Annotated in this window: 49 protein-coding genes and 6 pseudogenes (1 of these 55 running past the window's edge); 20 read left to right on the top strand and 35 right to left on the bottom strand. The window is 60.0% G+C overall.

The genetic code is table 11. The annotated features are described in order from the left end of the window. The 3 genes and pseudogenes from AC1RM7_RS23785 to AC1RM7_RS23775 all read left to right on the top strand — a co-directional run. On the top strand, positions 1-74 hold the final stretch of the coding sequence (locus tag AC1RM7_RS23785) for a transposase (protein WP_492839588.1). The gene continues 94 nt to the left of window position 1, outside the view; 74 of the gene's 168 nt are visible here — the last part of the coding sequence; its start codon lies off the left edge, out of view; the stop codon is at positions 72-74. Further along, a pseudogene (gene tnpB / locus AC1RM7_RS23780) lies at positions 71-424 on the top strand (IS66 family insertion sequence element accessory protein TnpB). Before AC1RM7_RS23785 ends, tnpB begins: the two are co-directional and overlap by 4 nt. A 74-nt stretch (positions 425-498) precedes the next feature. Then, a pseudogene (locus AC1RM7_RS23775) lies at positions 499-1,525 on the top strand (IS66 family transposase). Positions 1,526-1,573: 48 nt separating this feature from the next. On the opposite strand, the gene AC1RM7_RS23770 reads toward AC1RM7_RS23775, so the two are convergent. The 12 genes from AC1RM7_RS23770 to AC1RM7_RS23715 form a co-directional block, all read right to left on the bottom strand. Further along, entirely contained in the window at positions 1,574-2,611 is a 1,038-nt protein-coding gene (locus AC1RM7_RS23770; protein ID WP_492943923.1) for a hydroxymethylglutaryl-CoA lyase, read from the bottom strand. Then, positions 2,536-4,530 (bottom strand): acetyl/propionyl/methylcrotonyl-CoA carboxylase subunit alpha, encoded by a 1,995-nt coding sequence (locus AC1RM7_RS23765; protein WP_024921712.1) that lies wholly within the window; start codon positions 4,528-4,530, stop codon positions 2,536-2,538. Before AC1RM7_RS23765 ends, AC1RM7_RS23770 begins: the two co-directional genes overlap by 76 nt. A gap of 13 nt (positions 4,531-4,543) precedes the next feature. Then, entirely contained in the window at positions 4,544-6,151 is a 1,608-nt protein-coding gene (locus AC1RM7_RS23760) for an acyl-CoA carboxylase subunit beta (RefSeq protein WP_024921713.1), read from the bottom strand. After that, positions 6,144-7,538: a phenylacetate--CoA ligase family protein gene (locus AC1RM7_RS23755; RefSeq protein WP_024921714.1), complete on the bottom strand. Its 1,395-nt coding sequence runs from the start codon at positions 7,536-7,538 to the stop codon at positions 6,144-6,146. The genes AC1RM7_RS23760 and AC1RM7_RS23755 overlap by 8 nt, the downstream gene beginning before the upstream one ends. A 141-nt stretch (positions 7,539-7,679) precedes the next feature. After that, on the bottom strand, positions 7,680-8,279 hold the full coding sequence (locus AC1RM7_RS23750; protein WP_024921715.1) for a TetR/AcrR family transcriptional regulator: 600 nt from the start codon (positions 8,277-8,279) through the stop codon (positions 7,680-7,682). 97 nt (positions 8,280-8,376) lie between these two features. Continuing rightward, complete coding sequence (locus AC1RM7_RS23745; RefSeq protein ID WP_024921716.1) at positions 8,377-9,540, bottom strand: ABC transporter substrate-binding protein; 1,164 nt, start codon at positions 9,538-9,540, stop codon at positions 8,377-8,379. A 28-nt stretch (positions 9,541-9,568) separates the two neighbouring features. Beyond that, entirely contained in the window at positions 9,569-10,615 is a 1,047-nt protein-coding gene (locus tag AC1RM7_RS23740) for a branched-chain amino acid ABC transporter permease (protein ID WP_024921717.1), read from the bottom strand. Beyond that, entirely contained in the window at positions 10,615-11,487 is an 873-nt protein-coding gene (locus AC1RM7_RS23735; protein WP_024921718.1) for a branched-chain amino acid ABC transporter permease, read from the bottom strand. The genes AC1RM7_RS23740 and AC1RM7_RS23735 overlap by 1 nt, the downstream gene beginning before the upstream one ends. After that, positions 11,484-13,343, bottom strand: coding sequence for an AMP-dependent synthetase/ligase (locus tag AC1RM7_RS23730; protein WP_024921719.1), 1,860 nt, complete (start codon positions 13,341-13,343; stop codon positions 11,484-11,486). Before AC1RM7_RS23730 ends, AC1RM7_RS23735 begins: the two co-directional genes overlap by 4 nt. After that, positions 13,340-14,119, bottom strand: a complete 780-nt coding sequence (locus AC1RM7_RS23725; protein WP_024921720.1) for an ABC transporter ATP-binding protein — start codon at positions 14,117-14,119, stop codon at positions 13,340-13,342. Before AC1RM7_RS23725 ends, AC1RM7_RS23730 begins: the two co-directional genes overlap by 4 nt. Next, positions 14,116-15,033 (bottom strand): ABC transporter ATP-binding protein, encoded by a 918-nt coding sequence (locus AC1RM7_RS23720; protein WP_244434489.1) that lies wholly within the window; start codon positions 15,031-15,033, stop codon positions 14,116-14,118. The genes AC1RM7_RS23725 and AC1RM7_RS23720 overlap by 4 nt, the downstream gene beginning before the upstream one ends. Further along, positions 15,005-15,814 (bottom strand): enoyl-CoA hydratase-related protein, encoded by an 810-nt coding sequence (locus AC1RM7_RS23715; protein ID WP_244434488.1) that lies wholly within the window; start codon positions 15,812-15,814, stop codon positions 15,005-15,007. Before AC1RM7_RS23715 ends, AC1RM7_RS23720 begins: the two co-directional genes overlap by 29 nt. Before the next feature lie 215 nt (positions 15,815-16,029). Between AC1RM7_RS23715 and AC1RM7_RS23710 the strand changes: the two genes are divergently transcribed. The 7 genes and pseudogenes from AC1RM7_RS23710 to AC1RM7_RS23680 form a co-directional block, all read left to right on the top strand. Continuing rightward, the gene (locus AC1RM7_RS23710; RefSeq protein ID WP_152544223.1) at positions 16,030-16,938 is read left to right on the top strand and encodes an enoyl-CoA hydratase/isomerase family protein; all 909 of its coding nucleotides are present in this window, start codon (positions 16,030-16,032) and stop codon (positions 16,936-16,938) included. A 1-nt stretch (position 16,939) separates the two neighbouring features. Next, complete coding sequence (locus tag AC1RM7_RS23705) at positions 16,940-17,758, top strand: SDR family oxidoreductase (RefSeq protein WP_034460763.1); 819 nt, start codon at positions 16,940-16,942, stop codon at positions 17,756-17,758. 18 nt (positions 17,759-17,776) lie between these two features. Continuing rightward, complete coding sequence (locus AC1RM7_RS23700) at positions 17,777-19,276, top strand: class I adenylate-forming enzyme family protein (RefSeq protein WP_492839578.1); 1,500 nt, start codon at positions 17,777-17,779, stop codon at positions 19,274-19,276. After that, a complete protein-coding gene (locus AC1RM7_RS23695; protein ID WP_024921726.1) occupies positions 19,273-20,049 on the top strand; it encodes an enoyl-CoA hydratase/isomerase family protein in 777 nt (258 codons plus the stop codon). Before AC1RM7_RS23700 ends, AC1RM7_RS23695 begins: the two co-directional genes overlap by 4 nt. 1 nt (position 20,050) lies before the next feature. Next, the gene (locus tag AC1RM7_RS23690; protein ID WP_024921727.1) at positions 20,051-21,205 is read left to right on the top strand and encodes an isovaleryl-CoA dehydrogenase; all 1,155 of its coding nucleotides are present in this window, start codon (positions 20,051-20,053) and stop codon (positions 21,203-21,205) included. 33 nt (positions 21,206-21,238) lie between these two features. After that, positions 21,239-22,024: a 2-ketocyclohexanecarboxyl-CoA hydrolase gene (gene badI, locus AC1RM7_RS23685; protein WP_024921728.1), complete on the top strand. Its 786-nt coding sequence runs from the start codon at positions 21,239-21,241 to the stop codon at positions 22,022-22,024. A 4-nt stretch (positions 22,025-22,028) separates the two neighbouring features. Then, positions 22,029-22,218: pseudogene (locus AC1RM7_RS23680) on the top strand (acyl-CoA dehydrogenase family protein); the annotation flags it as partial. Between the two features lie 211 nt (positions 22,219-22,429). On the opposite strand, the gene AC1RM7_RS23675 reads toward AC1RM7_RS23680, so the two are convergent. The 4 genes from AC1RM7_RS23675 to AC1RM7_RS23660 all read right to left on the bottom strand — a co-directional run bounded on the left by AC1RM7_RS23675 (position 22,430) and on the right by AC1RM7_RS23660 (position 27,094). Beyond that, positions 22,430-22,882, bottom strand: coding sequence for a PaaI family thioesterase (locus tag AC1RM7_RS23675; protein WP_024921729.1), 453 nt, complete (start codon positions 22,880-22,882; stop codon positions 22,430-22,432). Between the two features lie 213 nt (positions 22,883-23,095). After that, on the bottom strand, positions 23,096-23,866 hold the full coding sequence (locus tag AC1RM7_RS23670) for a TetR/AcrR family transcriptional regulator (protein ID WP_081758733.1): 771 nt from the start codon (positions 23,864-23,866) through the stop codon (positions 23,096-23,098). Between the two features lie 150 nt (positions 23,867-24,016). After that, the gene (locus AC1RM7_RS23665) at positions 24,017-25,717 is read right to left on the bottom strand and encodes a long-chain fatty acid--CoA ligase (protein ID WP_034460778.1); all 1,701 of its coding nucleotides are present in this window, start codon (positions 25,715-25,717) and stop codon (positions 24,017-24,019) included. Between the two features lie 156 nt (positions 25,718-25,873). Beyond that, positions 25,874-27,094, bottom strand: a complete 1,221-nt coding sequence (locus AC1RM7_RS23660; RefSeq protein ID WP_024921732.1) for an ABC transporter substrate-binding protein — start codon at positions 27,092-27,094, stop codon at positions 25,874-25,876. Positions 27,095-27,120: 26 nt separating this feature from the next. On the opposite strand from AC1RM7_RS23660, the gene AC1RM7_RS23655 reads away from it, so the two are divergent. The 6 genes from AC1RM7_RS23655 to AC1RM7_RS23630 all read left to right on the top strand — a co-directional run bounded on the left by AC1RM7_RS23655 (position 27,121) and on the right by AC1RM7_RS23630 (position 31,385). After that, positions 27,121-28,110, top strand: a complete 990-nt coding sequence (locus tag AC1RM7_RS23655) for an MFS transporter (RefSeq protein ID WP_492839574.1) — start codon at positions 27,121-27,123, stop codon at positions 28,108-28,110. Positions 28,111-28,172: 62 nt separating this feature from the next. Next, positions 28,173-29,261: an alkene reductase gene (locus AC1RM7_RS23650; RefSeq protein ID WP_024921737.1), complete on the top strand. Its 1,089-nt coding sequence runs from the start codon at positions 28,173-28,175 to the stop codon at positions 29,259-29,261. Between the two features lie 98 nt (positions 29,262-29,359). Further along, the gene (locus tag AC1RM7_RS23645) at positions 29,360-30,454 is read left to right on the top strand and encodes an NADH:flavin oxidoreductase/NADH oxidase (protein ID WP_024921738.1); all 1,095 of its coding nucleotides are present in this window, start codon (positions 29,360-29,362) and stop codon (positions 30,452-30,454) included. 52 nt (positions 30,455-30,506) lie between these two features. Then, positions 30,507-30,770 carry a hypothetical protein gene (locus AC1RM7_RS23640; RefSeq protein WP_034460760.1) on the top strand — a complete coding sequence of 88 codons (264 nt, stop codon included), beginning with the start codon at positions 30,507-30,509 and terminating at the stop codon, positions 30,768-30,770. A 2-nt stretch (positions 30,771-30,772) separates the two neighbouring features. Continuing rightward, positions 30,773-31,045, top strand: a complete 273-nt coding sequence (locus AC1RM7_RS23635) for a relaxase domain-containing protein (protein ID WP_024921739.1) — start codon at positions 30,773-30,775, stop codon at positions 31,043-31,045. A 208-nt stretch (positions 31,046-31,253) separates the two neighbouring features. Next, positions 31,254-31,385: a hypothetical protein gene (locus tag AC1RM7_RS23630; RefSeq protein WP_275451138.1), complete on the top strand. Its 132-nt coding sequence runs from the start codon at positions 31,254-31,256 to the stop codon at positions 31,383-31,385. Positions 31,386-31,398: 13 nt separating this feature from the next. Here AC1RM7_RS23630 and AC1RM7_RS23625 read toward each other — a convergent pair whose 3' ends face one another. Both AC1RM7_RS23625 and AC1RM7_RS23620 read right to left on the bottom strand, forming a co-directional pair. After that, a complete protein-coding gene (locus AC1RM7_RS23625; RefSeq protein ID WP_492839571.1) occupies positions 31,399-31,869 on the bottom strand; it encodes an aldehyde dehydrogenase family protein in 471 nt (156 codons plus the stop codon). A gap of 59 nt (positions 31,870-31,928) precedes the next feature. After that, positions 31,929-32,084 (bottom strand): annotated as a pseudogene (locus AC1RM7_RS23620) (TetR family transcriptional regulator); the annotation flags it as partial. A gap of 153 nt (positions 32,085-32,237) precedes the next feature. Here AC1RM7_RS23620 and AC1RM7_RS23615 point away from each other — a divergent pair. Next, positions 32,238-32,873, top strand: a complete 636-nt coding sequence (locus AC1RM7_RS23615) for a TetR/AcrR family transcriptional regulator (RefSeq protein ID WP_024921743.1) — start codon at positions 32,238-32,240, stop codon at positions 32,871-32,873. A gap of 386 nt (positions 32,874-33,259) precedes the next feature. Here the strand turns inward: AC1RM7_RS23615 and AC1RM7_RS23610 are convergent, their stop codons facing one another. Together AC1RM7_RS23610 and AC1RM7_RS23605 are read right to left on the bottom strand one after the other, a co-directional pair. Then, entirely contained in the window at positions 33,260-33,535 is a 276-nt protein-coding gene (locus AC1RM7_RS23610; protein ID WP_081758725.1) for a phospholipase D-like domain-containing protein, read from the bottom strand. 175 nt (positions 33,536-33,710) lie between these two features. Further along, positions 33,711-34,262, bottom strand: a complete 552-nt coding sequence (locus tag AC1RM7_RS23605; protein ID WP_244434484.1) for an HdeD family acid-resistance protein — start codon at positions 34,260-34,262, stop codon at positions 33,711-33,713. Between the two features lie 953 nt (positions 34,263-35,215). Between AC1RM7_RS23605 and AC1RM7_RS23600 the strand changes: the two genes are divergently transcribed. Continuing rightward, entirely contained in the window at positions 35,216-36,367 is a 1,152-nt protein-coding gene (locus tag AC1RM7_RS23600; protein WP_024921744.1) for an efflux RND transporter periplasmic adaptor subunit, read from the top strand. Positions 36,368-36,370: 3 nt separating this feature from the next. Further along, positions 36,371-39,513, top strand: a pseudogene (locus AC1RM7_RS23595) (efflux RND transporter permease subunit). Between the two features lie 540 nt (positions 39,514-40,053). Here the strand turns inward: AC1RM7_RS23595 and AC1RM7_RS23590 are convergent. From AC1RM7_RS23590 to AC1RM7_RS23570, 5 genes are all read right to left on the bottom strand, one after another. Then, positions 40,054-40,692, bottom strand: a complete 639-nt coding sequence (locus tag AC1RM7_RS23590; RefSeq protein ID WP_024921745.1) for a TetR/AcrR family transcriptional regulator — start codon at positions 40,690-40,692, stop codon at positions 40,054-40,056. Positions 40,693-40,792: 100 nt separating this feature from the next. Then, a complete protein-coding gene (locus AC1RM7_RS23585; RefSeq protein ID WP_024921746.1) occupies positions 40,793-41,635 on the bottom strand; it encodes a universal stress protein in 843 nt (280 codons plus the stop codon). A 63-nt stretch (positions 41,636-41,698) separates the two neighbouring features. After that, positions 41,699-42,337, bottom strand: a complete 639-nt coding sequence (locus AC1RM7_RS23580) for a hypothetical protein (protein WP_152544225.1) — start codon at positions 42,335-42,337, stop codon at positions 41,699-41,701. Positions 42,338-42,354: 17 nt separating this feature from the next. Next, complete coding sequence (locus AC1RM7_RS23575) at positions 42,355-45,510, bottom strand: efflux RND transporter permease subunit (RefSeq protein WP_024921748.1); 3,156 nt, start codon at positions 45,508-45,510, stop codon at positions 42,355-42,357. Between the two features lie 4 nt (positions 45,511-45,514). Continuing rightward, on the bottom strand, positions 45,515-46,669 hold the full coding sequence (locus AC1RM7_RS23570) for an efflux RND transporter periplasmic adaptor subunit (RefSeq protein ID WP_024921749.1): 1,155 nt from the start codon (positions 46,667-46,669) through the stop codon (positions 45,515-45,517). A 103-nt stretch (positions 46,670-46,772) separates the two neighbouring features. Here AC1RM7_RS23570 and AC1RM7_RS23565 point away from each other — a divergent pair, with 103 nt between their 5' ends. Then, positions 46,773-47,435, top strand: coding sequence for a TetR/AcrR family transcriptional regulator (locus AC1RM7_RS23565; protein ID WP_024921750.1), 663 nt, complete (start codon positions 46,773-46,775; stop codon positions 47,433-47,435). 74 nt (positions 47,436-47,509) lie between these two features. On the opposite strand, the pseudogene yghU reads toward AC1RM7_RS23565, so the two are convergent. The 10 genes and pseudogenes from yghU to AC1RM7_RS23515 all read right to left on the bottom strand — a co-directional run. Next, positions 47,510-48,112 (bottom strand): annotated as a pseudogene (yghU, locus tag AC1RM7_RS23560) (glutathione-dependent disulfide-bond oxidoreductase); the annotation flags it as partial. Positions 48,113-48,479: 367 nt separating this feature from the next. Then, a complete protein-coding gene (locus tag AC1RM7_RS23555; RefSeq protein WP_024921751.1) occupies positions 48,480-49,094 on the bottom strand; it encodes an SRPBCC family protein in 615 nt (204 codons plus the stop codon). Then, on the bottom strand, positions 49,094-49,936 hold the full coding sequence (locus AC1RM7_RS23550) for an XdhC family protein (RefSeq protein ID WP_024921752.1): 843 nt from the start codon (positions 49,934-49,936) through the stop codon (positions 49,094-49,096). The genes AC1RM7_RS23555 and AC1RM7_RS23550 overlap by 1 nt, the downstream gene beginning before the upstream one ends. Positions 49,937-49,940: 4 nt before the next feature. Beyond that, positions 49,941-51,146: a vWA domain-containing protein gene (locus tag AC1RM7_RS23545; protein ID WP_024921753.1), complete on the bottom strand. Its 1,206-nt coding sequence runs from the start codon at positions 51,144-51,146 to the stop codon at positions 49,941-49,943. Position 51,147: 1 nt separating this feature from the next. After that, the gene (locus AC1RM7_RS23540) at positions 51,148-52,035 is read right to left on the bottom strand and encodes an AAA family ATPase (protein ID WP_024921754.1); all 888 of its coding nucleotides are present in this window, start codon (positions 52,033-52,035) and stop codon (positions 51,148-51,150) included. A gap of 55 nt (positions 52,036-52,090) precedes the next feature. Continuing rightward, on the bottom strand, positions 52,091-54,520 hold the full coding sequence (locus AC1RM7_RS23535; protein ID WP_024921755.1) for an aerobic carbon-monoxide dehydrogenase large subunit: 2,430 nt from the start codon (positions 54,518-54,520) through the stop codon (positions 52,091-52,093). Then, positions 54,517-55,017, bottom strand: a complete 501-nt coding sequence (locus tag AC1RM7_RS23530) for a (2Fe-2S)-binding protein (protein WP_062317106.1) — start codon at positions 55,015-55,017, stop codon at positions 54,517-54,519. Before AC1RM7_RS23530 ends, AC1RM7_RS23535 begins: the two co-directional genes overlap by 4 nt. A gap of 23 nt (positions 55,018-55,040) precedes the next feature. Beyond that, positions 55,041-55,907 carry an FAD binding domain-containing protein gene (locus AC1RM7_RS23525; protein WP_062317107.1) on the bottom strand — a complete coding sequence of 289 codons (867 nt, stop codon included), beginning with the start codon at positions 55,905-55,907 and terminating at the stop codon, positions 55,041-55,043. A 170-nt stretch (positions 55,908-56,077) separates the two neighbouring features. Beyond that, positions 56,078-57,286, bottom strand: coding sequence for an MHYT domain-containing protein (locus AC1RM7_RS23520; protein ID WP_492839565.1), 1,209 nt, complete (start codon positions 57,284-57,286; stop codon positions 56,078-56,080). 130 nt (positions 57,287-57,416) lie between these two features. Next, positions 57,417-57,671 (bottom strand): integrase core domain-containing protein (locus tag AC1RM7_RS23515; protein ID WP_492943922.1); only part of this gene is annotated, 255 nt, incomplete at its 5' end.

The raw sequence follows: 57,671 nt of genomic DNA, 5'->3' as shown, positions 1-57,671 counted from the left end.
AACTGACGGCATCGGCTGCACCGCTGTTCGTCGCGGTTGAGATCGTGGATGCCGCTGAGGAGCACGCATCATGACGCTGCTTCCTCGGGGCGTGAAGGTTCACCTCAGCTTCGGCTTCATCGACATGCGCAAGGGCATCGACGGGCTCGCCATGCTGGTCCAGGGCGTGCTGCGGCAGGATCCCTTCTCGGGCCACCTGTTCGTGTTCCGCGGCCGCAAGGCCAATCTCATCAAGATCGTGTACTAGGACGGCACCGGGCTTTGCCTGTTCACCAGGCGGATCGAGCACGGCGTCTTCCTGTGGCCGTCGAATGTCGAGCCGGGCGGAACGCTGATGCTGAGTTCGGCGCAGTTGTCGATGCTAATTGACGGCGTCGATTGGCGCGCGCCGGAGCGGCAATGGCGACCGGCTGTGGCGGGATGATCGCTGCGGCTGATTGACTCAACATGCATGTGGGCCTGTGAGGAAGTGCGCGAGTCAGCGTAGACTTCACACTCATGGACGTCGATCTTGCAGCCCTGCCGGATGATGTAGAGACGTTGCAGCGGATGGTGCGCGCACTCGCGGCCGACGTGACCGGCCTCAGCGAAGCACAAGCCGAGATCGAACGGCTCCGTCTGATCGTGCAAAAGGTGCAGCGCAGCCAGTTCGGTCGGCGCGCCGAACGGCTTGATGACGACCAATTGCAGCTCGGCTTCGAAGATCTCAACGCGACATCGCGGGGGCTGAAGCAACGCTTTCCGCGACAGCAAAGACTTCCAGATCGAAGACCGAGCGGCTAAGCCTGCCGGCGCATCTGCCCCGCGAGGACACGCGGCTCGATCTTGCGCATCAGGCCTGCCCCCGCTGTGGTGGCGAGCTGCATGCGATCGGCGAGACGGTCAGCGAGATGCTCGACCATGTACCTGCCCGGCTTCGCGTTATCCGCATTTGTCGGCCGCGTTATGGCTGCCGAGCCTGCGGGACCATCCATCAGGCTCCCGCCCCGGAGCGTCCGATCGCCAAGGGCCTCGCAAGCCCTGCTCTACTCGCCCATGTCCTGGTCGCCAAGTACTGCGATCACCTTCCGCTGTACAGGCAGAGCCAAATCTTCGCGCGCCACGGCGTCGAGCTTGATCGCTCGACCCTGGCCAACTGGGTGGGCGGCGCCTGTTGGTGGCTCGAGCCGCTGCAGGCAAGACTCGCCGAGCATGTCTTTGCCGATGCGATCCGCTACGCACTGACCCGCTGGAGCGACCTCAGCCGGTTCCTCGATGACGGGCGCATCGAACTCGACACCAACACCGTAGAACGCACTATCCGCCCATCACACTCGGTCGCAAAAACCACCTGTTCGCCGGATCCGATCGCGGGGCTGCGCGCTGGGCGACCGTCTGCTCCCTTATCACCACCGCAAAGCTCAACAACGTCGAGCCCTTCGCCTATCTCAAGGACGTTCTCGAACACATGCCCGCCGGGCACCCCATGGCCCGAGTCGACGAGCTTCTGCCATGGAATTGGCAGCCAGATGGCACCATTAACTAGTGCTACGTGCTAGAAATGGACGCTTACGCAATATCGTTAGACAAGGTTTCAAGAACGCGCAGTTTCGCGAAAGCGCTTAAGACTCCCGCTATGCATGATCCGGCCACCGAGCGGCCGACCGATAATGCGTTCCGCCAGCAACGCCGCTTCGATCAGCGCCTCAAGGTCGACGCCGGTCTCGATCCCCATCTCGTGGGCCATGAACACGATGTCTTCCGTGCAGATATTGCCAGCTGCCGCACCATGCGAGTGGCCAGCGAACGGACATCCCCCCAGACCGGCGACCGAGCTGTCGAACAACTCGACGCCTATACGCAGCGCCGCATAAAAACTGGCCGGACCCGCGCCGCGTGTATCATGCAAATGCAGGCCGATGCGCGCGTCCGGAACAAGATCGCGAATCGCGCCGATCCGCCTCTCGATCTCGGTGGGCACAGCCCAGCCGACCGTGTCGGCGAGATAGATTGCCGGAAGCGGACGCCCGGATTTACCAAAGCGTTCCTGCACCCAGCGCACATTGTCGGTCACGGCCTTCACGGGCACATCGCCCTGCAGATTGCAGCCGAATGCCGTCATGATGTAGACGGCATGGACCTCTACGCCAGCATCGTCATAGAGGCTAATCCATGCGTCTTGCTGCTTGCGCATCATCTCCGCATCGCAGCCGTTGTTCTGCAGCGCAAATGCGTCCGACGCGTAGAGCAGAAGAACACCCTTGAGATCAACATTCATGGTGCACGCGGCACGCCGGAAGCCTTGCTCGTTCAGCCACAACGCGGTGTGCGCCACGCCCGGAACCTTCTCGATGGCAGCGAAGAACTCCGCAGCATCAGCCATTTGCGGCACGCGCTTGGCGCTCACGAAGGAGGCGACCTGGATCTGCTTCAGCCCGGTGCGGGACAGCGCGTCGACAAGCGCCACGCGCTCGGCCAACGGAAAAATCGTTTTCTCGAACTGAAAACCTTCGCGCGGGCCTTCCTCGTGGATCTCGATGGCCGACGGCAGATCGCTCATGCAGACTTCTCCCCCTCGGGCGAGATGACGAAAACGACTTGATCGCGCTCGACCGTCGCGCCGGCGACGCAATCAATCTCCATGACGCGTCCAGCCGAAGGCGACGCGATAGTCAATTCCATCTTCATCGATTCCATCACTGCGAGCACATCGCCCGCAGCGACCGACTGACCGACCTCGACATTGACCGCGACAACGCGTCCCATCATTGGTGCCCTCACCTGTCCGTCATTTGCTCCTACATGCGCCAGTAGCGAACCCGAGAGATAAGGATGGACGGCGAAGCCAGCATTCGCAACCGCCGAAGCAAAGCCAGCAAACTTGTCCGACAGCGCAGGCGTTAGTGTCAAAGCAACATCGTCATACGCGACAGTCACCTGTCCGCTGTCGTGAGCGTGAAACGAGAGCGTTGCCGCGCGGTCCTCGACGCTAACCAGAAGTGTGTCGAGCCGCCCCACATAGCCGAACGTGACATCGTGATCTCGGCCCGGTGCGCTGAAACGGATGGCAGGGGCAGAAGCCGGCGCCGGCGTACCGCCGCCCAGCCGCCAGCCGGTCAGCCCCTCACGGCCGCCCCATATGCAATCATTGCGACGCGACCACAGCCAAAGACCGGCGGCGATGTGCGCATCAAGCGGGAAATGCAGCGCCTTGACGTCTGATGCCACCATCGCATCAATGGTGCCGGTGTGTACCTCGTTCGCACGTACGCCCGGATCGGAAATGATCCTGCGCAGGAAAGCCAGATTGGTGGTCACACCGCTGACCGTACAGTCAAGCAACGCCGCGTCGAGCCGTGCATAGGCCTCCGTCCGGGTCGCGGCGGCCGCGATCAGCTTCGCGATCATCGGATCGTAATACGGCGTGATCGTCATACCTGCGCTGACGCCGGCATCAACACGGACCATGTTAGTCAGTCGCAAATTCTCGATGGTTCCGGTCGAAGGCAGAAATCCATTGTCGGCGTCTTCCGCATAGAGCCGTGCCTCGATCGCTACGCCCGATGCGCTCACATCGGACTGCACGACCGGCAGCGCGCCATCAGCGACAGCGCGAATTTGCAGTTCGACAAGATCGAGACCAGTGACGCACTCGGTGACCGGGTGCTCGACCTGAATGCGCGGATTGACCTCCAGGAAAAATGCGTCCCCGTCCTTGACGATGAACTCGACGGTACCAAGGCCAGCATACCGCACCTCTGCGCCGAGCCGTACCGCATGGTCAAGAATGCTCGATCGCAAGGACGGTGCGAGGCTGAGCACCGGCGCTTCCTCGATCACCTTCTGATGCCGCCGCTGCAAGCTGCATTCGCGATCCAGCAGATGTATCACATTGCCTTTTCCGTCACCAAGAATTTGCACTTCGATATGGCGCGCGTCCGGCAGGAACTGTTCGACGATCAGGCTCGGATCGCCGAAAGAGCTTTTGCCCTCGCGCATCGCGGCCTGAATATCGGCGCGCGCAGTTGCAGCGTTTGCCACAACCCGCATGCCCTTACCGCCACCGCCAGCCGCCGCCTTGAGCAACACGGGAAGCCGCATGCCTGCAACAGCCCGCTCGATATCCTCGATCGAAGCGCTCGGCCGGTCAGTTCCCGGCACCACCGGCACGCCTGCACGTTTGGCGATCTGCTTGGCGGACGCCTTGTTGCCGAAGCGGCGAAGCACGTCAGGCGATGGTCCGATGAACGCTATGCCCTTGAGCGCCAGTGCCTCGGCGAAGTCCCCATTCTCGGCCAGAAAGCCATAGCCAGGGTGGACTGCATCCGCCCCTGCGCGCAGGGCGGCTTCAACAATACGATCAATGACGAGATAGCTTTCACTGGCCGGAGCAGCGCCGATCTCGATCGACTCGCCAATTTCCCGCACATGAAGCGCCGTCCGGTCCGCGGCCGAATGCACGGTCGCCGCCTGAATCCCGAGCTTACGGCAGGTACGCGCAATCCGGCAGGCTATCTCTCCACGGTTGGCGATCAGAATTTTGCGGAACATGCGTTGGCCTGTCTTACATTCGAAACACGCCGAAGCGCGTTTCGCGGCGCGGTGTACGGCCCGCGATATCAAGAAGAAGGGTCATCACTTCGCGCGTCTCGCCGGGCTCGATGACGCCATCGACCCAGAGGTTGCGCGCAAAATTGTAGGCGTTGGCGAACGTCTCGTACTCGTTGCGGATCGGAGCCTTGAAGGCTTCCTCCGCCTCGGCCGTCCACTCCTTGCCGCCACGTTCGACGATCTGGCGACGCACCAGCGCAAGCGTTGTCGCTGCCTGTTCCGGTCCCATGATCGCGGCACGACCGTTCGGCCACATGAACATCGCGGTCGGCTTAAATGCGCGGCCGCACATGGCGAGATACCCGGCGCCATAGGATCCACCAATAATGATGGTGTATTTCGACACTGACGCCGAACTCATCGCGGTAATGAACTTCGCGCCGGCCTTGGCGATGCCGCCCGCCTCCGCTTCGCGGCCGACCATGAATCCGGAGACGTCAGCAAGAAACAACAGCGGCACGTCGCGCTGACAGCACAGATTGATGAAGTGCGTGGCTTTCAGCGCGGACTCGGTGAAGAGAACACCAGCATTCGCTAGCACGCCGACCTGATGTCCGTTAATGCGGCCGAATCCCGTGATCAGCGTATTGCCGTACTCAGCCTTGAACTCCTGCAACTCCCCGCCGTCGAGCAGACACTTGAGAATGGCCCGGGTGTCGGTCGGCTTGCGGGCGTCGCGGCTGATGATGTCATAGATGCGATCCGCCGGATATTGCGCTGGCACAGGCTCTTGCTGCGTCCAGCGCGACGGCGCAATAGCGGGAAGCTCCGAGACAATGCGACGAGTGATGGCGAGCGCGTGCGCGTCGTTTTCGGCCAGATGATCCGTCACACCGCTGACGCGGCTGTGCATGGTCGCCCCGCCAAGCGCTTCGGCATCGGTCTGTTCACCGGTCGCCGCCTGCACCAGTTGCGGGCCACCGAGATACATGAAGCCCTGCCCACGAACGATGACCACTTCATCGCAGAGCGCGGGAATATATGCGCCGCCCGCGGTGCAGGCACCCAGCACGACGGCGATTTGCGAAATGCCATCGGCCGACATGCCGACCTGATTGTGGAAGATGGAGCCAAACAGGCCTTCGTCCGGAAAGATATTGGCCTGATCGGGAAGGAACGCGCCGCCGGAATCCACCAGCGTCACGCAAGGCAGCCGGTTTTCCCATGCGAAACGCTGCGCGCGCACGTGCTTGCGGCAGGTCATACCAAAATAGGTCCCGCCCTTCACCGTGGCATCGTTAGCGATGATCATGCAGGGGCGGCCAGCGATGGTGCCCACGCCGGTGATCATCCCCGCGCCCGGAGGCACGCCCTCATACAAACCCTCGCCTGCAAACTCGGCCATCTCGAGAAAAGGCGAGCCGGGATCGATCAGCACGTCGATGCGCTCGCGCGCCAGTAACTTGCCGCGTTCGCGATGCTTCTGCCGCGCGGATTCCGATCCGCCCACCCGCGCCGCCTTACGCCGCATGAACAGGTCGTCCAGCAGCTTGCGATAGGCCTCGCGATTAAGCTCCGCCTCGGATGCAGGAGACTGAACCTCCATCGACCGATTAGTCATGACTGTCAGTTCCTTTCAGCGACGGCATCTCGCGAAGCGTCAGCGACACCTTCTTGGCGCCGGGCTTCTCGAAGAAATTTGCGGCAACCACCGTCACGTCGGCCTTGATCGACAACGCGCTACGGATGCGCTCTTCGGCAGCGCGCTTAAGCGCAGCGTCGGCTTCCGGCTTTAGCGCCTCGCCGCGCTCCACGATGACCTTGAGATTGTTCTGCGTGGTATGTCCGGTGAAATCCGCGACGACGCGCATCACGCGATTGGTCTCAGACATCGACGCGATGATGTCCTGAACCGCCGACGGAAACAGATTTACGCCGCGTACGATCAGCATGTCGTCGGTGCGTCCGAAACATCGAATTGCCGGTGTGGTGCGCCCACCACGCCCGCCGTCGTTGGTCACGACGACATGATCGCCGCTGCGGAAACGCAGCACCGGCGATGCTTCGCGCCCGAGCGAGGTGTAAACTAGTTCGCCGGTCGTGCCTTCCTTAAAGGGGCGCACGTCGCCGCTCTCAGGATCGATCAACTCAACCAGAATGTGGTCCGGCCCAACCATGTACATGCCGTCTTCGTCATTGCTCTCCGCCCAGTAGGTGCAGCCGAGATCCGTGCCACCCATCAGTTCGCGGCACGTCGCATTCCAGCGCTGCTCGATGGCCTGACGAACGGCCGGAATACCGCCACCCGGCTCGCCGCCGACGATCAGACATTCGACACCGAGATCGCGCGCCTCAAAGCCGGTCAGCTCCTTGGCCATGTCCGCCAGGAACAACAAGAAATTCGGGGTGCCGACGATGCAACGCGGACGAAGATCACGGCAGGCGATCAACAGGCGGTCGAACCCGCCGTCCGCACCGATCGGAATGTCACGTGCGCCGAGATACTGGATCGCCTGAAAGATCGGGATGCCGCCGACGAAACCTTTGCTCATGGAAAAACCGTGCAGCACCAGATCACCCGGCCGCATGCCGCACGCGAACAACGCGCGCGCGGTCATTTCCTGCCAGGCTAGGACATCGTTCTCCGTCAGGCCGACATAGGAGGGGCTGCCCGTGGTGCCCGACGACGCCTGGATTTGCACGACATCCTCAAGCGGCGCGGCGAGATGCTCGCCGAGCGGCGGCGCGGCCGCGAGACTGGCGCGCAGGTCCTGCTTGGTGGTGAATGGAATCCGAGCAAGATCCTCGATGGTGCGGATACCGCCAACATCGATTCCGGTTTCGCGAAAACGCCGCCGATAGAGAGTCGAGCGCGCGGCAAGATAATCGAGCTGCCTGCGAAGGCGCTCCTCCTGAAGGCCGCGAATGGCGGCAGCCGGCGCCGTCTCGACGCCACTGAAGGTGGCCGCGATCCCGTGCGAGAATGCCAGCGGCTTGCGATATCGCATCTCACTCTCCCCTTCATCAAACCACCTTCGTCGGCGGCCGTGAATTGCATTAGCCTGAGAGCTAGCCGATCCGAGCTAATTAAACAAGCGGTTGACCGTTTCTTTATGCAGACAGTTCATGCCCGTAAACAGGCGTTTTTCTTACTTCTTGACGAGACCAACCCCGCGCAACACCAGTTCGCCATAGACCTCAACAATCTGATCCTGAGAAAGTCGACCTCGTGGCCGATACCACGTGCAAACGCCGGTCAGCATGGCGATGATCGCGTAGGTCGTGACCTTTGAGTCCCGGACCTTCCAGACCTTTTCCTTGTTTCCCCAGTCGAGGATATCACGCAGCTTTTTCTCGTAGGTTTCACGAAGCCCCACGATCTCCGCCGAGTGTGATGGAGACAGACTGCGAAGCTCCATGTTGCCGATGAAGACCTCCTCCCGGCGGGCGGTGTGCCAGCGCAAGTGAAAGGCAATGAAGGTCTCAAGGGCAGCCAGTGGAGTCTCGGGGCCATCCAGCTCCTTGGCGAGCCCGTCGAGCAGCTCGACGAGAACCTCCTTCAGCAACGAATAGAGGAAATCTTCCTTATACTTGATGTAGTTATAGAGAGATCCCGCCTGGATGCCGACATCGTCAGCGAGGTCCCGGAGCTTCATTGCCTCGAACCCATGCTGATAGATCCGCTTGATGGCAGCCCGACGGATGGCCTCCTTGGTTTTGACTCCCGTCGAGCCTGTCGTTCTGGCCATCAATTGATCCTTTCCAGCGTCGATTCTCCGACCGTTATTATAGCACTCACCGCAAGGCCAATCGCGCCGGCTGGCAGCAGCCGGCGCAATCTTCCTATCAAGGCGCCCGGACGAACCGCCCATTCTTGGCATCGCTCACCAAGACATAGATGGTCGAGTCCGAGACATGCTTCGTCGGGGAGAAGCCGAACGGGGCCATAGCGCCGTTCACCGAGAACTGGCGGCCGCTTTCGAGCTGGGCGATTACGCAGTCGCGCGTCAGGTCCTTCTCGCAGGACCGGATCGACTGAATGAGGGCGCTGGCGCCGCTGTAAGAGGCCATCGTGTAGCGATTGACTTTCTTCATTTCGTCCGCGGAGAGAAACTTTTTGGCGATCGCAACGAAGGGCGCGGCTTCCGGGTCCGACAAATCGGCTGTGTAATCCGCTGTGTAATAGCCATCGCCTGCGTCACCAGCCAACTGCTGTACGATCGGCAAATGTGCGGTCCATACGGTCGACACGCGCAGATCCTTCATGCCGAGCTTCTTGGCTTCCTTGAAGATCGCCACGTTCTCCGCGATGATGCCGCCCGAGACCAGAAAATCGACTTTCTCGCTCTGCACGCGCAGCATTTCGGCTGAGAAATCCTTCTGGCCGCGCTTGTAGGGAATTTCCACCACACTCTTGAGGTTAAATTCTTTCAAAGCACGCTCATAGCCGATCTTGTTGTTCGCGCCGAAGTCGTCGTCCTGATAGATCAGGCCGAAGCGAGCATCCTTCTTGCCGAGCTTTTCCACAGCGTACTTCATCCCGGCATGAATCGCGTTGCTGTAGTCGGTGCCGACGACAAAGACAGTCTTCTTGAGTGGATTGTAGGCCTGCTCGTTTGGATTGATCGTGACCAACGTCAGGACCTTCTGCTCGACAAGCGTCGGCATCACGGCGTTCAGAAAGGCGGTGCTCGATGTGCCGGTGATCGCGAACACGCCTTCTGCGAGCAATTTCTGAGCTGCCTGGAACCCCCGGGCGGGAACGTATCCGTCGTCCTCCGTCACAGCAACAAGCTTGCGGCCAGCCGCACCGCCGGCAGCATTGGCTTCGGCATAAGCTATCTTGGTGCCAAGGTAATGGGCCTCGCCCGCGAAGCTTGCCGGTCCTGTAAGTGGAAGGACTTCACCGATACGAATCTCTGTGGCGGTGATTCCCGGCTCAGCCGCATGCGCCGTGCCTACCAGTGCACCGAATATCACAGCTCCCGCAATTTTCTTGATCAAACGCATTATTACCTCCCTTGTTGATTGATTAGTCTCAGTATCGAAATGGCCAATTGCCCCAGAGACGCTTCGCATCACGCCACAGCCCCATGAGACCGTCCGGTTGAACGCGCAGCACCACCATGATGACCATGCCGTAAAGCAGACCGCGGACTTCGAGCGCGCGGGTCGAAAAGACTTCGGTCAGACCGCTGCCCAGCGTATCGAACAGCCAGCGCGTGACCTCCGGCAGCAGTGACATGAAGATGGTGCCAAGGATCGCGCCGGCAATCGAACCGAGCCCGCCGACGATGATCATGGCCAGCGCCTCGATGCTGACGAGGAGTGCGAAGCTGTCGACGTTGATGAAACGCACTTGATATGCACCCAAAGCACCGGCCGCGCCGGTGAAGAACGCCGAAATCGCAAAGGCCATCAGCTTGTAGGAAACCTGATTGATGCCCATCATTTCCGCCGCCGTGTCGTGGTCGCGGATAGCAGCGAAGGCGCGCCCCACCCGGCTGCGCATGATGTTCATCGCGGCGACGATGAACAGCACCACCATCGCGAGGCTGAAGTAGTAAAATGCGGTTTTGGTTGCGAGCGGAAAACCGAACACGGTTGGCGCCGGCAGGAACAGCCCCGCCGATCCGCGCGTGATCCAATCCAGATTGAGAATTGTGTGCGTGGCGATGACCGTAAAAGCTAGTGTCGTGATTGCGAGATAAAGCCCCTTGAGCCGGAGCGACGGAATGCCGACGAGCAAGGACAGCAGTGCAGCGAACAGCCCGCCGCAAATGATCCCGGGGACCATCGACAACGAATAGTCGACCGCAAGGACACCTGCCGCATATGCGCCGATCGCCAGGAAGCCGGCCTGCCCCAAGGAGATCAGCCCACAGACGCCGGTGAGCAGATTGAGGCCCACCACGCCAATCATAGTGATAAGGATCGTTGTCGCCAGTGTCAGAAAATATGGACCAACGACCGCCGGCAGCGCCAAGCACGCCAATAGCAGAACGCCAGTCCAAGCCTTTACGGCTGCCGAGTCGGTGAAAGCGACGAGTTCCGTGTAGCTCTGCTTGAAATGACCTGCACGCATCAGACTCGCTCCACATCGCGGGTCCCGAACAACCCGAACGGACGGATCATCAGCACCACCAGAATGATCGCAAATCCGACGATCTCCTTCATGCCACGGCCGATGTATCCCTCACCGAGATTTTCCAGAATCCCGATAATGAAGCCGCCGATAGCCGAGCCACCGACGGCGTCCAACCCACCCATAATGGTTGCAGGGAACGCGCGCAGGCCCAGTGCAGACATATCGGGGCCGATCTCATAGATCGCAGAAACGAGCAGGCCAGCAAGCCCCGCAGTCGCGGCGGCGAGCGCCCACGCCAGCGCGTAGATCCGGCGCACATCAATGCCCATCAGCAGCGCGACGGTCTCGTTATTCGCAGCGGCCCGCATAGCGATCCCCGACCGAGTGTAACGATAGAACACCGCAAAACCTGCCATAATGACGACGAGGAAACCGATAGCGATGACCTGTGCCAGGTAGAGCCGGATCGGCCCGAAAACCAGAACATCGTCACCCAGCAGAGGCGGGAATTCGAGCGGCGATGCGCCCCAGATCAACACCACCAGCGAGCGGATGAAAATCGCAAGGCCCACTGTCATCATCACGATGGCAATGGTCGGCTCGCCAATCATCGGCCGGATCAGGAGAACCTCGACCAGCAGACCAACGACGATAGAGACAATGATGACAATCGGCACCAATGCCCAAAAGCCCACGCCGGTATGCACCGCGATGGTGTGAGCGAGATAGGCATTCAGCATCATCATCTCACCGTGGGCAAAATTGATGACGCGGGTTGCCTTGTAGACAACAGCGAAGCCGATGGCGACAAGACCGTAAACCGCGCCCACCGCGAGGCCAGACCCGAAAAGTGCGAAAAAATAGTTCACGCCCTTGCTCCGTAGATCTCGGCGATCTCCTTGACGAATTTTTTCTCGATCGCGTTGCGCCGAACCTTCATCGTCGCAGTCAACTCGCCATCATCGTGGTCGAGCTCCTTGGTCAGCAACGAGAACTTGCGGACCTGCGACACCCGGGCGAAGCGTGAATTGGCAACCGTGACCTCCTGGTCGATCAGCTCGCGCACCTCAGGCAGCAGCGCCAGGCTGCGATAGGTCGTGAACGAAAGCGCCTTCTCCTGCGCCCACTTGCCCACGGAATCGTAGTCGAACTGGATCAACGCCGCGACGAAGTTGCGGCCATCGCCAACCACAATCGCCTCGCGAATATGGACGCTCTCCTTCAGCGCGTGCTCGATTTCGGATGGCGAAATGTTCTTACCGCCCGACGTAATGATTAGATCCTTCTTGCGATCGATGATCTGCACTTCGCCGTCGACGACCCGCGCGATATCGCCGGACGCGAGCCATCCGTCGTTCAGCACCGCCGCAGTCGCCTCTGGCGCGTCGAGATATCCGAGAAATACCGTCGGCCCCTTCATCAGCAATTCGCCGTCGTCTCCGAGGCGATATTCCAGCGAAGGAATAGGCACGCCGACACATCCGAACGCGGTGTGGTCGGGCTGCTGTACCAGCGCAACCGCGGCTGTCTCGGTCATTCCATAGACCTGATAGATGGGAAGCCCGATGGCACGGAAGAACAGCAAGGTTTCCGGCGAAACAGAGGCCGCCCCGCAGAAGCACACAGCGGCTCGGTGCAAGCCGGAGAACCTTTGAACATTGCGGAACATCAGCAGATGCAGAAGTTTGCCGACAAGCTTGTCGCGCAGACCCCTTCGATATCCGCCGGAGGCGATCTCGCGGCGCGCGATCGGCATCGCCAGTGCGAGAGCTGCCTGATACGCCCAGCGATGGAACGGATAGGATTCCTTGATCTTGATGGTGATGGTCTGCTGAAGCTTCTCCCAAATGCGCGGCACGCCGAGGAAGAGCGTCGGCCCAATTTCGCGCAAGTCCGCCGAGACAGTGTCCACGGACTCAGCAAAATTCACCACCGAACCGCAGCACAATTGCATCACCGTTGAAAACGAGCGCTCCGCGACATGACACAGTGGGAGATAGCCAAGCACCTCAAGATTCTTGCCATCGTAACCGAACGTATCGACCACACTGCATCCGGCAACCAGCATGTTGCGATGGGAGAGCATCGCGCCCTTCGGCGCGCCGGTCGTGCCGGATGTATAGACAATAATCGCTGGATCGTCCGGTGAGCGGGCCGCCGCCAGCGCCCGGTAATTGGCAAGCACCGCGGAATCGCTCTCAGCCCTGCGCTGACCGCGCTCCATGACCTCGACGATGCTGAGAAGGCCATCCTCCTGATAGCCGCGCATCCCCTTATCATCGACGTAGATGATCCACTTCAGATTGGAGAGACCACGCTGCCTGCGCGCTTCCAAAATCTTGTCGACCTGCTCCTGATCTCCGCACACCGCGATGCGCGCCCTGGAATGCTCGAGAATGTAGGCAAGCTCCGCCCACGGACTCGTGGGATACAATCCCACGCAGATACCGCCCAGCGATTGCGTCGCCATATCGGCATACATCCACTCGGGAATTCCCTCACCCGCGATAGCCAGACGCTCGCCTTCGCGAAAGCCGAGTTCGGCGAGACCGAGCGCCAAAAGCTCTACGTTGCGCGAGTATTCGCCCCAAGTGATCCGCTTCCAGATCCCGAAATCCTTCTCGCGGAACGCCAGCGCATCAGGCTGGATATCGCTCCACAGCTTCACCAGCTGCGGAAGCGGTAACGAGCCGGCGCGCGCCTGATCGCGGATCGAAGCCGTCATGCTGCGTCGCTCCTCGCGTTGCCGAGATAGGCCGCCATGACCCGTGGATCCTGCGAAACTTCGGACGGTGCGCCCTCACCGATCTTCTTGCCGAATTCGAGAACTACGACCTGATCGGAAATATCCATCACGATTCCCATGTCGTGCTCGACCATCAACACCGTGACGCCGAGCTGCTCTTTGATATCGAGAATGAAACGGGCGATATCCTCGGTCTCTTCCTGGTTCATACCGGAGACCATCTCGTCCAGCAGCAGCAACCGCGGGTTCATCGCGAGCGCGCGTCCAAGCTCGACTCGCTTCTGCAAACCATAGGACAACGTGCCGACGGGAAGATCGCGAACGCTCTGGATCTCGAGAAAATCGACGATTTCCTCAACGCGACGTCGCGCCTCGATCTCCTGCTTGCGCACACCGCCCCAATACAGCGCAGCCGTCAGGGGATTCGCCGACAGTTGCGAATGCATCCCGACCAGGATGTTGTCCACGACGGACGCATGAGCGAACACCGCGAGGTTTTGGAACGTGCGGCCGAGACCCCGATGCGCCATGCGATGGGCCGGCAAGCCGGTAATGGCCTCGCCCTCGAAGCGCACCATTCCACGGGTCGGCGACACGAGGCCACTAATCATGTTGAAGACCGTGGTCTTACCCGCGCCGTTCGGCCCGATCAGGCTGCAAATCGTACCACGCTTGACGGAGAACGAAACGTCCTGCACCGCGTGGACGCCACCAAAAGACTTGCCCAGCGTTTCAACTTCAAGAATTGCGTTCACGACAACCACCGCTTGCGACGCTTATAATGTTTCACGTCGCGCATGCTGCGACGAACGCCCTTGGCGCCGAGCCCAAGGTAGAATTCACAAACATCCTCGTTGCGCTTCAATTCTTCTGAAGTGCCGTCGAGCACGACTCGACCATTCTCAAGAACAAACGCGTTGCGCGAAGCATCGAGCGCGAGGTTCGCATTTTGCTCCACCAGCAACACTGTGAGACCGCCCTCGCCGCTCAGCCGCTTCACCGCGGCGTAGATCGCCTCCGCCATCAGCGGCGCGATTCCCAACGACGGCTCGTCAAGCATCAGCAACCGCGGATTGGCCATCAACGCCCGGCCGATTGCGACCATCTGCTGCTCACCACCCGAGAGATAGCCGGAGAGAACCGCGCGGCGACCCTTGAGCTGTGGAAAGAGTTGGTAAATTTCTTCAAGACGGCGCGTGATGTCGGCCCGATTGGTGGTGTGACCGCCGACAATCAGATTTTCTTCCACCGTCAATTCGATGAAAAGCTTCCGACCTTCCGGAACGTGCGCTATGCCGAGCCGCACGATGTCATCCGGCGCGAGCCTTGTAAGGTCATGCCCCTCAAAACGGATCACGCCATCGCGGATCTTGCCGTCTTCGGGATAGAGTACGCCGGAAATGGCCTTCAGCAGCGTGGTCTTGCCCGCGCCGTTCGCGCCGAGCAACGCCGTGATGCCGCCCGCGGTCACATTCAGCGACGCATTGCGAACGGCCTCGATGGCGTTGTTATAAACCACCTGAAGGTTTTCAACCTCAAGCATGCGCATCCTCACGTGGGGCCTCTTTAATGGGCCGCTGGCTGAAACAGCTATCAGCGCGCCGAACGGCGTGCAAGAAAAAAACGGTTGCCCGCCCGTTTCAACACCATGACGGCTTTCGCTTTTCAAGGAATGCGCTCAGACCTTCGCGCGCGTCACCGCCTTCCCACGTCTTGACCAACGCGTCTGTCGCATCCTGGATTGCGGCTTCAAGGTCGCGCGCACCGGTGCGCCGGAACAGCCGCTTGGCCTCAGCGATCGCGCTCGGCGAGGACCGCAATACCGTTCGCACTTCGGCCTCCACGGCGGCATCGAGATCATCCCGCGCAACTACGCGATGCACCAAACCAACACCGAGTGCCTCCTGTGCCGGCATGGGATCATGCCCAATCAGGAAATGCGCGCGCGCCCGCGCCTCGCCCAGACGGCGCACCACAAAGGGCGAAATTATCGCGGGAATGATTCCCAATCTCACCTCGGACAAGCCGAAAACCGCTTCATTGCAAGCTACCGCGACGTCGCAGGCACAAACGAGACCGAAGCCGCCGCCGATCGCCGCGCCATTGACGCGCGCAATCACGGGCTTGGGAGACGAGTCGATCGCGACGAGAAGCCTCCCGATCCGGCTCGCATCTTCGCGGCGCTGCTCAGAAGACTGGTCTAGAATACCGCGCATCCAACGCAAATCTCCACCCGCGCTGAAACTCTTGCCCTCCCCGGTCAGCACCACCGCCCGCACATGAGGCATCGCCGAGACAACCTCGACGGCATCGCTCAACGCCACCACGACTTCCGGATTCCACGCATTGTGCACATTGGGGCGATTGATAGCGATCCGCGCCACGCCACGCTCGTCGATATGACGGACGACAACATCGGTTTCCGCATCAGGCGGGGATTCGATAGTCACGGCGCACCTCATTAAACAAACGGTTGACCGTTGCTTTATTAAGCGGGATTTGCTACCGCGTCCAGACGGGAAACGCTTGCTGCAAAAGAGACACACAATGTCGCAGAGCTATCAGGACATTCTCTGTAGGACCGACCGAGCCACGGCAGCCGTCACCATCGGACAACCGGGAAGGCGTGCCGCATTCGGCAGACAGCCGCAGCAGACACTGATCGGTGCGGCCGGCAGCCCAGGCCTCCCCGCCGCTCACAAACGCCGGGTCCCGACCTTCGCCAGACGCGAGAAGGCCAACAACTGAGCATATCCTGACTATTCCTACGGAGGACGTGATGCCCCGCCAGTTTTCCACTCTTGAGCTGTCCATCGATAATCAAGTCGCAACAATCTGGCTAAACCGGCCGGAGAGCGGCAACGGCATCAACCTCCAGATGATGACGGAGTTCAAAAACGCCGCTTTCGATCTGGAATCCAATCCGGATATTCGCGTCGTGATCTTGCGCGGACGCGGCCGGCACTTTTCGGTCGGCGGCGACATGGCAATGTTCACGGAAGCGGGCGATGCGGTTCCACGAACCATCACCGACGTGATTTCAAATTTCCATGACGCGCTGTTGTCCATCCGGCGTTCGGCGGCAACATCCATCGCGGTCGTGCATGGTGCCTGCGCCGGGGGTGCACTGTCATTGGCGCTCGCCTGCGATTTCGTCGTCGCGGAAGAAAAGACGAAGTTCGCCGTGGCTTATCGCAAACTGGGCGCCAGCGCCGATGGCGGAATGACCCACGCGCTGACGCGCGTGCTCGGGCAGCGTCGCGCCCTTGAGCTGCTGCTGTTGAGCGACACTTTTACCGCTGCCGAAGCACTTCAGATGGGGCTGATCAATCGAACAGTGCCGTCAGACAATCTCGAGAATGAAGTCACCCGCATGGCCGCTATCCTGCGCGGGAACGCGCCAGCATCCGTGCGCGCCCTGAAAGGCCTCGCCTATCAGGCGCCGATCACGTCCTTCGATCAACAGCTGTCGTCCGAGCTCGCCGCCTTCGCGCAATGCGCCGCCACGGCGGATTTCCGCGAGGGTGTCCAGGCCTTCGCCGAGCGCAGGCAGCCTGTCTTTAAGGGAGCCTGACATGCGCCTGTTGCGAGACAAAGTCGTCTTCATAACAGGCGGCAGTCGCGGCATCGGCCGCGAGATCGCGCTCAAATTTGCCGCCGACGGCGCAAAGATCGCCATCGCTGCAAAGACCAGCGACCCACACTCCTCGCTTCCCGGCACAATCCATACGGTCGCCGACGAAATTCGCCAGGCCGGTGGGGAAGCCCTGCCGTTGCAAGTGGATATCCGGAACGCGGAAGCCATCAAAAGCGCGATCGACGCAACCGTGCAAACGTTCGGCGGACTAGATATCCTCGTCAATAACGCCAGCGCCATCAGCCCGACCGGGTTTCTCGATACTCCGCCGCAGCGTTACGACCTGCTGCAATCGGTCAACACCCGGGGAACCTACCTCTGTTCGCACTTCGCCGTTCCTCACCTGCGCGCGTCGAAAAATCCACACGTGCTCACGCTCTCTCCACCGATCAGCCAGGGCGCGAAGTGGTACGGCGCGTTTGCCGCCTATGCGATTTCCAAATACGGCATGACCATGTCCACGCTGGGCGTCGCCGAAGAATTCAGGCCGGACGGTATCGCAGCGAATTCACTCTGGCCGCGAACGATGATCGCGACTGACGCCGTTCGCGTCCATTACGAGGACGAATACCGCCGCAGCCGGCATCCCGCCATCATGGCCGATGCCGCTTATCTGATCGTGACTAAAGATAGCCGCAGCTTCACCGGCAACACCTTGATCGACGAGGATTTCCTGCGCGACGAAGGCTTTTCTGATTTCTCGCACTATGCGATTGATCCGCGCGTCCAGCTTGCCGCCGATATTCTGATCGACTGACACCACAAGGATCACTGCATGCAGCCTGTCGGAAATTGGATCAATCTTCATGCGCGCCAACGCCCGGCCAAGATCGCCATCGTCGACGACCTGCGGCGCTTGACCTATGCGGAGCTGGATCGGGAAACCGATGCCCTCGCAGCAGCATTTTCCGCACACGGCGTTCACGCCGGCAACCGTGTCGGCATTCTTGCCGGTGCATCCGTCGAATGGGTGCTGGTTTATCTCTCCATCGTGAAGCTCGGCGCAATCGCGACCGCGCTGAATTACCGCGAAACGCCGGATCGTCTCGTCGCGATGATGCAAAGCGTCGGAGTGAGCCTGCTGTTCACCGATACGGCTTCACACGCTGCACTGTCCGGTTTGTCTGGACTTCCCAAAACTATCGAGCTGTCCCGGGCATCGCTCGACGATCTGAAGGCCCGACATAGAGAGCAACATGCCTTTGGCCGCGTGCAGCCGACGGACGGAAACGTCATTCTTTTTACTGGCGGCACAACCGGCGTCTCCAAGGGTGTTCTGCTGTCTCACGCCAACCTGTTCTGGAACGTGATCAACGAAGTGTTGGCCACGCGGATAACCGAATGGGACACTACCCTGCTTGGAACCGCGCTGCATCACTCGGCCGCGCTAAACACCTGGTTGCTGCCGCATCTCTATCTCGGCGGCACGGCCGTGATCCTGCGCGAGTTCACGGCGGACGCCTGGATCGATATGATGCAGCGCGAGCGCGTCACGAACGGATTCACGCCACCCACCATGGCACGCCAGATGGTCAAGCACCCAAATGCGGGCAAGGCGGACTGGCGGCATTTCCGTCGCTGGTACTCCGGAGCCGGCATCCTGCCTCGCCACGAGCGCGCGGAAATGGAAGCGCTCAATCCCGGGCTCGGTATCTATTATCAATATGGACTGACCGAAGCCGGTCCCATCGTCACCGTGCTGCAACCGGAAGATTACGACCTCGCTCCCGGCAGTATCGGCCGCGCTGTGCGCAACTGCGAAATCCGCATGCTGCGCGAAGACCGCACCGATGCGCCGCCGGATACGGTCGGAGAGATCGCGGTGCGCGGCCCGGCGGTGATGAGCGGATACTTCAACCGTCCGGAAGAGACCGCGAAAGTGTTCCATGACGGCTGGCTTTTAACAGGCGATCTTGGCGTCATGGATGCTAGCGGCTTCATCACGTTTCACGATCGATCCAAGGACATGATCAAGACCGGCGGTCTGAACGTCTACTCGCAGGAGGTCGGACATGTGCTGGCGAAACACGCCGCGGTGCGCGAAGTCGCCGTGATTGGTACGCAGGACGATCACTGGGGCGAGATGGTCACGGCCGTCATCACGTTGCATGACGGCATGTCCGTCAGCGCGGACAATCTGATTGCGTTCGCCCGGAAGGATCTCGCTGGCTACCAGACGCCCAAGCGCATCGTGTTCATGAGCTACGACGAATTGCCGAAAAACTATCTCGGAAAGGTCCTCAAGCGCGAGCTTCGTACAAAGGTTGATTCATGACTGTCTTGCGTGAAATTCCGCGTCCCGGCGTGGCCCTCATCACCATTAATCGTCCCGACAAGCTGAATTCCATCGATCCCGCGACGGACCTCCTGTTGCGCGAGGCATGGGCCTGGGCGGAACAAGCAGATGATATCCGCTGCATCATCCTCACTGGAACGAAGAAATCGTTCTGCGCCGGCGGTGATATCACCCAGTTGCTGCCGGACCTGCGCCGTCGCAATGCGATCAACGCCGATGACGGCACGTTCTGCGGATTGACCCGCGTATATCCCACGCGCAAGCCGATTCTCGCGGCGGTCAATGGCATGGCGTTCGGCGGCGGCCTTGAACTGGCGCTGGCCTCGGACATCCGTATCGCCAGCGCCAATGCAAAATTCGGGCTGCCGGAAGTCCAGGTCGGCGTGCTCGCCGGCGCCGGCGGTGCGACCCGCCTCCCCCGCTTCATCGCGCCCGCTGTCGCAGCCGAAATGCTGCTGACCGGCGAGGCTATCGACGCGGACACGGCATTACGCACCGGCCTCGTCAGCCGCGTCGTGCTGCCCGAGGAATTGATGGAGGTCGCCTTCAAGATTGCGACCCGCATCGCCGCGAACGCACCGCTCGCGGTTGCCCGGACGCTCGAACTGATCCGGAAATCCCGCTCGCTCAGCCTGGCGGACAGCCTCGATATGGAGCGCGCCAGTCTGCAATACCTGCTGGCTAGCCAAGACGCGAAGGAAGGCATCGCGGCCTTCTCAGAGAAGCGCACTCCCGCATTTACAGGACACTGACATGCTCGACATCTACGCACTTGACGAAACCACACGGCAAATCCGGGACAGCGTCGCGACGTTCGCTAACGAAAAGATCGCGCCGCTGGCCGACGAGGTCGATCGCAAGGACAAGTTTCCGAGGCATCTGTGGCCGGAACTCGGCGCGCTGGGCGTACTAGGGATCACGGCGGACGAAGCCGACGGCGGCGCCGGTCTGGGCTATCTCGCCCACGTTGTCGCCTCGGAGGAGATCTCCCGCGCCTCGGGCTCGATCGGTATTTCCTACATCGCGCACTCCAACCTGTGCGTGAATCAACTCCGATTGAACGCGAACGCAGACCTGCGGAAGCGTTATCTTCCCAAGCTGATCTCCGGCGAGCATGTCGGCGCACTGGCCATGAGCGAAGCGGGCTCGGGATCGGACGTCGTCAGCATGACGTTGCGGGCTGACCAGCGCGGTGGCCGCTTCGTTCTCAACGGCAGCAAGATGTGGATCACCAATGGCGACCACGCCGACGTGTATGTGATCTATGCAAAGACCAAACCAGATGCCGGTAAGCGCGGTATCACGGCGTTCGTCGTCGAGCGGGATACACCCGGCTTCACGCGTTCGCAAAAACTCGACAAGCTCGGCATGCGGGGCTCGGGCACCTGCGAACTGGTGTTTCAGGATTGCGAAGTTTCGCAGGACAACGTGCTGGGATCGCTCGATGCCGGCGTCAGCGTGCTGATGAAGGGTCTCGACTATGAACGCATCGTTGCGGCATCCGCATCCATCGGACTGATGCAGGCCGCGCTCGATATCGCTTTGCCTTATGTGCGAGAGCGCAAGCAATTCGGCCGGCCGATCGGAGAGTTTCAGCTCGTCCAGGGCAAGCTCGCTGAAATGATGACCGCGCTCAACGTCTCCCGCGCCTATCTCTACACCGTTGCCGCCGCGGCTGACCGAGGCCTGCCGCTGCGCAAGGAAGCCGCTAGCGCCATCATGTTCGCGTCGGAAAGCGCGACACGCGTGGCGCTCGACGCCATCCAGTTGCTCGGCGGCAACGGCTACATCAACGACTACGCGACAGGACGGTTGCTGCGCGACGCCAAGTTGTACGAGATCGGTGCCGGGACGACTGAAATCCGCAAAATGCTGATCGGCCGCGAACTGGTCCATGCCGGTGGATAGCCACTAACCATTGGACCGCAGGGAGGAAAGAACATGACTTACGAAGACATTATCTACGAGGAACGCCCGAAGGGCATTGCACGCATCACGATCAATCGGCCAGCAAGTTACAATGCCTTTCGTGGGAAGACGGTCGAAGAGCTCATTCACGCATTCCAGCGCGCGGGATGGGATAAATCGATTGGCGTGATCGTATTAACCGGCGCTGGCGACAAAGCCTTCTGCACTGGCGGCGACCAGGGCGCACACGAGGGACAGTACGATGGACGCGGCACAATCGGCCTGCCCATTGAGGAATTCCAAAGCGTCATCCGAGACATGCCAAAACCGGTAATCGCCCGGGTCAACGGGTTCGCAATCGGCGGCGGCAACGTGCTCGCAACGATCTGTGATCTGACAATTGCATCCGACAAGGCGCAGTTCGGCCAAGTTGGTCCGAAGGTCGGCTCCGTCGACCCCGGATTCGGAACCGCCTACCTGGCCCGCGTGGTCGGCGAGAAGAAGGCACGCGAAATCTGGTATCTCAACCGACGTTATACCGCCGCGCAAGCGGTTGAGATGGGGCTCGCCAACATCGCCGTGCCGCATGACCAACTCGATGCCGAGGTCGATCGCTGGTGCGAGGAACTGATGGAGCGCAGCCCTACGGCTCTCGCACTGGCCAAACGCTCGTTCAACGCCGACACCGAATCGATCCGCGGCATCGCCAGCATGGGGATGGCGGCGCTCAGTCTCTACTACGATACTGAAGAGTCGAAAGAAGGCGGCCGGGCATTTCGGGAGAAGCGCAAGCCGGACTTCCGGAAGTTCACTCGCTGATTACAACTGCGGCAAGGCGCTCGACATCGCGTCGCGTCGCCCGCGACATGCACGGCGGCAACGGCATTTCGAGCGAATATCACGTGATGCGCCACGCGCAGAATCTGGAGACCGTCAACACCTATGAGGGCACGCACGACGTGCATGCGCTCATCCTCGGCCGCGCCATCACCGGCATCCAGGCGTTCTCTTGATCCCTATAGATGCAACTTCAACCGCGTGGAACCGACGAGCAAGGAGGAATCCGCCGAGATGGCGGTGCAAACCCGTAAACATGTAGTTCAAAGGAGACCGTGCTGGTATCGCACAGGGCATCTCCTATCACTGCTTCACTTCGCGACAGGTCTGCTTCTATGAACGGCGCCAGCCCGGACTAACGCACAGGACCGCCACCATCCGCGTATCTCATGGAGCGGCGGCGCCCTGACCTTTCGGCTTCAGGATTGCGAAGTTGCCATTGGCCTGCGCAAGCAGCTTGTCATCGAGATAGAGTCGGGAGTCGAGATTTGCGATCGTCCGCCCGCGGTTGACCAGAATCGTCTCGCAACGGATGATTCCCGCGACAGCCGGACGAAAATAGGTGATCTTGATCTCGATGGTGACACATGACTCACCCTTATCGAGGGTTGGGTAGAGCGCAATCCCCATACCAGTGTCCGCGAGAGCGTAGAGCACAGCGCCATGCGCAACCTGATGCGGATTGTGATGAATACCTGGAGCGACCTCGAGCGAACAAATGCTGCGCCCAGGGCCTTGCTCGTCGATGCGGAGCCCTATCGTTTCGCCAAAAGGATGTGTCGCGGGCAATAGCATCACCGTATATTCCTCCACGTCGCGCGGCCGCAAATGACTCGTCATGTCGAAACGTCAGGCCCGTTGTGTGTATCGAAAATCCAAACCCGTACATAGCGATGATGAAGTCCGTCAGGCGTCGCGCTCAAATTGACAGCTCAAGTCCACTGAACAGAGACGAGAGACTGACGCATCTTTATCTCCCTTGATCAAATTGCCGAAAGTCCGCAGAGCCTGTAAAAGCAGATCAACACCTTCGATAATCAAATAGTTGCCCCGTCAAGACTTCGTCCGACGTTTCGCAGCCAGCTTCTGTTGCTCTGTTTTCTTTCCCGCGTCGCGCGGCATTTCGGCAAGCCCGAGCAGACGGGCCGTCAACACCAACATCTGATCGACCGCCTCTTCCGGGGTTCGCCTTCCTTCGGGATTGTACCAATAGGCAGCTCTATCCCACTGATTCATGACGGACAGCGTTATAAACATCGGATCGACGGACTCATCCGAACCAACAATCTCATTCACAAGATCATGAATCCTGTAGCGATAATCGTCGAGCCGCTTGTCAAAATGCTTCCGCTCCTTTTCAGGAAGAAACATTTTTCCAAACTGCGGATCGATCAGGCGATCGTTTGCGCGAGCGATAACCCTGTGTCGTATCTTGTAGTCCACATGACGTCGGGCGATTTCGATCAGACGCTCGCTGCGGGGCGTTGAATCGATTTCTCGCAGAACACACGAAAAAAAATCGTTCATGCCGAACTCAATCGCCTCGACGAGCAACGCCTCCTTTGAGGAATAGTAGTTATAGAGCGTAGGCGCCTTCAGGCCGACCGCGCTGGCAATCGTGCGCATGCTGCAGGTCTCATAACCTCGCTCCGCAAACAACGCGATGGCCGTCAGGAGTACGCGCCCCCGCATCCGGCCGACGGACGCCTCCTGCCGTCCGACAATCGTTCCTTCGTCGATAGCCTGGCCAAGATAGCTGAGACCGGCCCCGTCCTGCGGGACTCGAGCTCCCGTTCGCGTACGCTTCATCCCTGCCCGGCTCATGGACTGCCCGCTCCCACGGATTTGTGCTCATCATCGGATCAGGTAGCTGACCCACCACCGCCTGACAACCGCGGCCGGCCCACAAAATGGATCGGTGAGGCTGAAGCGCGGCCCCGAAACGGGCTATCGGCTGGACCACGTCCATGACCACTATTGAGACCGAGCCGACTCCGCTTCCTGGAGCCCTCGCCACATGACCTTGCCGGACGCATTCTTCGGCAATGCATCGACGAATTCGACGATGCGAGGGGCCTTGTAGGCGCTGATCTGCGCGCGGCACCAATCAATGATGTCCTGCTCCGTGAGCCCTGTATGCGACGGCTTACGGACCACCACCGCCTTGACCGTCTCTCCGCGATACGCATCATTTGCACTGATAACGCAGACTTCCTGGATTCCGGGATGCCGGAACATCAACGCCTCGAGCTCTGCTGGCCACACCTTGTAACCGGATGCGTTGATCATTCTCTTGAGACGATCTGTAATGAAAAAGTAGCCGTCTTCATCCTGATACCCAAGATCGCCCGTGCGCAGGAAGCGCTTTCCGTCGATCGTGATGAACGCCTGCTCAGTTGCATCGGCGCGACGCCAGTAGCCGCGAAAGACTTGCGGCCCGTGAACGACAATCTCACCCTGTTCGCCCACCACACTCTCGGCGCTCGTATCGATGTCAATCACCCGCGCATCGACGCTGATGAAAGGAATGCCTAGGCACTGAAGTTTCGGCGCATCACACGGATTGAACAGCGTGACAGCAGCGGATTCCGTGAGACCATAGCCTTCGACAAACCGCAGCCCGAATTGATCAAACAACCGCTCGGCGATGGCCTGAGGCATGGCTGAGCCGCCGCCGCCAATATAAGCAAGGCTGGAAAAGTCATATTGATCGAGCTGCGGACTTGCCAGCAAATCAATGATCATCGTCGGAATGCAAGTCCAGTGGCTCACGCCGTGCTGCGAGATGAGCCGTCCAGCGACATCGCGATCCCAGCGCGGCATGATCACCAGGGTTCCCCCCGCAAGAATTGTGGCGTGCAACACACATACAAGGCCGGTGATATGAAACAGGGGCAGAACGGCCAGACTCACCATTTCGGGCGTGCCATCAAGCCAGAACGACGTCGCCATTGCATTGTGCATGACGCTGGCGTGCGTCAGCATGCACCCTTTGGGTAATCCCGTTGTGCCGCTGGTATAGGGAAGAAGCGCCAGATCATCCCGCCCCGCAACCAGACTCGGCAATGCATCCTTCGTCTGAAGAGCATCCTGCCAATGATGGACAGCTCCCCGCCCCATGCTGGGCAATGGATGACGCGGGGTCAACCATTCCCGCCATTGCGCAGGCACAGCAATTGAACCGTTCAATGAATCGATGACATCGGAGAACTGCGTAACAATCAAATGATGGAGGTGATCCGCCGTCTCTATCTCGTCGCTCGCGGCGGCGACCTCACCAGCAAGATCGCCAGTTGTAATAGCCACCGCGGCTTGCGCATCGGTGATGTAGTGACGCAACTCCGCCGCGCGGTTCATCGGGTTCACTGGCACGACAAGCGCGTTGGCGCGGGCGATCGCATAGTGGGCTATGACAAGTTGGGGGCAATTCTGCATGACCACCAACACGCGATCGCCGGGCTGAACCCCAAGGGCTGCAAGCCGTGCGGCGAGTCGCTCGGCCGCGTTCTCCAATTCAGCGTAAGTGATCCGGCTATCAAAGAATGCCAGGGCCGTCTTGTTCGGATAGCGTTTTGCGCTGACAGACAGGCTATCCCACAACGAGACAGCCGGCGGCTCAATTGCCGGCGGCAACCGAGCCGGCCAGACCTTCCACGATCGCTTTTCTTGTCGCATCATCTTCTATTCAACTTCGGACAAAGGGAAGTGCGTCAACCGCGGCTCTTCCGGTACTGACTGGCAGGAACCACCGCTCCTCGCGCGGCTCAGGAATTCACACTCCTTCGGCGCGCGAGGTTGCAGCTCGTCCCTTCCGAATCCCACGGTGGCCGTCTAGTTCTTGACCAACGGGCACCGCGACTCGGAAAGCGGCTGATACGCCTTGGCTCCGGGAATCGTATCGCGGATCCTCAGGTAGTCCCAAGCGCCCTTCGACTCTGAAGGTTTTTTCACTTCCATAAGATACATGTCGGACACCATGCGGCCATCGGCGCGGATTCGACCGCCCTTCGCAAAGACGTCATTGATCTCCATCTTCCGCATATGATCGAGAACAACCTTGGCATCATCGGTCCCGGTCTCCTTCACCGCCTTGAGGTAGGTTGTGACCGCGGAATAGATGCCGGCCTGCAGCATCATCGGCATTCTGTTCCGCTCTTTGTAGAACCGCTGGCTCCACGCCCGTGACTCGTCGTTCCGATCCCAATAAAATCCCTCTACCAGAACCATACCTTGCGCCGCTTCAAGACCAAGCGCGTGGACGTCGATCACCGTTCCCGCCATCGGCGCGAGAGTCTGCTTTTTGCTGACCCCAAATTCGCGGGCCGCCTTGACCGCGTTGATCAGGTCTCCGCCCGCGTTGGCAAGCGCGATAACGTCGGCACCAGAGCTTTGAGCGGCCAGCACAAAGGACGAGAAGTCGGAGGTCCCGATCGGATGCTTGCGAGACCCGACAACCGTGCCGCCAGCCGCGGCGATCGCCTTCATCGCGTCCTTTTCGATCGCCTGTCCGAGAGCGTAGTCAACTGTGAGAAAGTACCAGTTTTTCTTCCCCGACTTCGTGATCGATCCGGCCAGAGAATTCGAAATGCCGTAGGTGTCCCAAGCATAAAGCACCGTGTTCGGCGAACACTGCTCATTGATCAAGCTGGTCGTTCCCGCGCCTGTGACCATGAGCACGCGGTTCTTGTCTCGGGTAATTCCGGACACCGCAAGCGCAACGGCCGAGTTGATCGTATCGGTGATCATATCGACGCCTTCGAGATCATACCATTCGCGGGCACGGCTCACCGCGATATCCGGCTTGTTCTGGTGATCAGAAGTCACCAGTTCGACCTTGAATGACGGCTTCTCGTTCTTGATGAAATCATCGACGGCCATTCGTGCCGCAGCAACTGAGCTCGCCCCGCTCAGATCCTGAAAGACACCGGACATATCGCCCAGCACACCGACCTTCACCGAGCCATTCGAGATTCCTGTTCCCTGCGCCAGCGCGCTGCCAGAGGACAAAAGAGCTATCGCAGCAGCAATCGCAAATTTTTGAACCACCTTCATGGGATATCCTCACAGTTTGTTGTTTTTTGAATTCGTGTGGAGGTCACCGGCGGCGGACCATCACTGACCAAACCGCCGGTCACCAATCGTTCGCAAAAAATCTAGCGTTTCACGCGGTCCCCCACCCACGCCCCAATCGCTTGCAGCGTCGAGACGGTTTCAGGCAGGAACGGAAAGATCGTGTATCTGCGCCGATCCTGAGCGCACTAACCGCCGCCTGGGCCCGCAAGCGGGTGATGCTGGCGACCGCACTGGTCTTCAGCCTCGGCAGCCTCGCCGCCGCCACGTCCAACGACCTCACCTTTATTGTTGCCGCACGCTTCGTCGCCGGCCTGGGTCATGGCCTGTTCCTCGCTGTCGCCACCAGCGTCGCCGCGCAACTCGTGGGCAGCAAAGGCGCCGGCACCGCGGTCGCGCTCGTCTTCGGCGGCTTCACCGTCGCACTGGCGATCGGCGTGCCTATCGGCACCTGGCTTGGGACGTTCGTCTCCTGGCGGCCGCTGTTCCACGGCATCACCGGCTTCGGCGTCCTCGGCCTGCTCGGCCTGATGCTGAGCATGACGACCGACGCCGCGCCGTCGAGCCACGACGCGACGGGAGCCGCACTTCGCGGCCTTAAGGCGCTCATCCACCCCCGCCTGCTGGCCGGCGTGCTGGTGACCGTGCTCGCCTATATCGGATCCTTCGGTGTCTTCACCTATATCGCGCCGCTGCTGATCGGGGTGACCGGCACCACCATGAGCACAGTCAGCGCCTTCATGCTCGTCTATGGCGTCATGGCCGCGATCGGCAACATCATCGTCGGCAAGGTGACCGACAGCATGGGCGCCAATCGCGCCAGCCTGCTGGTCGTTGCAGGCATCGCGATCACCGTGCTCGGTGTGTATCTCTTCGCCCAGTCTGTCATCGCTATGGCGGTTCAAGTGGCCAACGTGGTGCTCTTCCTCGCCTCCGAGGAGTCCTCATTCATGACCGGCAGCGAGGTCGTCGTCGACGGCGGCTACACCGCCGTCTGAGCCACACGAAACGAACACGAGCAGGCCGGTAAGGCTGCGCTCCCCACACACAAGGTATGACCATGGCATCTTCCGCGCTTTTCGAACCCTACAATCTCGGCGACATCACGCTTTCCAACCGCGTCGTGATGGGTCCGCTGACCCGCAACCGCGCGGCTGAAGGCCTCGTGCCGAGCCCGTTCGCCGCCGAATACTATGCGCAGCGCGCCTCGGCCGGCCTCATCATCGCCGAAGCGACCCAGATCTCGGCCCAGGCCCAGGGCTATCAGGATACCCCGGGCATCTATTCGGATGCCCAGGTCGCCGGATGGCGCGCCGTCACCGATGCCGTGCACGCCCGTGGCGGCCGGATCTTCCTGCAAATTTGGCATACTGGCCGTGTCTCCCACACGTCGGTGCAGCCAGGTGGCGTAGCACCTGTGGCACCATCGGCTGTGCGGGCAGAAACCCAGACCTATGTGAACAACGGCTTCGCCGACGTCTCCGAGCCTCGCGCACTGCTGATCGAGGAACTGCCGATCATCATCGACGACTTCCGCAGCGCCTCCGCCAAGGCCATGGCCGCGGGCTTCGACGGTGTGGAGATCCATGGCGCCAACGGCTATCTGCTCGATCAGTTCTCCAAGGACGGCGCCAATCATCGCACCGACGCCTATGGCGGCTCGATCGAAAATCGCTCGCGTCTACTGCTGGAAGTCACCCGGGCGGTAATCTCGGAGATCGGCGCGCAGCATACCGGTGTGCGGATTTCGCCTGTGACACCTGCGAACGGGATTTCGACCAGCGATCCGCAGCTGTTGTTTGATTACATCGTGACCGAACTGGATAGGCTGTCACCGGTTTACTTGCATGTGATCGAGGGCGCGACCGGTGGTCCGCGTGATATCGCGCCCTTCGACTACGCCGGTCTGAAATGCCGCTTCCGCAATACCTACATCGCCAACAACGGCTATGACCGGGTCCTGGCCGAAGCGGCGCTGGCCTCTAAAGCGGCTGACCTGATCGCCTTCGGAAGCCCCTTCATCGCCAATCCCGATCTAGTGGAACGCCTCAAGAGTAGAGCGCCGCTCGCCGCCTTCAATCAGGCAACGCTCTACGGCGGCGGCGCGGAAGGATGCACGGACTATCCGACCTTGTCAGAACGGGCCTGATCCAATCCTGCCCGAAGCCGCACCGTCATCTGCGCTTCGCACAATAATCTCTCCGGGCCGGCTTCGGGCAGGACCGCTCATCTGGAAAGGATGTTCTTTTGTCTCAGCCGGCTCTCTTTACACCCATGAAAATCCGCAATCTGGAACTCAGCAACCGGATCGTTATCGCGCCGATGTGCCAATATTCTTCCTTCGATGGACTTATGAATGATTGGCACCTCATCCATCTCGGGCAACTGGCCCAATCCGGCGCGGCTCTTTTAACCATCGAGGCCACCGCCGTCGAACCGGAAGGACGGATTAGTCCTGGCGATATCGGTCTTTGGGACGACGCCACCGAGGTGGCCATGGCTGATACCCTTGAACGGATTTGGCGCTGGTCGAGTATGCCGATCGCAATCCAGCTCGGCCATGCCGGTCGCAAGGCATCGAGCCAGATTCCGTGGCACGGCAGCGGCGCGATCCCCCCTAATGACAGGAACGGGTGGCAAACCGAGGCGCCCTCTCCCTTGGCCTTCTATCCTAATACCACCCTTCCGACCGCCCTTGATCGGGAGGGATTGAAACGCATACGCGATGCATTCGCGTCGGCTACCGCCCGGGCCGATCGCATCGGCATCGACGCCATCCAGATCCATGCCGCGCATGGATATCTTCTCCATCAGTTCCTTTCGCCGCTCTCAAATCAGCGGACCGACGAATATGGCGGCTCGCTGGAGAATCGCGCGCGCTTTCCGCTAGAAGTGTTCGACGCTGTGAGATCGGCATTCTCACCCGAAAGACCGGTCTCAATCCGGATCTCGGCAACCGACTGGGTTGAGGGCGGGTTCTCCCTCGACGAAGCCGTGGCCTTCTCGCAGATGCTGCAGGAGAAGGGCTGCGACGCCATCCATGTGTCGAGTGGAGGCCTTCACCCGGACCAAAAGATCCCGGTTGGCCCTGGCTATCAAGTGCCACTGGCCCGGACCATCAAGGCCGCCGTCAGCATTCCGGTGGTCGCGGTCGGTCTCATCACCGAGCCCGCTCATGCGGAAGGACGCTCGTTCAAACCCAGGCGTTGTCCTCCTTCGATCTTCGCTATTGGAGCTTGTTGCTTGCCGGCGCATTCACACTGGCATCAGCATTCGGTTTCGCGCTTGTCGTGCGGTTCGATCGCCCGCCGGCGCGTGTCTTGCGTGGCCGCAAACTACTGACGGGAGCAGCTGCGCGGCGAGCACCTACACGACCCGCCGCGACATTCGCCGCGTGGTCACGGCAGCGGAGATCGCGACCCGGCTCGGACCAAAGGACGATGGCATTCGGGTGCTGCTGCTGGGACACGGCGCCGACGCACTCGAACTGACGGTACCCTATGTGACGCTGCCCGACCGGCGGCCGGGCCACGTGCCGGCGAAATGGGTGGCTAGGGCGTCACCACCTGAATCGGCACCGCGGAAGCCCTCACATCTGCGCCTCTTGCGCCCGCTCCCAAGGGCTGCGGTCGAGCGCATTCGGGAGATGGGAGCCTAGCCATGGTGGCGTCGATCTCGGCACGGGGCGGCGTCCAGACTGCGTTGCAGTACTACGCGCATCTGGGCCAGGATGACTACTACCTGCGCGACGGCGAGCCGCCGGGCGGGTGGGCGGGCGAGGGGGCGGCGCGGCTGTCGCTGGCCGGACCGGTTACCAAATCGGAATTCGAAGCGGCACTGAGGGTAGCATCGATGCCGACGCGGCCGCGGACTTTCAGATCGACTTGGTCGGCCGTCTCACGCTTTCGGCAGGAGATTTCATACTCTAGCTAGAGGACGATCACGCAGCCCGCGCTCGCGTCATCTCCGGATCCAAGATCCCCGATCGAGCACCTCGCGGGCAGTGGGCTCCTTAAGCGCACCAAAAATTATATAGATATTTCAATTACATACGAGTTCGGTGGTTTTATTCGGGATGGCGCGCCAAACTGCCACCATTCAGAACAAAACTGCGAACCCGCGGTTGCGCGGATGACATCCATTGTCGGTGATTTCCGATGCCAAGCACAAAACCGACATTGTGCGCGAGCTGATTTTCGTCGCACGAATGCGAATTGGCGACCGGCACTGCCGCGACGGCGCGCCGTTCGGGGCGATGTTCAGAAGCGCGTGAGAGCTATTACCTCTTATTGCTTGAAGACGATCATCTTTTCGTGGCTCATATCTCGCATCGAATACGGTATTCCACCCACGCCGTACCCGGATTCCTTTCTGCCAGCGAACGGCATCCAGTCAGTTCGGAATGCCGTGTGATCGTTGATCATTACGGCGGAGGCATCAAGGTGACCGGCGGCTTTCAGCGCCACGTCGATGTCCTTTGAAAAGACGCTCGCCTGAAACGACCATCTCACATCATTTGCCTGGTGAATGGCGTCCGCGACGTCGTCGAACGGGAAAATGCAGACGACCGGGCCGAATATCTCAAGCTTTGATACGCGAGCGGAAGCTGGCGGGTTCACAAGGATAGCGGGGCGAAGCGTCGTTTCAGACAATCGGCCGCCTCCGATGCGCTCGGCGCCGGTAGTGACCGCCTCTTCAAGCCTGTGAGAAACCCAACGAGCCGATCTCGCGCCGAATAGCCGCCGCGAATCGAACAAGCCAGCGCTGCGCGTTCGGCCTCGCGCAGATAGTGAGACGCCAGAGTGTCGAGGATCGCGCTGCGGCTTGAGAAATGCCGATAGACGTTGGCGGCGGAGAAGCCGCACGCGTCCGCGATCTCCGCCACGCGAATTTTACGATGACCGCAAGTTCTAAGAAGCCTTTCGGTTTCGAGGAGGATGTGGGTTGCCTGGTCCCGAGGGTCATATCGCATAGCGCAGCACAGCCGCGAGTTCGTGGCAGGGTTGTCAATTGTCCTGGCCGCGGACGGGGCCAGGCGTGCTGCTGTCTCAAGAAGTCGACTTGACATCGTGATCTCCAATGATAATGTAATGTACGTTACCTTTTAGAGATTGCAAGGGCGACTATGCCGGCGACAGCTACCGTGCGGCGGACCAGGCCTCGGGGCGAGATAAGACGGACCCAAATTCTGGATGCCGCCACCGAAGTCTTTCTGGAGAACGGCTACGGCGGCGCCACCATCGATCTCGTCATCGAACGCGCCGGGGCGTCCAAGGCCACCGTGTACTCGTTTTTCGGCGGCAAAGATGGTCTGTTTGCCGCGATCGTGGAGGAACGCGTCGAGCGTATCCTTGCTGCGTTCGTCGATCCCGAGGTCTCCCATGCCGATGTCCGCTCGGCGCTCGCGTACATCGCACGGCGCTACATGGAGGTCCTGATGGCTCCAGATGCGGTCGGTCTTTTCCGACTGATCATCGCTGAGGGAGTCCGCTTCCCTGAACTTGTGCGAACTTTCCACCAGCTCGGGCCCGACCGCACCTATGCGCACCTCGCCGGGATGCTAACTATCTGGCGCAAGCGCGGCTTGATCCGTCTTGACGATCCCGAGCTCGCAGCCATGCAGTTCTTGAACGCTGTCAGCGGCGAACTGCATCGGCGCGCGATGGCCGGCACCATCCCGAAGAACCTCGGCGCCGCGATCCGGCGCAGCATCGATCATGCCGTAGACATCTTTTGGAACGGCATCAAGGATCCGAGATGACGGGTCATTGGACGTCCTCGGTGGGCCTGATAGCGTAGTGCATCCCTCGGCGGCCATAGGCTGGCAAAGATGACCTTCATTCGCTTCCGGCCCGATTGAGCTTCGCAACCACGGGCTGGGATATGTAATCCTGATTGCGCAGGTCTCGATGCTGATCAGTTCCTGCGCCGGGCCATCAGCCCACTCCATCTTTCGGATAAGCTATTTCCATTTACGGCGGGGATGTAAGTGCCGCGCGATCACGGCTACGGCCTCTGGTCACTACAGCGGCGACAAGAGGCGTGCAGATGAATCTCTGAATCGGACGGCAGAGTTTCGCGCGAGGTACTCCCGCGACTTGAATTCGGTGCAGTGAGTAAGGTCCCGCTCGAACTCTTCCTCAAGCTCTATCGCCAGCTGATCGCTGTAGAGAACCGCGTTGTTTCGTAGTTGATGCTGAAACTGCGAACGTCGATGTTTGTCGAGCCAATCGAGCAAATTTCCGAATCTGTGCTGATCGTCTTGGCGTGCAAGTAGCCTTTCTCATAGAGAAAAGACGCGCACGCCTGCGGCCATAACATCCTGGATACAGGTGTTGCTTGCCAGCCAGGCACCGGGTCGCCTGATGCGCGGGCACTCAACATCACATTTACCTTTATTCCGGCGAGCGCCGCCGCACTCAGCGCCTCGGCATCTTGGTATCAAGGGACTGTATATACACGTGCCGCTGCGGAAGAAGCGCTGGCTTGTACCTGAGACGCAGCGGTGAAGGTTGATTCTCCGAAGAGGCCTAGTGAAGAACGGCGACGTTAGGCTGTCGAGCACATCAGGAGTGACTGTGCTTTTTCAACCGAAACGCTAGAGCAACGAGCAGCCGCCAGTGATCAGTGCAAAGGTGCCGATTACCCAGAACAGGACCAGCGCGCCCGCGCCGGGAACCAATATTATGCCGATGCCAAACAGCACCGAGATCATGCCAACCAAAATCAGAAGCCACTCGTTGTCAATTTCCTTGCGCAACCTGACGGCGCCTATGATTTGAAACACCCCGGTTGCGATCGCCCATGCTGCAATGAAAAACATCAGCACGAGCGCGCTGAGCCCAGGCATCAAAAGCGTCAAGAGCCCAACTGCTATCCCGAGTAGATCGACGATAGCCAGCCACCAGCGCGGCGCTGGCGCGCCACCGGTAATGGCCGCAATAATTGCGAGCACACCATCTACAAGCGCAAAGGCGCCGTAAAACAGAACCAGTGTCAGCAGCGTCAGGCCTGGCCAGACAAATGCGAGCACGCCGAAAATAATCGCCGCTATGCCGCGCAACAACAACAACCACCAGTTTCTCGCCAGTGCATGCACCATGGTCGAGCCAAGGCTGAGCCCCGACTGATCAGTTTGTACAGTGGACATGGACAACTCCTCCCGAATGGTTGGAAAGCGCTTTCTTACGGTAATCCGCAATCCCCCTAATGCAACTATGGCTTTCAGGGCTTAAGGCGTTCTGCCAGAAGGGGGGCACCGACCACCCACCCTGTACTACGCATGGCACATTAGCCTCAGGCTTCCTGATGACTGCCAGAAGGTCAAAGTGTCATTAGACAAACAGGCCAAAACTCTGACCAAAGCCATATCGAACACATGGTGGGCTGGTTCGCTACGACAAGATAAAGCAGGAACGCGTAACCTTCTGCAATCCGTGAGGGCCGGGCTCAGAGCGAACGAGATACCGAGCCTCACATAGACCATGATCACTTCGGCAGTTAGCAATGCGGTTCCCTGCAAGACACTGCCAGTAAGAGCCGATCGGATACTGACAGGACACGACTTTTTAAACTTCCAAACATCAACCTGACGAAGCCAAGATTTTATGTGTGAGCTGTTATGTAGGGTCCTCCCGCGTTATCCCTGGAGGACTCGCCGTCGAGGGCTTGCGTTTTTCAACTGCGAGCCTTGCTTCATCAAACAGTCGCGCTTCATGCGATTTGAAATAGCGCCAGAGAATGAACCCGCCAATGCTCGCCATCCCGAACGCAATCTACCCTCGGTCGGATGCCTTCGTCGCAGCAAAGAAGGTTGGCAGGGTGTCGGAATAGTTGTGCGATCTCAATCGGCGGGAGCTCAGGCTTGTTGTTGGGCTAACGAGAGCTTGTGGCTCCGCACCCTCGCCTTGATGAAGCTGACTGGAACAGACCGCGGCATCGCTCAGGTTCGCCAAATGAATTCAATTGTGTTTGGAGCACAAAGGAGTAGGTTTTTTGTCGCGGACCTTCTCTGGACGCTTGTTCGAGGATCGAGAAACGCTTTAGCCTCACATCGTTGTTACGAGCGGATGAGTATCGATCGCTCAGAAGACCGGAGGAATTATGCGTATATTTATTTCGCTCCAAGCGTTCGCCCTCATCGCCGCAACGCTATTCCCAATCCCTGCGATGTCACAGGGCACCCCCAGCGCCCCGCCCGCGGTGGGAGTTGTCAAGGCCGTGTTCAAGCCGATGGCAGAGAGCACCGAAATTAATGGCCGCATTGAAGCCCGCCATCGCGTCGATCTGATTGCACGTGTGACTGCATTCATGAACGAACGCCTCTTTACGGAAGGTGACGATGTCACGAAGGGGCAGATTCTGTACCGTCTGGAGCGGGCTCCATTCCAGGCCGACGTCGAGGTCAAGGAGGCTGCGGTTGCCCAAGCCAAGGCTCAGCTTGAGAATGCCGATCTCACGCTGGCGCGTGCGCAAGAGTTATTGCAGAAAAGCTCCGGAACCCAGGTCGCGGTCGACAGCGCGCTGGCAACGCAGCGTGTTGCGGCGGCGCAGGTGAAGGCGGCGGAAGCGCAACTTCATCAGTCGCAAATCAATCTCGACTATACCGAGATTAGATCGCCGATCGATGGCCGCATCGGTCGAACGTCGATTACGGTCGGTAATGTCGTTGGTCCCACCAGCGGCGCACTGGCGACTGTTGTCAGTCCGGACCCGATGTATGTGACGTTTCCGGTGGCGGTCCGCCGCGTTATCGAGTTGCGGGAACGCTATGCCGATAAGGGCGGCTTCGACGCGGTCAAGATCCGGGTCAGGCTTCCGAATGGCGAGATCTACGGACAGACCGGAAAGCTCGATTTCATCGATATAGGCGTCGCCAAGGACACCGACACCATTACCCTGCGTGGCACCATTGCCAACCCCGTGATACTCGCCACCGGCGAAAGCAAGATCCGCGAACTGACCGATGGTGTATTCGTCACGGTCTCCCTCGAAGCCGTCGAGCCGCTCAAGGTGCTGGCTATTCCGCGGGCGGCGATCCTGTCCGATCAACAGGGCGACTACGTGTTCGTTGTCAACGACAAGAATGTCGCCGAGCAGCGCCGAGTGAAACTGGCGCAATCGACACCCGAGATCGCGGCGGTGGCCGAAGGGCTAAAGCCGAGTGAACAGGTGGTCGTGGAAGGAATCCAGCGGGTGCGGCCAAATATCGTCGTGGCTCCTGCGCCCGCTTCGCCGACGCCCGCGAGGAGATAAGGCATGATCTCCGCACTTTTCATCGATCGCCCCCGTATGGCGATTGTCATCGCCATTGTGATTTCGCTCGCGGGCTTGCTGGCGCTCTCGCGCATTCCGGTTGCCCAGTTGCCTGACATCGTACCGCCGCAGGTTCAGGTCTCCGCAGTCTACCCGGGCGCGTCTGCCGCCGTGCTGGAAGCCACTGTGGCGCAGCCGATCGAATCCAAGGTCGTCGGCGTCGACAAGATGCTCTACATGAAGAGCACCAGCGGAGCCGATGGCAGCTACAATCTGACCGTCAGTTTCGCGCTCGGTACCGATCCCGATACAATACGGTCAACGTCAACAACCGCGTCCAGACCTCGATGGCAAGTTTGCCAACCGAAGTGCAGGTGCAGGGTTTGACGGTACAGAAGCGGTCTTCGTCGATCCTGCAGTTCATTGCGCTCTACAGCGAGGGCGGCAAGCTCGATCCGCTGTTCATCACCAATTACGCCATCATCAATGTCCTGGACGAAGTGTCACGCATTGTGGGTGTCGGACAGGCGACGCTGTTTGGGCGCGAAGATTATTCGATGCGGATCTGGTTCGACACCTCGCGCCTCACCAGCCTTGGGCTGACGCCGTCCGATGTCATTCGCGCCGTGCAGGCGCAGAATGTGCAGGCGCCGATCGGCCGACTCGGGGCCCGTCCGGTTCCGGACGATCAGCAGTTTCAATTGAACCTTCAAACCCAGGGCCGCCTGAGTACCCCAGAGGAATTCGGCGCGATCGTGATCCGCGCCAATCCGGATGGTTCAATGCTGCAGGTGAAGGACGTGGCTCGCGTTGAGCTGGGCGCACAGAACCTGGATACATTCAGCCGGCTCAACGGAAATCCATCTGTGGCAATCGGCGTATATCTCGCGCCAGGCGCCAACGCCATTACCGTATCGAAGGCCGTAAATGCCAAGCTGGAAACCCTGCGTGGCCGCTTTCCAGAGGGATTGCAGACCCGCGTGGTTCATGACTCCACGATTTTCGTGACCGACACGATTAGCGCAGTTGTTAGTGCCCTGATCGAAGCTTTCGTTCTTGTAGCCATCGTCGTGTTTCTGTTTTTGGGCAACCTGCGCGCTACCATCATTCCGATTATCGCCATTCCAGTCAGCCTAGTCGGAAGTTTTGCAGTCCTGCTCGCGCTTGGCTATTCGGCCAACACGGTCTCGCTGCTGGCGCTGGTGCTTGCCGTGGGCATTGTGGTTGACGATGCCATCGTCGTCGTCGAGAACGTCGAACGGGTAATGGAGGAGGAGCCGGACCTCTCGCCTGCCGATGCCACCAAGGAAGCCATGGCGCAGGTGACCGGACCCATCATCGGTATCACGTTGGTGCTGCTGGCGGTGTTCGTGCCGATCGCGTTTATCTCCGGAATCTCCGGCGAGTTGTTCCGGCAGTTCGCGGTGACTATCAGCGCAGCGGTGTTGATCTCTGCGGTCAATGCCCTCACGCTTTCGCCGGCACTCTGCGCGGTATTTTTGCGTCACTCCCCGCGTCGCGGCATCATGGGGCGCATTGGGCAGGGCATCGACAAGATGCGCGATGGTTACGCAGCCGTTGTGCGCAAGATGCTGCGATTGTCGATCATTTCGATGGTTCTGGTCGCCGCATTCGGTCTGGGCATTTTCGGTCTTATGAAGATCACGCCCACGGGCTTCCTGCCGGAAGAGGATCAGGGTGCATTTTTCGTCAATGTGCAACTGCCCGATGGAGCCTCGGTCAACCGGACCAGCGAAACGGTGAAGCAGGTGGAAAACATCCTGAAGGCGATGCCGCAGGTGCAGGACACCATGTCGATCATCGGCTTCTCGCTGCTCGATAGCTATTCGGCGAGTAACAACGCATTTCTTCTGGCCAAGCTGAAACCGTTCGAGGATCGCACCAAAGCCTCCGATTCAGCGCAGGCACTGATCGCGCGCGTGTTCGGCGAGGCCCAGCAGATCCGCACCGCAGATGTGCTGCCGTTTAACCTGCCGCCCGTAGTCGGACTTTCGACGACGGGCGGGTTCGAATATCAGCTTGAGAATCTGGAAGGCGCTGATCCCAAAGCGATGGGCGGCGTGGTCCAGGGGCTGGTTGCCGCAGCCAACCAGGATCCGCGGCTTTCGCGTGTTTTCTCGACATACGGTGCGAGCGCGCCATCCATCTTCCTCGATATCGACCGCGAAAAGGCTCAGGCACTGGGCATCACGCTGAGTGATGTGTTCACCACCTTGCAGACAACGCTCGGAGGTTACTTCACTAATAATTTCAACTTATTTGGACGCACGTGGCAGGTCAATTTGCAGGCCGAGGCTGCGGATCGTCGCGATGTGTCAGCGCTCTGGAAAATTTTCATCCGCACCGCGAAGGGCGAGATGGTGCCGCTGCAGTCGATCGCTTCCGAGCGCACCGTGACCGGCCCGCAGGTTATCACGCGGTACAATAACTACCGCTCTGTGACGATCAACGGCGGCCCGGCCCCGGGAGTAGCCTCAGGCACGGCACTGGCAGCCATGGCGGAGGTGTCGGCGAAGACACTCCCGCCTGGCTACGCATTCGAATGGACTGGTACGGCCTATCAGGAGCAAGCTGCGGCCGGCCAGACCATGATCGTGCTGGGCATGGCGCTGCTGTTCGCATTCCTGTTTCTGGTCGCGCTTTACGAAAGCTGGATCATCCCGATTCCAGTGCTGTTTTCCGTGGTGGTTGGCGTGATCGGCGCGATTGGCGGGGTGCTGATCGCGCACCTCACGCTGGATCTCTATGCGCAGATCGGGCTCGTCGTTCTGATTGCACTGGCGGCGAAGAACGCCATCCTGATCGTCGAATTCGCCAAGGAACAGCGCGAGCAAGGGTTGAGCCTTGAAGATGCCGCAGCTCTCGGCGCCGAGATGAGGTTTCGGGCGGTTCTCATGACCTCCATTGCCTTCATTCTTGGGCTGGTACCGCTGGTCTGGGCGACCGGCGCGTCGCAAATTGCGCGACACGCCGTTAGCACGCCGGTCTTCGTTGGCATGATCGCGGCCAGCAGTATCGGCCTATTCTTGATCCCGATGCTTTACGTCTTCTGGGAATCCCTTAGAGAGCGGACAAGCGGATTCTTCCGCCGTGAGAAAGGCGTTCGCACCGGCGCGGTCAAATAGCTCGCGGCTCGGTTGGCGACCTGTGCACGCCCGCGATTGATCGACTTCAACTTTATCGCGCCCGGGTACCGCGATCCCTGTGCCTGTCGTAAATCAAATCCGCACATACTTGTGCTTGGCGTAAATCAAATCCGAACATATTGATGATGCAATCCGCCGTGGACTGGGCGGCAAAGAATGTCGCCAGCTTTCTTAGGCGATTCCGTCACGTCATCAACGCGGACCATTTTTCCGGTCATAAAGGTTTGACCTTGCGTTCTAGGTCAGCCGCTTATCTGCCACGCAAGCGGGAGCCGAGTATTCAAGGACGAACAAGGATCAGACGATGACCGTGTACTCGTTGCTCCGCGCCCTGATCCTCCTGATCGTGGGCATTGTTATCGTTGCAACGCCTATTCTTGCGTCATTGTTTTTTGACGAGATCAGCACTGGACATCCGATCACGGGTGGGACTTTAGAGGTCACGCGGTACCCGTAGTCCAAGAGCGCACCATGCGACTCCCAGTCTCTGCCACTGAGGGGATAGCAAGACGGCAATTTTCATAGGACGGTTAAGCGAGCTCCGCTTCGCTGCCTGCCTCCCTGATCGCGACGTCTGCCAATGGCCCTGAAATAAAGCCAAAGGACATGGCTGGCCTCTCGACGAAAATTTAAATTACGATTGGATGTTGCAATTTGAAAGCCGAGACCACGGAGACAGCAGAAAAATAAGGTAGATGCTGCGTGGCAATCAAGCTCCCGATCGATCGCCTTCGATTTGATGGCCAGTCTCAAAAGCCAAAGAAGCTCCCGCTCATGACGCCGATCCAGCTTCTGCGAAATCTTTAGCACATCAGAAAACTCGTAACGCAGACAATCCGACATCATGATCCTGACAACCGCGGGATAACGGACAAAAAACTCAATCAGTTCCAAGAAAATTTCTTCCAGCACGAGCAGAGCCTTGTCGGGAGCGACTTCAGCATGAGATCGAATCCAGATCTTGTCGAGATTCTCTCCAAGCCAATGGGCCGTCGCGGCCCACAAATCCGCTTTGGTCGAAAAATGCTTGAAGATCGTCGCCTGCGACACGCCGGCAGTATCGGCAATCAATTGCGTGCTGATCTCACCGGGGCTGCGCTCGGAAATCAATGACAGAAGAGCACCGACGATTTGCTCGCGGCGCAAGTCAGCGGACATCTTTTTTTTTTGCACTCACGCGCGCGGAATCCCACCCAACGATCTGTCATTCAAAATTCCCTTTCAGCGGTATGCGCAGAGGGTGCCTCACGACATCCTCTCAATGTGCGATGAGCAACGGCATTTCCGCCTTATTCAGCAGAGAGCGCGTAACTCCTCCGAAGATGATCTCACGAGATCGCGAGTGACTGTAGGCGCCAATGACAATAAAATTGATCTTGTTATCTCTGGCAAAATTCAAAATGACATCAGCGACCGGTAAGCCGTTCGAATGCATCTGCTCGACTGTAACATTCACGCCGTGCCTAGCGAGATAAAGTGCGACGTCCGCGCCGGGCTCCTCACCGTGGCGCGGGTTGTCGGCCGCATCTACAACGATCAGCGCGACCGATTGGGCGACTTTAAGGATCGGGAGTGAATCAGTGATCGCGCGCCGTGCTTCGCGACTAGCGTTCCAACCGAGGAGAATACGTTCGGGAACGACCTCGCCTTTCCATTCATCGGGCAGAACAAGAAACGGAACGCCCGTTGTCAGAAGCATCGTCTCCGCCGACCAATACCGCGGCAGTCCACCCGAACCCGGATGTCCAACGATCACCAAGTCGGCATGAAGGGCATGCAGCTTGGCCTGCTCGTCGGCATCCCGCTCTCGGACGACGCGGAATTCGAAGGTAATGTCTTCGCGACTAGAGGCGGCTTCGAAGCGCCTGTCGGCGGTCGCAATTGCGGCGATCTCCTTCGTCCAATGGCGATCGATCAGCGCCTGAATCGCTTTGTGGCCTCTGACGAAGGATTCGGCTGGTTCGACATGCCAACCGGAAGGGGGAACGAAGATCCCGATGAGATGCGCACCGTGGCGAAAAGCGAGCCTAACAGCATACTGCGCCCGGGCGCGTCCGGCGGGCGTCAGATCAAGGAAAACCGCAATGTTCTTAAGAGCCATCAGTCGCACTCCATTGGTCGATTGCGGCAGATGCCCATTTGCTGCCGCCGACGGTGACGGAGGTCAGCCTCGTCGCGTGTCTCTCAGTGACAGGCCAAAGCCAGAGATCGCAATGCCTTGAAACAACGTATCGAAAGCGAGAATGAGCGCCGCCGTCCTCGGCACGACGAGGAGCCACGCAAAGACTATCCACAACGCGCCAAGCGCGGCTACACATCCGGAAGATAGGATCCAGATCGCGCCATCCTCGGGCGACGCTGTTAGGCCTATCCATATCCGGATTGCCCCGCACGCCAACAGCAGAACGCAAATGTAGATCAACGTTGAGATATGCGCGAGATTCTCATCGGAAGACAGCGCTGCGCCCGCAAGGATACAGAGTATCGCATTCACCATCCAATCGACGTAAATGTCTCCTCGCGCGATCCTTGGAACAATTAGGACAATCGCTACGCCGCCGAATATGGCTGAAACACCGCTGAAATAGCCTGGAAATGTCTGAAGTCCGTCGGCAACACCAAGAGTACTGAGTGTGATGAGAATGCCACCGAGAAGTACAAGCCGCAACCAGTCGCTTTCACGGTGGAATCGTGTTCTGAACATTCGGCGATAGCGTTCAATTAAATCGGATGTGTCGATTCCATTCGATATTGTCCAAGATTGAACAAATCGCCTAAACCTCACCTGACCATTGGGCACCATGACGGGACATCCTCGCTTCACGAGCTAACAGCGACATCGGAATGATGCGCGGTCTTGGCTTTTCCGAATCTTGCCTTGAGCTTTTCGCGGGCAGACTGAAAGGTGACGTAGAGCATCGGGATAAGGAAAATCCCGAGCGTGCTGGCCGCGATCATTCCGACGAAGACAGGGGTGGAAACGTTGCGACGCGCGATCATCGACGCGCCGTCCGCCCAGACCAGCGGGACGAGGCCGAGGATGAAGGCAATCGATGTCATCATCACCGCACGGAAGCGAAGCTTGGCGCCGAGTTCGGCGGCTTCCTTGATCCCGAGACCGTGCTCGCGCTGCTCCTTGGCAAACTCGATGATGAGAATGCCGTTCTTGGCCGCCAGAGCGATCAGCACGACGAGACCGATTTGCGCATAGAGATCGAGGGTGACCTTGGCGATTAAGACGCCGACAAAGGCCCCGAGAACCCCGATTGTAACCGACAGCAGGACCGGCACCGGAATGGTCCAGCTCTCATACAGCGCGACGAGGAAGAGATAGGCGAACAGTAGCGCCAAACCCAGGATGATGGCGGTCTGCCCTTCGGCCTGCTGTTCCTGATAGGCCGTTCCAGTCCATTCGAAGGCGTAGCCCGGCGGCAATGTCTTGGCCGTGACCGCAGCCATCGCCTTCATGGCATCGCCCGAGGAAACGCCGGGAGCCGGCGAGCCCATGACCGTCACGGCGCGGTAGTTGTTATAGCGCGTGATCACCGCGGGGCCGACGATCGTGCGCAGTTGCGCGATCGCCTCCAACGGCACCATGGTTCCGACGCTGTTGCGGACATAGATGTCCCAAAGCGCCGGAATGTCCCGGCGATTTTCGGCATCGGCCTGGAGATTGACTTGCCAGGTGCGGCCGAAGAGGTTGAAATCGTTGATGTAGGATCCGCCCAGTGTGGTCTGGAGCGCCGCGAAGATGTCGCCGATGCCGACGCCAAGGGCCTGCGCTTTCTCGCGGTCAATATCGAGAAACAGCGAGGGCGCGTTCGCGCCGTAGGTACTGAAGACCCGGCTGAGCTTGGGATCCTGATTGGCGGCACCGATCAGGCCGTTGGTCAAGCTTCCCAATGCGGCGGGCTCGGCACCTTCCAATGACTCCAACATGAGTTCAAAGCCGCCGCCGGTCGATAGGCCAACCACGGGAGGCAAATTGAAAGGCAGGACGGATGCCGTGCGGATTTGCTGGACAGCGCCGAACATCTGCCCAATCAGCACCTGCGCCTTGGCGGTGGCGGCGGTGCGGTCCTGAAACGGCTTGAGCTTGGCGATCATGAACGCGTTGTTGCTGGCGGCGACACCGTCCAGCAGCGAGTAGCCGATGACGGCTACGACATCCTGGACGGGCGATAGGCCGGTCAGGAGTTTTTCAACCTCTCGCACGGTCTCGCCTGTGCGCGCGACCGAGGCGCCGTCGGGCAACTGCACGTTGACGAAGAAGGCACCTTGATCCTCCTCTGGCAGGAAGCCGGTCGGCGTGATCGCACTAAGGCCGGCGATGCCGACGCCGCTGGCGACAACGATCACGATCGACACCACCGAGAGCCGCAAAGTCTTGCGAACGATCCAAGCGTAGCCGTCGCGCGTGCTGTCGATCTTGCGGCTGATCCAGCCCATGACGCCGCGCTTGGGACCGCTGTGCCGCAGGAAGACGGCGCAGAGAGCCGGCGATAGGGTCAGAGCATTGATCGCCGAGATCAGCATCGACACGGCGATGGTTACGGCGAACTGACGGAACAGTTCGCCAGAGATACCAGGAATGAAGCCAATCGGCACGAACACAGAGAGAAGCACGAGGGTGATGGCGATGATCGGCGCGGTGACCTGCGCCATCGCCTTCTTCGTGGCCTCGGCAGGGGTGAGCGTCGGCTCTTCTTCCATCACGCGCTCGACGTTCTCGACCACGACGATAGCGTCATCGACGACAATGCCGATGGCAAGAACGAGCGCCAGAAGTGAGACCGTGTTGGCGGAATAGCCTAGCATCAGCATGACGGCGAAAGTGCCGATCAGGCTGACCGGCACGGCCACGATGGGAACGATGGTGGCGCGCAGATTACCGAGGAAGACGAAGACGACGATCGCCACCAGGACGAACGCTTCGATGAGGGTATGGATGACTGCCTTGATCGTCTCGTTCACGAACTCGGTGGAGTCGTACATCACACGAACCTTGAGGCCTTCGGGGAACCGGCCCTGCAGCACATCGAGCTTTTTATTGACCGCTGCCGCGGTCGCCAGCGCATTGGCGCCAGGCGACATGAAGATGGCCAACCCGACGGCGGGATCGCCATTGACCCTGGAGTTCGTGTCTTCGTTCTGCGCGCCGAGCTCGACGCGGGCAACATCGGCGATGCGAAGCAGCGACCCGTCAGGATTGGCTCGCAGCACGATCGCACCGAACTCCTGCGGCGTGGAGAGACGCCCCTGCGTCTGCACGTTGAGCTGAAAACGTTGATCATCGGGCACCGGCCGCGCGCCAATGCGTCCGACGGGAGCCTGCACACTCTGGGACTGGATGGCTCGAACCACGTCCGAAGGGGCCAGGCCAAGGCTCGACAGCCGTTCGACGTCGAACCAGATGCGCATGGAATAGTTCATGCGGCTGAACAAGGTCGCCGAACCGACGCCCGGGGTGCGGGATAACTCGTCCAGCACATTGATCGTGGCGTAGTTCGTCATGAACAGCGTGTCGTATTTCTGTCCCGGGCTGAAGATGGAAATAAACTGCAGTATCGAGGTGGATTGTTTTTTCACCGCCAGGCCGAGCGCCCGCACTTCTGCCGGAAGCTGCGCAAGCGCAGTCTGCACGCGATTGTTCACATTGACGGTGTTGATGTCGGGATCGGTTCCAAGGCCGAAGCTCACATTGAGAGTGTAGGAGCCGTCATTGCCGTTGGTGCTCTTCATGTAGAGCATCTTGTCGACACCGATCACTTTCGATTCGATCGGTTGTCCTACAGTCGATTCCACGACCTCGGCCGATGCGCCGGGATAGTTGGCGGTCACCTGGACCTGAGGTGGCACGATGTCGGGAAGCTGTGCGACCGGAATGCGCATCAGTGCGAGACCGCCGGCCAACGTCATGAGAATGGAAATGACGATGGCCAAACGCGGCCGGTCGATGAACGTGTTGGAGATCATGACCTCACCCCCGCTTGCCGGATTGCGGAGTAGGCGCCAGAGCTTGCGCCGGCGCCGGCATGACCGGCGTATTCGGCCGCACACGCTGGATGCCCTCGGTGATGACCCGTTCGCCCGTGCTGAGCCCATCGATGATTGAGGCGACACCGGCTGTGGACTGACCGAGCTTCACCCGCCGCTGAAGTGCGATGTCTTTCTCCCCCACCACGTAAACGAAGTCGCCCTGCTGATCGCTCAGCACCGCGGAGCGGGGAATGGCGAGGACATTGCGCGGCTTGATCGTCTCCAAAACCACGCGCACCAACTGATCGTTGGTCAGTTCGCGCCCTCCGGCCGGCACGACAGGATTGGGAATGGTGGCGCGCAGAACGATCGAGTCGGTGTCACGTGCGACATTGATGTCGACGAAGTCGAGCTTACCCACCTGCCGATAGAGACGATCATCCGACAGCCGCAGACGAATCTGGACAGCGTCGAAACCGCCTTCCTTGGCCAGACGCTCGCGCAAATCGAGCAGACGCCGCACCGACATGGGAAAGCTAACGTAGATCGGATCCTGACCGACAATGGTTGCAAGCGGGCCGGAGGTCGGGCCGACGACATTGCCGACCGTGATGGACGTCCGTCCGATACGGCCGTCGATCGGAGAGCGGATCTCCGTATAGGCCAGGCTGATCTCCGCCTGGTCGAGTTGGGCTTTCGCGGCTCTCACCTGCGCGGCCGCCGTCCTTTGCGCCGCTCGCGCGTTGTCGGCGGCGGTCTGGCTTCCCGACTCGCTCTTCAGCAATTGCTCGGCCCGGCCGAGCGCGAGGTTGGCGTTGTCCAATTGAGCTTGTGCCTGAGCCACAGCGGCTCGGGCGGCCTCAACGCTTGCTTCGAACGGGGCACGCTCAAGCTGAAACAGCAGATCTCCCGTCTTAACCTCAGCACCCTCGGCAAAGAACTTTCTGTCGAGAAAGGCTGTCACCCGCGGCAGGAGATCGACTTTATTGATCGCTTGGATCCGCCCGTTGATCTCCGTCGTTTCGGCAATAGCCTTCAATTCGGTCGTGATGACGCCGACCGCGGGCGGCCCGCCACCGCCCATTTGAGCCGTTGCCGGATTAGCCATTGCTAAAATCAAAGTGACGACTGCGAGATAACGAAAAGTAGGCTGCATGAGGCTGTTGTCCGGGATTGGCGAATTGGCGGTAGCTCCGCGGCTATAGTTCAACTATACATACGTACCGTATGTTTGTAAATGATGATAAGGAGACGCAGGTATGCGGCGCAGCAAGGAGGACGCGGCGGAAACGCGGCGGCAAATCATGACCGCGGCGGAGGAGCTCTTTCTGGAAAAGGGCTATGAAGACGTCTCACTCGACCAGATCGCTGCCACCGCGGGCGTTACCCGGGGTGCTGTGCACTTCCACTTCCGCAACAAGCAGGGCCTGCTGTTCGCGATTCGCGACGAGCTGCCACGGCCGATGCAGGGATTGGCTGAGCGGCTGGCGGCTGGCACCTCGCTAGACCCCCTTACGGAACTGGGGGAAATTCTCGAAAACAACTGCATCCGATTGCAAAGGGATCCGCGTCAGAAGCGGATTCTAAAGGTGATCCTGCAGGCGGATTGGGCCTCGCCGCCCGATGACGGGAGCGATCTTCAGCGTCAGTTCCGCGGCGCGTTGATCAAGATATTCGAAGCGGCGCAGAAGAACGCGGCCCTGCCCGCTCCCTGGACACCCAAGTCGGCGGCGATTGCCTTTAACGCGATGATGAACGGATTGATCAGCGAGTGGGCCCGCGGACAAACTGATTTTGAGCTCGTCCCGGATGCGATCGCAATCGTACGGACGATCTTGGAGGCTTGGGGTGCACCTCCGCAGTTGGAGGAACTAGTGAGCCCGACGAGTCTCGTCGAAGCACATAAAGACCATCCGGAATAAACGATCTGCGATGACCATTGCACGCCGATCAGGGTCCCCTTTGCTTAACGATTGACAATTGATCGCCTGGTTCATCAGCTCAGAGCTTGCAGCTTGTCCTGGGTTTTCGTCAGGAAATCGTCTGCGTCATGGCGTTCATGCAGCTGGCTAGAGAGTTCGCCGACGGCGGCGATTGACCATGCGCCCCCCGTTGTACAGCCGGACGTGCTGCAATGGCACCGGCCCAGCGTCGCACGTTCTTGTAGTCCTGCACCTGGAGGAACTCTGCCGCGTTATAAAGCTGCCCCTGGACCACGGCGCCGTACCAGGGCCACGTGGCGATATCCGCTACGGTATAGGCGTCGCCCGCCATATACTCGGTCTCGCTGAGCCGGCGGTCGAGCACGTCAAGCTGGCGTTTCACCTCCATCGCATAGCGATCAATCGCATATTCGATCTTCACGGGAGCGTAGGTGTAAAAGTGGCCGAACCCGCCGCCAAGCAAGGGTGCGCTGCCCATTTGCCAAAACAGCCAGGACAGGCACTCGATGCGGGCGGCATTGTCTACGGGCAGGAACGCTCCGAACTTTTTCGGCGAGGTACATCAGGATGGCTCCCGACTCGAAAACCCGGACCGGCGTCGGACCGCTCAGGTCCATCAGCGCCGGGATTTTGGAGTTCGGGTTCACTTTGACGAATATCATTCGGTCGACAGCGCAGAAGGCGTGTTTCTTTGAAGCCGTCCGCCGCAGAACGTTGATTTGCTGCCGCAGCACCCAAATCTCTGCCTCGAGCGTTGCCCGCGATCGAAACAGATCGACAACCGTCCAACCCATGAGCCTGAAAAGATCCCTCATCGCACAACTGCATCGCCCGATTCTCGGTCACCCACCAGCCAGATGAGGTTTGCGACAGGGAGCCGCGACAAGCCGTAGGGCGAAGCGAAGAAGAGCTGTATTCGCGCGCACTTAGAGCCGATGGCGCGTTTTGTTGCGGCCAGAATTAGGAAATTGCATTTCAGAACAAATGATGTGCGATTCCTGGCGAGCCACTTATTGGAGCCAGTTAGGTGCTGGAGGAACAGATCGATCCCATCAGTGAATCGTGTTGGGCATGCACGTGCCCATTGATGCAACACCAATGGGCTCCGATCACCAGACCGAACGCGATGACGCTGAGCGCGCCAGCGATCTTGCCGAGCCAGCCCTTCTTCTCCACGGGCTCAGCATCTGAAACAGCGGCGGGTCCGACGATACTGCTGAATTTCTCAAAGAACTCCCCTGCAAGCTTGGTGGCCGTCGCATCGATCAATCGCCCGCCGAGTTGCGCGAGCTTTCCGCCGACATCCGCCTTCACGCTATAGTGCAGAATGGTCGCACTGCCGGCAGCCTCGAGTTTCACCGCCGCGCTACCCTTGGCGAACCCCGCCATACCTCCAGCGCCCTCGCCCGTGATGGTATAGCCGTTCGGAGGATCAAAATCGGACAAAGTCACTTTGCCGGTGAATGATGCCTTCACCGGGCCAACCCTCAGCGTGACCTTGGCATTCATTTCGCTGTCCGACGTCTTTTCGATAGATTCACATCCGGGAATGCATTGCCTGAGAACGTCGACATCGTTGAGCGCGGCATAGACTTTCTCGCGCGACGCTTCGATGCGCTGCGAACCGATCATATCCATCAGAGTCGTCCTTCTTCCTGCTGTTCCGCCCGCCGCTGTCCGCGACGACGCACCTCGACCATCTCCGCAACGATCGACAAAGCAATTTCATCCGGCGTGATCGCGCCGAGATCGAGCCCGGCGGGCGCCCGCAAGGTTTCCAACTGTGATGGCGGCACGCCTTTAGCAGCCAGTTCGTCCTTCAGCACCGCCGCCTTCTTGCGCGAGCCGACGAAGGCCACATAGGCCGATGGAGCGGCTAATGCCGATTTCAGCGCCACGGTGTCGCCGCGGCCCTGCGTCGCCACGATCACATATCGACCGCTGCCGCTGTCGGGTGGAATCTCATAACCATCGATCAGCCTGTCGGTATCGCTAAACACCGCATGGTCCAATGCCGGGGCACAGACCGAGACGAAGAATCCCATGCGTTGGGCGATGGCGGCAATAGCCACTGCCACTGGCGATGCACCGCAGACATAAAGTTGCGGGCGCGGCAGGATCGGCTCGACGAAAATGTCCATGGTGCCGTGGCTCGGGCACATGTTGTTGGCATAGAGCACGCCCTCGCGCGCCTCGCCCGCCTTAACGCCGTGCTCTTCCAATACGCCCTTCGGCTGCACGCTGATAAGACGGGGCTGTCCATCGGAGAGAGATTGCCGCGCCGCCTTCAGTACATTGGCTCTTGCACAGCCGCCGCCGATCCAACCCGCCGTCATGGTGCCGTCGCCGAGGATCACGGCTTTCGCGCCCGCCTTCGCCGCGGTCAGCGACACCGTGCGCACCACCGTCGCCAGCGCGAACGGTTCGCCGCGCGCTTTCATGTCGTTGACAAGATCGAGGACATCCGGAGCGAGTGTCATGATCTCAAATCCTTGCCAGATAGGGTTCGAGCGCCTGCAGACTCTCAAGATTGTGCGCCGGCGCGAACAGATCGATATGGGGCAGCGCTGCCTTCATCCCCGCGGCTTCCGGCGCGTAGTCGCGCCAGCCGATCATCGGATTGAGCCAGGCGATGCGGCGGCAGCGGCGGCGCAAGGCGGCCATCTCCCTGCCCAATTGTTCAGCCGGTCCGGTGTCGTAACCGTCGGACACGATCATGACGCAGGTGCGCGAATGGATCGCGCGCCTGGCGTGCCACCGGTTGAAAGTGGCGAGCGATTCACCGATCCGTGTCCCGCCGCCGACGCCCTCCGCCAGCAGCGACATGCGTTCAACCGCGCGCGTCGCATCGCGCTCCCGCAGCGCGGGTGAAATATGAATCAGCCGCGTGTGAAACACGAACGCTTCCGCCTCGCGGAAGTTGTCGAGAATTCCGTGCATAAAGCGCAGGAACACCGCCGAATACATGCTCATCGAGCCGGAGGCATCAAGCAGCACGACCAGCCGCAGCGGCTTGTTCTTGCGCTGACGCCAGACCAGTTCCATCGGTGCGCCACCGTGGGCGATGCTCTTGTGGATCGTGCGGCGCAGGTCGATGCGCCGTCCGGCATTGCGCGCCTGTTCGCGGCGGGTCAACCGCACGCGCATGGCCTTCGCCAGCCGCGCCGCAACCGCATGAGCCTCGGCAAGATCGGATGGATTGGCAAGATGACGGAAATCAGCCTTGGCCAGCGCCTCCGCGCGGGATGCGCCCTCGCGCAGGCCGGGGCTGTTCTCGTCCATCTCATTATCCGGGCCGGGCCGCCGCTGAACACTGTCGGGGGCTCCATCCGGATTGCCGGGCCGGTCGCCCGATTTGGTGCTGTCCTGTCCGGGCGGATTCTTCTGCAGCACGCCGGAAATACGGGTTGCGGATTTCATGCCGCGCCCCAGCCAAAACGCGTCGAAAATCTCGTCAAACTTCTCCCAGTCGGCCTTGTTGCTGCACAACAGCGCCCGCAATGCCGGACGGAGACGTGATGGCGTCGATGAAGCCGAGCCGCTGAGCACAATAAGCGCATCTCCGATTTCAGCGAGACCGACGACAAACCCGTTGTCACGCAGGACGCGCACGAAATCGCCGAGCTTGCGGCGCGCGCCCACGCCCGCCGGAGCGGAATCCGTCTTTCGAATGGCCGCGCTGTTTTTCATGTCAGGCCACCTTGCCGAGCAAGCGGTCGGATACCTCGCGCGTCATGCGCGACTTGTCCTCGGCCGTCTTGATGAGGCACATCATGGTCTCGAAGACGACTTCGGGTTCGGCCCGCAGTTCGTCGACGCCGAGACCGGCCAGCGCCGCGGCCCAATCGAGAGTCTCGGCGATACCGGGGGTTTTCCGCAGATCCTCCTTGCGGATCGCCTCGACCATGCGCGCGATCTGCAACGCCAGCGCCACATCGATCTGCGGCATGCGTGCGATGATAATGCGCGCCTCGCGGTCAACGTCGGGGAAATCGACATAGTGATAAAGACAGCGGCGACGCAATGCATCGGACAGTTCGCGCGTACCATTGGAGGTCAGCACGACCTGCGGGATCGTGGTGGCGCGGATGGTGCAAAGTTCGGGGATCGAAACCTGATAGTCGGATAGCAATTCCAGCAAGAACGCCTCGAATTCTTCGTCCGCGCGATCAACTTCGTCGATCAGCAGCACCGGCGATTTCGGCTGGCGGATCGATGCCAGTAGCGGACGTTCCAGCAGGAATTTTTCCGAGAAGATATGATCCTCGATGACATCGACGTTATCGATTTGCGTTTCCCGCACCTTGATCGCCAACAACTGCCGCTGGTAGTTCCATTCGTACAGCGCGGCGTTCTGGTCGAGGCCCTCATAGCATTGCAGGCGAATGAGTCTCGCATCGTTCGCCCGCGCCAGCGCCAGCGCGACCTCGGTCTTGCCGACGCCCGCCTCGCCTTCCAGCAGCAACGGACGCGACAGGCTCTCCATCAGCCAGACAGCCGTCGCGAGATCACGGTCCGGGATATAGCCCGCGGAGGCCAGTCTCTCGGCAATCCTGTCTCGTTCAGCATGATGACGCATGGGCTATTTCCATGCCGCCCGCCATTCGCGGGCGGCGACGTGTTGTCGGCGCACGCTAGACGTGCAGACCGAGCCGTTCGCCGACCTTCCATAGCCGCCAGGCATCGTGCGGCATCTGGATGTGGCCCGCATTCAAAAATGCAAAGGCATCGTTCACCGCATTCGAGAAACACGGCACGCCGCCGACATGCGGACTTTCACCGACGCCCTTGGCCCCGATTGGATGATGCGGCGACGGGGTGACGGTGTAGTCGGTTTCCCATTTCGGAGTCTCCACAGCGGTCGGCAGGAAGAAATCCATAAACGACGCCCCCATGACATTGCCCTGCTCGTCGTAGTGAATCTCCTGCCCCATCGCGACGGCGAAGGCTTCGGTGAGACCGCCGTGAACCTGTCCCTCGATGATCATTGGATTGATGCGGGTGCCGCAGTCGTCCAGCGCATAGAAGCGCCGGGTTTTAGCGACACCGGTATCGACGTCGATGTCCATGACGCAGAAATACGCGCCGAACGGATAAGTCATGTTCGGAGGATCGTAATAGTTCACCGCCTCCAGGCCCGGTTCGAGATTCGGCGGCGGACTGTTGTACGACGCCCACGCAATCTCCTTCATGGTCTTGAATTTTTCCGGAAGGCCCTTCACGCGGAAACGATCCACATCCCATTCGAGATCGCCTTCATGCACTTCGAGCATGTGGGCTGCGATCATCTGCGCCTTGGCCTTGATCTTTCGCGCGGCGACGGCGGTGGCAGCGCCGGCGGTTGGCGTCGAGCGCGACCCGTAGGTACCGAGCCCGTAAGGTGCGGTGTCGGTGTTACCCTCCTCGATCATGATGTTGTCGGCGGGAATGCCGAGTTCCGTGGCGATGATCTGGGCGTAGGTCGTCTCATGCCCCTGCCCCTGGCTCTTCGTGCCCATACGCGCGATGATCGATCCGGTCGGATGAATGCGGATTTCAGCGGAGTCGAACATGGCGACGCCGAGAATGTCGCAATTCTTCGACGGACCGGCGCCGACGATCTCGGTGAAGAACGAGATACCGATGCCCATTAATTCACGGGTTTCGCCGCGCTTGAAGGCTTCCTGCTTTTGCTTCTGCTCGACGCGCAGCGCGCGATAGCCGACTGTATCCATCGCCTTCTTCATGGCGAGCGGATAGTTGCCGCTATCGTACTCCCATCCGAGCGGCGCGTGATACGGAAACTGCTCCGGCTGGATGAAGTTCTTGATGCGCAGGTCCGCCGAGTCCATGCCGAGCCGCTGCGCCAGCGTCTCGATGGCCCGCTCGATGGCATAGACCGCTTCCGTCACCCGGAACGAGCAACGATAGGCGACGCCGCCGGAGGCCTTGTTGGTGTAGACGCCGTCCACCGAAAGATACGCCACCGGCATGTCGTAGGAGCCGGTGCAGATATTCATGAAACCCGCCGGCCATTTCGACGGATCGGCGCAGGCGTCGAACGCGCCGTGATCGGCCAGCACATGACAGCGCATGGCGAGAAGCTTGCCGTCCTTGGTAGCCGCAAGCTCCGTGGTCATGTGATAGTCGCGCGCGAAGGACGTCGTGGAGAGATTCTCCATCCGGTCCTCGACCCACTTCACCGGCACACCAAGCACGATGGACGCGACCACTGAGCAGACATAGCCGGCATACGCGCCGACCTTATTGCCGAAGCCGCCGCCGATGTCCGGCGCAATGACGTGAATCTTGTGTTCCGGCAGGCCTGAGATCAGCGACACCACGGTGCGGATGACGTGCGGTGCCTGGAAGGTGCCCCACAGCGTCAGTTCGCCCCTGATCTTGTCCATCGAGGCCACGCACTGGCAGGTTTCAAGCGGCGACGGATGCACGCGCTGATAGGTGAACGTGTCCTTCGAGACAACATCGGCCTTGGCGAAGACGTCGTCAGTTTCGTCCTTGTTGCCGATGTCCCAGAAGAAAATGTGGTTGGGATGTTTGCGCGGCCCATGCGCGCCGGTCATCTTGTCCTTGATGTCCTCGCGCAAAACCGGCGCATCCGGCTCCATCGCCTTGAATGGATCGACCAGCGGCGGCAGCGGTTCGTATTCGACCTCGACGAGCTCGATCGCGTCCGCCGCGATGTAGCGGTCCTTCGCTACCACGAACGCGATTTCCTGATTCTGGAACAGCACTTTCTCGTCGGCGAGCACCGCCTGCACGTCGCCGGCCAGCGTCGGCATATAGTGCAGGTTGAGCGGCTTGAGGTCGGCGGCGGTCAACACCGCCAGCACACCCGGCAGCGCCTTGGCCTTCGATGTGTCGATGCTCTTGATGCGAGCGTGCGCATGGGACGAGCGCACGAAATCGCCGAACAGCATGCCCGGCAGCTTCAGATCGTCGACATAGTTGCCCTTACCCTGCGTGAAGCGAATATCCTCGACGCGCTTGCGCTTGCACCCCATGCCCTGGAGTTTTTCGGCACGCTCGGCGCTGGTGAGTTCAATCGGAGTCTGGACGTTCATTCTGCAGCCTCCTGGAAAGGCACGCCATTAATCTTGGCGGCCGCGTACTGGATCGCTTTCACGATGTTCTGGTAACCGGTGCAGCGGCAGAGATTCCCCGAGATGCCGTAGCGGATTTCCTCTTCGGTCGGATTAGGATTTTCCTGCAGCAGGCGATGAGAGCGCATGATCATGCCCGGCGTGCAGAAACCGCACTGCAAGCCGTGCATCATGCGGAAGCCCTCCTGCAACGCACTCAGCGTGCCGTCGGCGGCCGCCATGCCTTCAACGGTGGTGATAGAGGCGCCATGGGCCTGAATGGCGAATGTCGTACAGCTTTTCACCGACATGCCGTCGAGATCGACGGTGCACGCGCCACAATGGCTGGTGTCGCAGCCGATATGCGTGCCGGTGAGGTTCTGTTGTTCGCGGATGAAGTGGATCAGCAGCGTGCGCGGTTCGACCAACGCTTCCACTGGCTGCCCATTGATCGTCAGTTCAATGTGGGCTTTTGCCATGTTTGGATTTTCTCCCTGAATTCTTAGTTCTTGGCGCGGGCTCTGGCCCGCTCGACGGCACGGCGCAGCATGACGCCCGCCATCTTGGTGCGATATTCCGCAGGACCACGCCCATCCGACGCCGGACTGGTGATCGCCTCGGCAGCCGCCACAGCCTTGTCGAGCGCCGCCTTGTCGAGCGACGTGCCGACCAGCGCCTTCGCGGCCTCTTCGGCCCACAGCGGCGTGTCCGCGACGTTGGTCAGACCGACGGAGGCCGACGTGCATTTTCCTCCGCTCACGGTCAGAATCACCGCCGCTGCGGCGGTCGCGTAGTCGCCGATCTTCCGCTTCAGCTTTTCGTAGGCATAGCCATGTCCGGCAGGAGGCGCCGGAATCCGAATGGCCGTGAGAATTTCTCCGGTCTCAAGAGCCGTAAAGTATGCGCCCTGGTAGTAATCACGCGCCGCAACCTTCCGGCCCCCCTTCGGCCCGGTGAGTTCGTAAGCAGCGCCGAGACACTGCATCAGCGCTGGCATATCGTTGCCGGGATCGCCATTGGCGGCGTTGCCACCGATGGTACCCATGTAACGAATCTGAGGGTCGGCGATCAGCAGCGAAGTCTCGCGGATGATCGGCAGTTTGGCGGCCAGCAGGTCGGAAGCGATCAGCGTGTGCTGGGTGGTCATCGCTCCAATGACGATGTCGCCTCCCTCTTCCCGGATGCCCTTGAGGTCACCGATGTCCCTCAGATCGACCAGATGTTCCGGCGTTGCCAGCCGGGTTTTCATCATCGGGATCAGACTATGGCCGCCTGCCAGGGGGCGGGCGTCTTCGCCAAGCTTCACCAGAAGCGCGACGGCATCCGCGACGGATTTCGGACGATGGTAGTCAAATGCACCAGGAATCACGGTTACCTCCCCAGGTTACCCGCGCCCCAGACCGCTGACGGGTCCGGTTTACATCAGCGCAACGCCTAGAAGGCCAAGCCGTTTAGAAACATTCAAGAACAGGCGCACCAGAGATCGCTTTTCGGCACCAAACGCGACAACCGCGCACGAACTGCGTCAGTGACACTGTCTTAATTCTCCCGCGTCTGAAGATATTCGGTGAGTTGCGCGCGCAATTGCGGGAGCCGACCCCGACTCACAGGCACTGACCGGCGCACCGGCGAATCGAGATCTGCGATTCCGTTGTCCCCCGCACGCTTCAGGCGAGCCACACGCTGAATGTTGACAATGTAGCTGCGGTGCACACGGAAAAACGTATCAGGCGGTAGCCGTCCGATAATCTCGCCAATCGAAAGCGGGCAGAAGATGTCCTCCCGGCCGTTGAACACATAAGTATAGTGTGAGTTGGCGTGGACCGAGAAGATATCGGCGGTGTTGATGGTCTTGCTGCCGCGATACTTCTCGACCGGAAGGGTCGCTTCATAGGCCGTGGCGTTGGACTTCACCAGCGTTGGCGCATCGGCGACCGCAAATTCCGCGAGGGAAGCTGAGACAGACGTCACGGTATCTGGCGCGGTCGGGGCCGGAACGCGGTCGGACTCGTTCGCCTCCGGCGCGATCACAGAATCGGCGGCGGTTTCGCGTTGATCGGGAACCAGCGCAAGCATGAAGACGCCCGACACCAGAAAAGCAACGACGCTGACGATCACCGCCAGAAGGTCGCCTGATATTGCGGGCGTGCCTAACGGCAATGTCCCAACAATCGGGTGCAGAGTGAGCCCCGCCATCGCGGTATAGTGCATTCCCGAGATCGCGCAGCCGAGAACCGCCGCACAAACGATCAGCGGCGGCCTCGTTTCGGAAGCGAACGCCAGCCAAAGCGCCAGGCCCGACGCAAGAACGGCGATCAGCACGCTCGCCAGCACATAAACCGGGTTGTGCATCATGTGGGCGCTGGCATGGAGCGCCAGCATCCCGATGTAATGCATCGAGGCGATCCCGACGCCCATCACCGTGGCCGCAATGAAAAGCAGCCGTTGCGAGCGCAATGTCGCCAGATAGACCGCGATTCCGACCACCAGCACGCAAACGAGGAACGACAGCAGCGTCGGGAGCACCACATAATCGACGGTGACGGGCAGTCTTGCCGCCAGCATGCCGACGAAATGCATCGCCCAGATGCCGACAGCAAACGACAGCGCCGCGCCTGCGATCAGCAGGCGGCGGTTCAGTGCAAACGCCTGCGAAACGCGAAGCGCCAGATTCAGGCCGACGAAGCTTGCCTGTATCGCCACGAGCAGTGACAGGGCAACCAGCGTCGGATCATGTTCGATGGGCATATCCCAGCGTCCTTGTCCGAATTTCAGCGAACCTAAAGCGACGCGTCAAAAAAAATCAACCAGCTTGCGCTTGTTCGAAACAATTCCGCGCCGCCTTGACCGGCCCCCACTGAGTGGTCCGATTGGAATGTTAGTTTAGAGATTGCATTTTGACTATCTCCTTTGGTGCTGGCCAGACGAGGGCCTCGGGTGCCGGCGGTCGATATCCCAGCGATGAGTGTGGACGCACCGTGTTGTAGTGGCGTCGCCAATTCTCGATCACGATCTGTGCCTCCTTCAATGTGTAGAAGATCTCGCCGTTGAGCAGCTCATCGCGCAGCTTGCCGTTGAAGCTCTCGCAATAGCCATTCTCCCACGGACTGCCCGGCTCGATGTAAGCGGTCCT

Source organism: Afipia sp. GW822-FHT03D08, assembly GCF_058801645.1.
This window is presented reverse-complemented; position numbering and strand designations above follow the sequence as displayed.

What these genes read in the sequence shown, in the direction of transcription:
- AC1RM7_RS23615 (WP_024921743.1), top strand. Translation starts at nt 32,238, where the DNA reads ATGCCGGCGACAGCTACCGTGCGGCGGACCAGGCCTCGGGGCGAGATA.
- AC1RM7_RS23745 (WP_024921716.1), bottom strand. Translation starts at nt 9,540, where the DNA reads ATGCGTTTGATCAAGAAAATTGCGGGAGCTGTGATATTCGGTGCACTG.
- AC1RM7_RS23555 (WP_024921751.1), bottom strand. Translation starts at nt 49,094, where the DNA reads ATGGATATGATCGGTTCGCAGCGCATCGAAGCGTCGCGCGAGAAAGTC.
- AC1RM7_RS23565 (WP_024921750.1), top strand. Translation starts at nt 46,773, where the DNA reads ATGCGGCGCAGCAAGGAGGACGCGGCGGAAACGCGGCGGCAAATCATG.
- AC1RM7_RS23690 (WP_024921727.1), top strand. Translation starts at nt 20,051, where the DNA reads ATGCTCGACATCTACGCACTTGACGAAACCACACGGCAAATCCGGGAC.
- AC1RM7_RS23540 (WP_024921754.1), bottom strand. Translation starts at nt 52,035, where the DNA reads ATGCGTCATCATGCTGAACGAGACAGGATTGCCGAGAGACTGGCCTCC.
- AC1RM7_RS23705 (WP_034460763.1), top strand. Translation starts at nt 16,940, where the DNA reads ATGCGCCTGTTGCGAGACAAAGTCGTCTTCATAACAGGCGGCAGTCGC.
- AC1RM7_RS23765 (WP_024921712.1), bottom strand. Translation starts at nt 4,530, where the DNA reads ATGTTCCGCAAAATTCTGATCGCCAACCGTGGAGAGATAGCCTGCCGG.
- AC1RM7_RS23665 (WP_034460778.1), bottom strand. Translation starts at nt 25,717, where the DNA reads ATGCGACAAGAAAAGCGATCGTGGAAGGTCTGGCCGGCTCGGTTGCCG.
- AC1RM7_RS23750 (WP_024921715.1), bottom strand. Translation starts at nt 8,279, where the DNA reads ATGGCCAGAACGACAGGCTCGACGGGAGTCAAAACCAAGGAGGCCATC.
- AC1RM7_RS23535 (WP_024921755.1), bottom strand. Translation starts at nt 54,520, where the DNA reads ATGAACGTCCAGACTCCGATTGAACTCACCAGCGCCGAGCGTGCCGAA.
- AC1RM7_RS23600 (WP_024921744.1), top strand. Translation starts at nt 35,216, where the DNA reads ATGCGTATATTTATTTCGCTCCAAGCGTTCGCCCTCATCGCCGCAACG.
- AC1RM7_RS23730 (WP_024921719.1), bottom strand. Translation starts at nt 13,343, where the DNA reads ATGACGGCTTCGATCCGCGATCAGGCGCGCGCCGGCTCGTTACCGCTT.
- AC1RM7_RS23660 (WP_024921732.1), bottom strand. Translation starts at nt 27,094, where the DNA reads ATGAAGGTGGTTCAAAAATTTGCGATTGCTGCTGCGATAGCTCTTTTG.
- AC1RM7_RS23740 (WP_024921717.1), bottom strand. Translation starts at nt 10,615, where the DNA reads ATGCGTGCAGGTCATTTCAAGCAGAGCTACACGGAACTCGTCGCTTTC.
- AC1RM7_RS23575 (WP_024921748.1), bottom strand. Translation starts at nt 45,510, where the DNA reads ATGATCTCCAACACGTTCATCGACCGGCCGCGTTTGGCCATCGTCATT.
- AC1RM7_RS23580 (WP_152544225.1), bottom strand. Translation starts at nt 42,337, where the DNA reads ATGGTGCCCAATGGTCAGGTGAGGTTTAGGCGATTTGTTCAATCTTGG.
- AC1RM7_RS23585 (WP_024921746.1), bottom strand. Translation starts at nt 41,635, where the DNA reads ATGGCTCTTAAGAACATTGCGGTTTTCCTTGATCTGACGCCCGCCGGA.
- badI (WP_024921728.1), top strand. Translation starts at nt 21,239, where the DNA reads ATGACTTACGAAGACATTATCTACGAGGAACGCCCGAAGGGCATTGCA.
- AC1RM7_RS23605 (WP_244434484.1), bottom strand. Translation starts at nt 34,262, where the DNA reads ATGTCCACTGTACAAACTGATCAGTCGGGGCTCAGCCTTGGCTCGACC.
- AC1RM7_RS23590 (WP_024921745.1), bottom strand. Translation starts at nt 40,692, where the DNA reads ATGTCCGCTGACTTGCGCCGCGAGCAAATCGTCGGTGCTCTTCTGTCA.
- AC1RM7_RS23670 (WP_081758733.1), bottom strand. Translation starts at nt 23,866, where the DNA reads ATGAGCCGGGCAGGGATGAAGCGTACGCGAACGGGAGCTCGAGTCCCG.
- AC1RM7_RS23700 (WP_492839578.1), top strand. Translation starts at nt 17,777, where the DNA reads ATGCAGCCTGTCGGAAATTGGATCAATCTTCATGCGCGCCAACGCCCG.
- AC1RM7_RS23675 (WP_024921729.1), bottom strand. Translation starts at nt 22,882, where the DNA reads ATGACGAGTCATTTGCGGCCGCGCGACGTGGAGGAATATACGGTGATG.
- AC1RM7_RS23545 (WP_024921753.1), bottom strand. Translation starts at nt 51,146, where the DNA reads ATGAAAAACAGCGCGGCCATTCGAAAGACGGATTCCGCTCCGGCGGGC.
- AC1RM7_RS23570 (WP_024921749.1), bottom strand. Translation starts at nt 46,669, where the DNA reads ATGCAGCCTACTTTTCGTTATCTCGCAGTCGTCACTTTGATTTTAGCA.
- AC1RM7_RS23530 (WP_062317106.1), bottom strand. Translation starts at nt 55,017, where the DNA reads ATGGCAAAAGCCCACATTGAACTGACGATCAATGGGCAGCCAGTGGAA.
- AC1RM7_RS23755 (WP_024921714.1), bottom strand. Translation starts at nt 7,538, where the DNA reads ATGCGATATCGCAAGCCGCTGGCATTCTCGCACGGGATCGCGGCCACC.
- AC1RM7_RS23635 (WP_024921739.1), top strand. Translation starts at nt 30,773, where the DNA reads ATGGTGGCGTCGATCTCGGCACGGGGCGGCGTCCAGACTGCGTTGCAG.
- AC1RM7_RS23760 (WP_024921713.1), bottom strand. Translation starts at nt 6,151, where the DNA reads ATGACTAATCGGTCGATGGAGGTTCAGTCTCCTGCATCCGAGGCGGAG.
- AC1RM7_RS23650 (WP_024921737.1), top strand. Translation starts at nt 28,173, where the DNA reads ATGGCATCTTCCGCGCTTTTCGAACCCTACAATCTCGGCGACATCACG.
- AC1RM7_RS23520 (WP_492839565.1), bottom strand. Translation starts at nt 57,286, where the DNA reads ATGCCCATCGAACATGATCCGACGCTGGTTGCCCTGTCACTGCTCGTG.
- AC1RM7_RS23550 (WP_024921752.1), bottom strand. Translation starts at nt 49,936, where the DNA reads ATGACACTCGCTCCGGATGTCCTCGATCTTGTCAACGACATGAAAGCG.
- AC1RM7_RS23695 (WP_024921726.1), top strand. Translation starts at nt 19,273, where the DNA reads ATGACTGTCTTGCGTGAAATTCCGCGTCCCGGCGTGGCCCTCATCACC.